This is a genomic window from Pseudomaricurvus hydrocarbonicus (assembly GCF_011602365.1).
Taxonomy (GTDB): domain Bacteria; phylum Pseudomonadota; class Gammaproteobacteria; order Pseudomonadales; family Cellvibrionaceae; genus Pseudomaricurvus; species Pseudomaricurvus hydrocarbonicus.
Map to the genome: position 1 here is coordinate 1 of NZ_JAAONZ010000023.1, position 57671 is coordinate 57671.

At 53.3% G+C, this 57671-nt stretch carries 52 protein-coding genes (1 of these 52 running past the window's edge); 24 read left to right on the top strand and 28 right to left on the bottom strand.

From position 1 onward, the window contains the following. Positions 1 to 624 precede the first annotated feature (624 nt). From G8770_RS20800 to G8770_RS20830, 7 genes are all read left to right on the top strand, one after another. A complete protein-coding gene (locus G8770_RS20800; RefSeq protein ID WP_167191572.1) occupies positions 625 to 2304 on the top strand; it encodes an acyl-CoA carboxylase subunit beta in 1680 nt (559 codons plus the stop codon). Positions 2305 to 2359: 55 nt separating this feature from the next. After that, the gene (locus G8770_RS20805; RefSeq protein ID WP_167191574.1) at positions 2360 to 5218 is read left to right on the top strand and encodes an ATP-binding protein; all 2859 of its coding nucleotides are present in this window, start codon (positions 2360 to 2362) and stop codon (positions 5216 to 5218) included. A gap of 54 nt (positions 5219 to 5272) precedes the next feature. Next, positions 5273 to 5686 carry a methylmalonyl-CoA epimerase gene (mce, locus tag G8770_RS20810; protein WP_167191575.1) on the top strand — a complete coding sequence of 138 codons (414 nt, stop codon included), beginning with the start codon at positions 5273 to 5275 and terminating at the stop codon, positions 5684 to 5686. A 155-nt stretch (positions 5687 to 5841) separates the two neighbouring features. Beyond that, positions 5842 to 7998: a methylmalonyl-CoA mutase gene (gene scpA / locus G8770_RS20815; RefSeq protein ID WP_208022422.1), complete on the top strand. Its 2157-nt coding sequence runs from the start codon at positions 5842 to 5844 to the stop codon at positions 7996 to 7998. A gap of 248 nt (positions 7999 to 8246) precedes the next feature. Further along, positions 8247 to 9206, top strand: a complete 960-nt coding sequence (gene meaB / locus G8770_RS20820) for a methylmalonyl Co-A mutase-associated GTPase MeaB (protein ID WP_167191577.1) — start codon at positions 8247 to 8249, stop codon at positions 9204 to 9206. Positions 9207 to 9349: 143 nt separating this feature from the next. Next, entirely contained in the window at positions 9350 to 9889 is a 540-nt protein-coding gene (locus G8770_RS20825; protein WP_167191579.1) for a DUF2062 domain-containing protein, read from the top strand. Between the two features lie 302 nt (positions 9890 to 10191). Beyond that, positions 10192 to 11286, top strand: coding sequence for a porin (locus tag G8770_RS20830; protein WP_167191581.1), 1095 nt, complete (start codon positions 10192 to 10194; stop codon positions 11284 to 11286). Between the two features lie 68 nt (positions 11287 to 11354). Here G8770_RS20830 and trxA read toward each other — a convergent pair whose 3' ends face one another. After that, positions 11355 to 12209: a thioredoxin gene (gene trxA, locus G8770_RS20835; protein ID WP_167191583.1), complete on the bottom strand. Its 855-nt coding sequence runs from the start codon at positions 12207 to 12209 to the stop codon at positions 11355 to 11357. A gap of 309 nt (positions 12210 to 12518) precedes the next feature. Between trxA and G8770_RS20840 the strand changes: the two genes are divergently transcribed. From G8770_RS20840 to G8770_RS20850, 3 genes are all read left to right on the top strand, one after another. Next, positions 12519 to 12800: a hypothetical protein gene (locus G8770_RS20840; protein ID WP_167191585.1), complete on the top strand. Its 282-nt coding sequence runs from the start codon at positions 12519 to 12521 to the stop codon at positions 12798 to 12800. Positions 12801 to 12842: 42 nt separating this feature from the next. Continuing rightward, positions 12843 to 13304, top strand: a complete 462-nt coding sequence (locus tag G8770_RS20845) for a methylglyoxal synthase (protein WP_341771184.1) — start codon at positions 12843 to 12845, stop codon at positions 13302 to 13304. A 116-nt stretch (positions 13305 to 13420) separates the two neighbouring features. Then, on the top strand, positions 13421 to 14785 hold the full coding sequence (locus G8770_RS20850) for a DEAD/DEAH box helicase (RefSeq protein WP_167191589.1): 1365 nt from the start codon (positions 13421 to 13423) through the stop codon (positions 14783 to 14785). A gap of 113 nt (positions 14786 to 14898) precedes the next feature. Here the strand turns inward: G8770_RS20850 and G8770_RS20855 are convergent, their stop codons facing one another. Together G8770_RS20855 and G8770_RS20860 are read right to left on the bottom strand one after the other, a co-directional pair. Next, positions 14899 to 15360: a gamma-glutamylcyclotransferase family protein gene (locus G8770_RS20855; RefSeq protein WP_167191591.1), complete on the bottom strand. Its 462-nt coding sequence runs from the start codon at positions 15358 to 15360 to the stop codon at positions 14899 to 14901. Position 15361: 1 nt separating this feature from the next. Continuing rightward, positions 15362 to 16645 carry an NAD(P)/FAD-dependent oxidoreductase gene (locus G8770_RS20860; protein WP_167191593.1) on the bottom strand — a complete coding sequence of 428 codons (1284 nt, stop codon included), beginning with the start codon at positions 16643 to 16645 and terminating at the stop codon, positions 15362 to 15364. A gap of 75 nt (positions 16646 to 16720) precedes the next feature. Here G8770_RS20860 and G8770_RS20865 point away from each other — a divergent pair, with 75 nt between their 5' ends. After that, positions 16721 to 16900: a hypothetical protein gene (locus G8770_RS20865; RefSeq protein WP_167191595.1), complete on the top strand. Its 180-nt coding sequence runs from the start codon at positions 16721 to 16723 to the stop codon at positions 16898 to 16900. A gap of 32 nt (positions 16901 to 16932) precedes the next feature. Here G8770_RS20865 and bamJ read toward each other — a convergent pair whose 3' ends face one another. The 3 genes from bamJ to purL all read right to left on the bottom strand — a co-directional run bounded on the left by bamJ (position 16933) and on the right by purL (position 23210). Further along, entirely contained in the window at positions 16933 to 17550 is a 618-nt protein-coding gene (bamJ, locus tag G8770_RS20870) for a BamJ family beta-barrel-assembly machinery protein (RefSeq protein WP_167191597.1), read from the bottom strand. A gap of 119 nt (positions 17551 to 17669) precedes the next feature. After that, positions 17670 to 18920 (bottom strand): sodium:proton antiporter NhaD, encoded by a 1251-nt coding sequence (gene nhaD, locus G8770_RS20875; protein ID WP_167191598.1) that lies wholly within the window; start codon positions 18918 to 18920, stop codon positions 17670 to 17672. A 414-nt stretch (positions 18921 to 19334) separates the two neighbouring features. Then, the gene (gene purL / locus G8770_RS20880; RefSeq protein WP_167191600.1) at positions 19335 to 23210 is read right to left on the bottom strand and encodes a phosphoribosylformylglycinamidine synthase; all 3876 of its coding nucleotides are present in this window, start codon (positions 23208 to 23210) and stop codon (positions 19335 to 19337) included. Between the two features lie 535 nt (positions 23211 to 23745). On the opposite strand from purL, the gene mltF reads away from it, so the two are divergent. Then, positions 23746 to 25224, top strand: coding sequence for a membrane-bound lytic murein transglycosylase MltF (gene mltF, locus G8770_RS20885; RefSeq protein ID WP_167191602.1), 1479 nt, complete (start codon positions 23746 to 23748; stop codon positions 25222 to 25224). 235 nt (positions 25225 to 25459) lie between these two features. Here the strand turns inward: mltF and tadA are convergent, their stop codons facing one another. The 3 genes from tadA to G8770_RS20900 are packed head-to-tail and all read right to left on the bottom strand — an operon-like array spanning position 25460 to position 27197. Continuing rightward, positions 25460 to 26014 (bottom strand): tRNA adenosine(34) deaminase TadA, encoded by a 555-nt coding sequence (tadA, locus tag G8770_RS20890; RefSeq protein WP_167191604.1) that lies wholly within the window; start codon positions 26012 to 26014, stop codon positions 25460 to 25462. Next, positions 26011 to 26904, bottom strand: a complete 894-nt coding sequence (locus tag G8770_RS20895) for a putative RNA methyltransferase (protein WP_167191606.1) — start codon at positions 26902 to 26904, stop codon at positions 26011 to 26013. The genes tadA and G8770_RS20895 overlap by 4 nt, the downstream gene beginning before the upstream one ends. Continuing rightward, a complete protein-coding gene (locus G8770_RS20900) occupies positions 26901 to 27197 on the bottom strand; it encodes a DUF1653 domain-containing protein (RefSeq protein ID WP_425050906.1) in 297 nt (98 codons plus the stop codon). The genes G8770_RS20895 and G8770_RS20900 overlap by 4 nt, the downstream gene beginning before the upstream one ends. A 311-nt stretch (positions 27198 to 27508) precedes the next feature. On the opposite strand from G8770_RS20900, the gene G8770_RS20905 reads away from it, so the two are divergent. The 3 genes from G8770_RS20905 (at position 27509) to G8770_RS20915 (ending at position 30003) form a co-directional block, all read left to right on the top strand. Continuing rightward, on the top strand, positions 27509 to 28300 hold the full coding sequence (locus G8770_RS20905; protein WP_167191608.1) for a class II aldolase/adducin family protein: 792 nt from the start codon (positions 27509 to 27511) through the stop codon (positions 28298 to 28300). Between the two features lie 285 nt (positions 28301 to 28585). After that, on the top strand, positions 28586 to 29611 hold the full coding sequence (locus G8770_RS20910; RefSeq protein WP_167191610.1) for a GlxA family transcriptional regulator: 1026 nt from the start codon (positions 28586 to 28588) through the stop codon (positions 29609 to 29611). Positions 29612 to 29682: 71 nt separating this feature from the next. Continuing rightward, positions 29683 to 30003 (top strand): 2Fe-2S iron-sulfur cluster-binding protein, encoded by a 321-nt coding sequence (locus tag G8770_RS20915; RefSeq protein ID WP_167191612.1) that lies wholly within the window; start codon positions 29683 to 29685, stop codon positions 30001 to 30003. A gap of 143 nt (positions 30004 to 30146) precedes the next feature. On the opposite strand, the gene G8770_RS20920 is transcribed toward G8770_RS20915, so the two are convergent. Beyond that, on the bottom strand, positions 30147 to 30833 hold the full coding sequence (locus G8770_RS20920; protein WP_243760613.1) for an SIMPL domain-containing protein: 687 nt from the start codon (positions 30831 to 30833) through the stop codon (positions 30147 to 30149). 200 nt (positions 30834 to 31033) lie between these two features. On the opposite strand from G8770_RS20920, the gene G8770_RS20925 reads away from it, so the two are divergent. Then, on the top strand, positions 31034 to 31573 hold the full coding sequence (locus G8770_RS20925) for a YaeQ family protein (RefSeq protein ID WP_167191616.1): 540 nt from the start codon (positions 31034 to 31036) through the stop codon (positions 31571 to 31573). Between the two features lie 136 nt (positions 31574 to 31709). On the opposite strand, the gene G8770_RS20930 is transcribed toward G8770_RS20925, so the two are convergent. From G8770_RS20930 to G8770_RS20945, 4 genes are all read right to left on the bottom strand, one after another. Then, positions 31710 to 32138, bottom strand: coding sequence for a YbaN family protein (locus tag G8770_RS20930; protein WP_167191618.1), 429 nt, complete (start codon positions 32136 to 32138; stop codon positions 31710 to 31712). A gap of 46 nt (positions 32139 to 32184) precedes the next feature. Next, complete coding sequence (locus G8770_RS20935) at positions 32185 to 32667, bottom strand: FKBP-type peptidyl-prolyl cis-trans isomerase (RefSeq protein ID WP_167191620.1); 483 nt, start codon at positions 32665 to 32667, stop codon at positions 32185 to 32187. Between the two features lie 179 nt (positions 32668 to 32846). After that, positions 32847 to 33485, bottom strand: coding sequence for a YigZ family protein (locus tag G8770_RS20940; protein ID WP_167191623.1), 639 nt, complete (start codon positions 33483 to 33485; stop codon positions 32847 to 32849). After that, on the bottom strand, positions 33475 to 34062 hold the full coding sequence (locus G8770_RS20945; RefSeq protein ID WP_208022423.1) for a DUF6942 family protein: 588 nt from the start codon (positions 34060 to 34062) through the stop codon (positions 33475 to 33477). The genes G8770_RS20940 and G8770_RS20945 overlap by 11 nt, the downstream gene beginning before the upstream one ends. A 316-nt stretch (positions 34063 to 34378) precedes the next feature. Between G8770_RS20945 and ylqF the strand changes: the two genes are divergently transcribed. Further along, positions 34379 to 35488, top strand: coding sequence for a ribosome biogenesis GTPase YlqF (ylqF, locus tag G8770_RS20950; RefSeq protein ID WP_167191625.1), 1110 nt, complete (start codon positions 34379 to 34381; stop codon positions 35486 to 35488). A 2-nt stretch (positions 35489 to 35490) separates the two neighbouring features. After that, a complete protein-coding gene (locus G8770_RS20955; RefSeq protein WP_167191627.1) occupies positions 35491 to 36189 on the top strand; it encodes a hypothetical protein in 699 nt (232 codons plus the stop codon). Positions 36190 to 36330: 141 nt separating this feature from the next. Here G8770_RS20955 and G8770_RS20960 read toward each other — a convergent pair whose 3' ends face one another. From G8770_RS20960 to G8770_RS20985, 6 genes are all read right to left on the bottom strand, one after another. After that, the gene (locus G8770_RS20960) at positions 36331 to 38985 is read right to left on the bottom strand and encodes a TonB-dependent receptor plug domain-containing protein (protein WP_243760607.1); all 2655 of its coding nucleotides are present in this window, start codon (positions 38983 to 38985) and stop codon (positions 36331 to 36333) included. Positions 38986 to 39244: 259 nt separating this feature from the next. Beyond that, positions 39245 to 39895 carry a nucleotidyltransferase family protein gene (locus G8770_RS20965; protein ID WP_167191631.1) on the bottom strand — a complete coding sequence of 217 codons (651 nt, stop codon included), beginning with the start codon at positions 39893 to 39895 and terminating at the stop codon, positions 39245 to 39247. Beyond that, positions 39892 to 40902, bottom strand: coding sequence for an XdhC family protein (locus tag G8770_RS20970; protein ID WP_167191633.1), 1011 nt, complete (start codon positions 40900 to 40902; stop codon positions 39892 to 39894). Before G8770_RS20970 ends, G8770_RS20965 begins: the two co-directional genes overlap by 4 nt. A 106-nt stretch (positions 40903 to 41008) precedes the next feature. Then, positions 41009 to 43210 (bottom strand): xanthine dehydrogenase family protein molybdopterin-binding subunit, encoded by a 2202-nt coding sequence (locus tag G8770_RS20975; RefSeq protein WP_167191635.1) that lies wholly within the window; start codon positions 43208 to 43210, stop codon positions 41009 to 41011. After that, the gene (locus G8770_RS20980; RefSeq protein ID WP_167191637.1) at positions 43207 to 43713 is read right to left on the bottom strand and encodes a (2Fe-2S)-binding protein; all 507 of its coding nucleotides are present in this window, start codon (positions 43711 to 43713) and stop codon (positions 43207 to 43209) included. Before G8770_RS20980 ends, G8770_RS20975 begins: the two co-directional genes overlap by 4 nt. Positions 43714 to 44030: 317 nt before the next feature. Next, on the bottom strand, positions 44031 to 45296 hold the full coding sequence (locus G8770_RS20985) for an iron-containing alcohol dehydrogenase (RefSeq protein ID WP_243760608.1): 1266 nt from the start codon (positions 45294 to 45296) through the stop codon (positions 44031 to 44033). Positions 45297 to 45609: 313 nt separating this feature from the next. Between G8770_RS20985 and glpE the strand changes: the two genes are divergently transcribed. The 4 genes from glpE to G8770_RS21005 all read left to right on the top strand — a co-directional run bounded on the left by glpE (position 45610) and on the right by G8770_RS21005 (position 47905). After that, positions 45610 to 45927 (top strand): thiosulfate sulfurtransferase GlpE, encoded by a 318-nt coding sequence (gene glpE, locus G8770_RS20990; RefSeq protein ID WP_167191639.1) that lies wholly within the window; start codon positions 45610 to 45612, stop codon positions 45925 to 45927. Between the two features lie 130 nt (positions 45928 to 46057). Beyond that, positions 46058 to 46816 carry a DTW domain-containing protein gene (locus G8770_RS20995; protein WP_208022424.1) on the top strand — a complete coding sequence of 253 codons (759 nt, stop codon included), beginning with the start codon at positions 46058 to 46060 and terminating at the stop codon, positions 46814 to 46816. Between the two features lie 151 nt (positions 46817 to 46967). Beyond that, positions 46968 to 47330, top strand: coding sequence for a PA4575 family protein (locus G8770_RS21000; RefSeq protein ID WP_167191643.1), 363 nt, complete (start codon positions 46968 to 46970; stop codon positions 47328 to 47330). A gap of 185 nt (positions 47331 to 47515) precedes the next feature. After that, on the top strand, positions 47516 to 47905 hold the full coding sequence (locus G8770_RS21005) for a sirohydrochlorin chelatase (protein ID WP_167191645.1): 390 nt from the start codon (positions 47516 to 47518) through the stop codon (positions 47903 to 47905). Positions 47906 to 48066: 161 nt separating this feature from the next. Here G8770_RS21005 and G8770_RS21010 read toward each other — a convergent pair whose 3' ends face one another. From G8770_RS21010 to G8770_RS21025, 4 genes are all read right to left on the bottom strand, one after another. Beyond that, positions 48067 to 48324, bottom strand: a complete 258-nt coding sequence (locus G8770_RS21010) for a DUF4404 family protein (protein ID WP_167191647.1) — start codon at positions 48322 to 48324, stop codon at positions 48067 to 48069. Positions 48325 to 48568: 244 nt separating this feature from the next. Then, entirely contained in the window at positions 48569 to 49096 is a 528-nt protein-coding gene (locus G8770_RS21015; protein ID WP_167191649.1) for an LEA/WHy family protein, read from the bottom strand. Positions 49097 to 49218: 122 nt separating this feature from the next. After that, entirely contained in the window at positions 49219 to 51798 is a 2580-nt protein-coding gene (locus G8770_RS21020; RefSeq protein WP_208022425.1) for a DNA polymerase II, read from the bottom strand. 170 nt (positions 51799 to 51968) lie between these two features. Then, entirely contained in the window at positions 51969 to 52283 is a 315-nt protein-coding gene (locus G8770_RS21025) for a DUF4156 domain-containing protein (protein ID WP_167191651.1), read from the bottom strand. 163 nt (positions 52284 to 52446) lie between these two features. On the opposite strand from G8770_RS21025, the gene tal reads away from it, so the two are divergent. Then, positions 52447 to 53349 (top strand): transaldolase, encoded by a 903-nt coding sequence (gene tal / locus G8770_RS21030; protein ID WP_425050921.1) that lies wholly within the window; start codon positions 52447 to 52449, stop codon positions 53347 to 53349. Positions 53350 to 53479: 130 nt separating this feature from the next. Here tal and G8770_RS21035 read toward each other — a convergent pair whose 3' ends face one another. The 3 genes from G8770_RS21035 to G8770_RS21045 all read right to left on the bottom strand — a co-directional run bounded on the left by G8770_RS21035 (position 53480) and on the right by G8770_RS21045 (position 56871). Next, positions 53480 to 54727, bottom strand: coding sequence for a lipoprotein-releasing ABC transporter permease subunit (locus G8770_RS21035; protein WP_167191655.1), 1248 nt, complete (start codon positions 54725 to 54727; stop codon positions 53480 to 53482). Beyond that, complete coding sequence (lolD, locus tag G8770_RS21040; RefSeq protein ID WP_167191703.1) at positions 54728 to 55507, bottom strand: lipoprotein-releasing ABC transporter ATP-binding protein LolD; 780 nt, start codon at positions 55505 to 55507, stop codon at positions 54728 to 54730. It abuts the gene before it with no gap. A gap of 110 nt (positions 55508 to 55617) precedes the next feature. Further along, positions 55618 to 56871: a lipoprotein-releasing ABC transporter permease subunit gene (locus G8770_RS21045; RefSeq protein WP_167191657.1), complete on the bottom strand. Its 1254-nt coding sequence runs from the start codon at positions 56869 to 56871 to the stop codon at positions 55618 to 55620. A 175-nt stretch (positions 56872 to 57046) separates the two neighbouring features. Between G8770_RS21045 and G8770_RS21050 the strand changes: the two genes are divergently transcribed. Continuing rightward, positions 57047 to 57442, top strand: a complete 396-nt coding sequence (locus G8770_RS21050; protein ID WP_208022426.1) for a hypothetical protein — start codon at positions 57047 to 57049, stop codon at positions 57440 to 57442. Positions 57443 to 57584: 142 nt separating this feature from the next. Here G8770_RS21050 and sthA read toward each other — a convergent pair whose 3' ends face one another. Beyond that, a protein-coding gene (gene sthA, locus G8770_RS21055) for a Si-specific NAD(P)(+) transhydrogenase (protein WP_167191659.1) crosses the window boundary here: on the bottom strand, positions 57585 to 57671 show its end. Its footprint extends 1311 nt past the window's final position; only the last 87 of its 1398 coding nucleotides appear in the window; the start codon falls outside the window, past its right edge; its stop codon occupies positions 57585 to 57587.

A 57671-nucleotide genomic window follows, 5' to 3' on the forward strand; every position in this document is an offset into this window, starting at 1 on the left:
AACTGGAAAGACTGTGGTATCATTTTGTTCACGGCTGATTGCTTGCGGATATTGTCTAGACACCAATAACCATAAGGCTTTCAGCCGTTCTTGTTTAGTCCTTTGTGAAATATTCGGGCTAACGGGCTAAAAATAGACCAAGTCGCTAACGCCAGTGTGGTGACAGCCATTTTTTGCGCTACAGTCTTATGGGCAATGCGCTCTACCCGCTCATCACGCCCAACCAGCGCGCAGGATGGCCGTCAACCGCCCCCGTATCGAGCAGCCTTGAGCACAAAATTCAAAAAACAGACATATTCTGCCAACAAAAATCACCATATAAACTTTTAGAAGTATGTTTTTGTCTATTTTAATTATATTTTTTTGTAACCGTATTTTCACAATACCTTATAAATATCATTATTTTTCAAATACTTATAGATAAACAATGTTGTTTAAAAGGGGTTTTATGGCGGTTCCAAGCATAGACATAAGCCATTATGATCCAACCACCTAAATAAGTCCTGTTGCCCGAGTACATCGCCAACCGTGTACTCCCTTGCGGCAACTGAGGCACGAATACACAGGGCTCAGTCCACACTGCAACGCCCAAACGTCAACATGACAACAAGAGCTGGAATAAGCATGACGAATACAACTAAGCCGCAGGTAACACTCGTCAACCCATTTGACGATGCCGCAGAAGTAGAATTCAGTGTTCCTGGCCAGGCCTCCTACGAGCCAGGACTTTACGAAGAAAACCTGAAGCAAGGCTATGAGCTGCTTCAGCGCCCCCGTAAAGCAGCGGGTGTCCCCGCCATTGAGCGTCAGCACGCCAAACAGCGCATGACCATCTGGGAGCGTCTGGCGTTTCTGACGGACGAAGAACCGCAAGTTCTGTTCCAGAACTGGGGCAAAAATCTCGACGGCGCCTCAATTGTCACCGCCGTTGTAAAGATCAACGGTCGTGATGTCGCCGTTTACGGACACGATTTCACCGTGCGCGCCGGCTCTATGGACGCCACCAACGGCAAGAAACTGGCCCGCCTGTTCGAACTGGCTGGCAAGCGTCGCATTCCTCTCGTCGGCATGAACGACTCCGCGGGGGCTTTCGTCCCTGCCGGTGTCGGGGGGCTGGACGGTTACGCCGAAGCCTTTACCGCCCTGCGTAAAATCAGCGGTGTCGTACCGTCCATCATGTGTATGTTTGGTTTTAACGCCGGTGGCGGCTCTTACCTGCCGCGCCAGGGCTCTTTCCTGATTCAGCCTAATGAAACCTTCTTCGGCCTGACTGGACCAGGCGTTGTAAAATCCGTCCTCGGCGAAGACGTGACCCCGGACGAACTGGGTGGCCCAGGCGTCCACAGCCAGTCTGGTGTGACTGACTTTGTCGTACCCGACGAAGTGGCCGCCCTGCGCAAAGTTAAATCGCTGCTCAACTACATTCCGGACAACAATGCCGAACTGGCTCCGTTTCAGCCCACCTCCGATCCCGTTGACCGTAAAACCTGGGACATCGACATTCTGCTGAAGAAAGCCTTTAATTCCCCCAGCGGTTTCAACACCCCCCTGGATGTCAGCATCATCATTCAGCAGCTGTGTGATCACGGTGACTTTATGGAAATCCAGCCAGATCGCGCCCGCAATACTGTCTGTGCCCTGGGTCGTATGGGCGGCAATGTGATCGGCTTTGTGGCCAACAACTCCGCTGTGGCTTCCGGCCAGATCGACATTGATGCGGCGCTGAAAAACGCCCGTTTCATTCGCTTCTGTAACCTGTACAACATTCCCATGATTTTCATGGAAGATACCACCGGCTTCCTGCCCGGTCGTGAACAGGAAGCTGGCGGCATCGTTCAGGCCGGACGCGCCATGCTGGACGCCATTATCGACCTGCGCACACCGCGTTTCCTGATGATTATCCGCAACGCCTTCGGCGGAGCTTACGCGTCCTACAACAACTACCCCACCGGGGCGGATTTTGTCTGCGCCCTGCCCTCGACCCGCGCCGCAGTGATGGGCCCTGCCGGAGTCGAATTTGTCTACAAAAATGAAGTTAAGGCCATCCGCGCCGAGGTCAAACAGCGCCTGGCCGGCGGCGAGCCTGAAGCCGATGTTCTGGCTTGGCAAGCGGTGCAGGATAAAGCCCTGAAAGACCGTTACGAAGCCGAGCTGATGAATCCGAACGAAGCCCTGAGTCTGGGCTCTATTTCTCAAATTGTTATGCCTTCCGATCTGCGTGAAGTGCTGTGTAAACAAATGGATTTCCATTTGAGCCACTACACACCGGAACCTTTCGCGGGCCCACAGCGGGAATTCCACTAATCCCTACCCGCAGGTTTAAGGCAACACAACAAACGAATTTAAAGAGGCTAGAGCCGTGAAAGACAACAACACAAATTATCTGAACAATCCGCTGATCCACAAGGATCGCCGCCTGGCAAACGCTGACAGCGACTGGGTGCGCAGCTTTGACTGCACTCACATGCGTCCGCTGATCATTTGCCGCGGCCCAATCCGTAAAGAGGCAATGGATGTCTTCGAAGAAATGGGCATCAACCACTACGGTATTCTGCTGTCCGAGAAGGATTCGATTACCTATCAGAGTGCCCTGGCACCCGAACTGCGCAAACTGACCAACCCGGCCCACATTCACCGCGTGCCAGATTACACCGGTGCCGATAAAGAGGAGCGTGCCCAGCGCATCCAGCAGATCGTCAACATCGCCAAAAATAACGGTTACAACGCCATCTTTGCTGGCTACGGTTTCATGTCTGAAGATGCCGAGATGGTGGAAGGCATGGAGCAAGCCGGCCTGAACTTTATTGGCCCGTGCTCGTTCACCCAGAAATCCGCGGGCATGAAAGACCAGGCCAAGCGGACCGCTCTGGAGACCGGCGTCTCGGTCACGCCCGGTGTAAACAACGCCACCAGCCTGGCCCTGTTCGACAAATACGGTAAAGACGGTTTGGAACAATGCGCCAAAGACAACAACCTGGATGTTGACTTTGCTGCCTGTAAAGACGACGAAGAGAAAGCCCTGGCGCTGCTGGCCGCGTCCTACGATGCCGGTATCGATATTATTGTCGCCGCCGACATCGGAGCCGCCCTGCAGGTTGAGGCCAAGCGCATGCTGGCGGAAAAACCCAACAACCGCTTCCGCTTGAAAGCCATCGCCGGTGGCGGTGGTAAAGGCCAGCGCATCCTGCAATCGGCCAATTCCTATGCCGGTGAAACTCTCGAAGAGAAAGTTGAAAAAGCCGCGGCCAAGGTTCCTTCCCTGGTTCTGGAATGCTTGATTGAACTGAAAACCAACGGTGTGGGCGATAACAAAAACGTCCTGATCGAAATGAACATCGACACCACCCGCCACCAGGAAATTCAGGTTGTTGGCAACGGTGAATGGTGCATGACCATGGGCGGTCGTGATTGCTCCCTGCAAATGCACGAGCAGAAACTGCTGGAAGTGTCCGTCACCGAAGAAGAACTGAAAGACGCCATCAAGGTTGCAGAAGCCGCTGGCAAAACCGCCGAAGCCGAGCAGCTGCAAAGAGACCTGTTGATTCTGGAGAAGATGGAGCACGAAGGCGCTATCTTTGGTGAAGCCGTGAAGCTGGACTCGGTGGGCACTTTTGAGTGTATCGTCGACGGTGAATCACACTACTTCATGGAAATGAATACCCGTATTCAGGTTGAACATCGCGTAACCGAGCTGTGCTACAAACTGAAGTTCACCAACCCCCATAACAGCGACGAATACTTTATCGCGGAATCGCTGGTTGAAGTGATGGTTTTGATCGCCACTCACGGCACCAAACTGCCCAAACCCGAGCGTATCCTGCGCAGTAAGGCGTCGGTTGAGGCCCGCATGAACGCCACCAACCAGGCGCTGCAGCCTCACGCCGGCGGCATCATTGAAAACTGGTCAAACCCCATCGATGGTGAAATCCGCGATGACCAGGGCATCAGCATGCACAACCCGGATACCGATGTGTTCATGAAATACCATCTGGCCGGGGCCTACGATTCCAACATTGCCCTGCTACTGACCATTGGTGACGACCGAACCAACACCTACCAGCGTATGGCCGAAGTGTTGCGTGTGACCGAGCTGCGCGGCAAAGATCTGGCCACCAACCTGGAATTTCATTACGGTCTGGTCAACTGGTTTTTGGGCAACAACATCAACGCCCGCCCCACAACACGCTTCATCGTGCCTTACCTGACCGCGGTAGGCCTGTTGAAAAAAGAAGCCAACAATCTGGACGTAAACTACGCCTACCAGCAAGTGTGTGCCCAATTGCTTGGCAACTGTGGCTCTGACGAAGAAAAGAGCGCCCTGCAAGCCGTTCTGGCTCGCAAGCAGCTCATGTTAACCCGCCCGCTGGAGCAATTGCTGGCCGAGCCCCACCTGTTAGCCGGCTGGTTGAGCGTGAATCAACCCGCCTACTCCATGGAAGGCGGCAAACTGTCCTGGAAACAGAACCCGGTGCGCATCCTGGCGGAGACATACCACTTCCTGAATATGGATTATTGCGAGAGCAAGCCTGCCGCCGAAATGATCTGGGATCACGACCATGAGATCCTGCAACAGGCCATCGCTTTCTACGACGTTCTGGAAGAAAAACTGGGCACCAACAATTACGGCCAGCTGGTCGAACTGCTGGCCGGCAATGCGCCTGAAGGCATGACCACTGAGCAGTGGCATGGCGTCCAGGCGGCACACGCCGGCTACCAGGCGGGCAGCGAGATACTGAGCCTGCTGGCCTACATCGGTTACCGCACGGAGTTCTTTGAGCTGTACGTCAACGAAGACCTGAGCATCAACATTCCCGACCGTCTCACGGATGAAACGCTGCAGAAAGCCATGGCGAAGGTACTGGTACCGCCTCCAGTGGCAAAATCGGATGAGATTCTGGCGCCTACCGGTGGTATGTTTTACTCTTGCGAAGCACCAGGCATGCCAGCCTTTGTTGAAGCGGGCAGCCATTTCAACGCTGGCGATCCACTGTACATCATTGAAGTCATGAAGATGTTCAACAAGGTGATTGCGCCCTTCTCCGGCACCATCGACAAGGTATTGGTGGACCTGGACGGCACCATCATCAAAAAGGGTCAGCCGATTTTTAAAATTACCCCAGACGAAGTCGTTGTGGTTGAAACCGACGAAGAGATTCAGGCTCGCCGCAAGGCCGAGACCGATGACTTCCTGTCTCAACTGACGCTCACCGACGCATAGAGGCTTCGTTGCAAAAATGCTGTTTTTTGCAAACACTGTATTTGGAGACACACCATGATTGTTGCTCTTGACCATATTGCTATCGCCGTGCCTGACCTGGAAAAGGCCATTAAACGCTTCATGGACGATTTTGGCCTTAAGTATGAAGGCAAGGAAGACGTAGCGTCGGCCAAAACCAGCACCGCATTTTTTCCCCTGCCGGAGACCAGCATTGAGCTGGTTCACCCGCTGAACGGTGAAGGCCCCATTGCCGGTTATCTGGAAAAGAAAGGGGGGGGGTTACATCACTTGTGTTTTCGTACCGACGACATTGAAGCCGATGTGGCACACTTGAAGGCAAAGGGTTATCAGTTTTTATCGGAAGCTCCCAGCCTTGGAGCGCACAATTGCAAGGTCATTTTCATCCACCCGAAAAGCTGTGACGGTGTGCTGATTGAGCTCAACGAGCCGCAAGACGATCATCACTGAGCCCTGTTGAGCGACAAGATTGTCCATCATTCGCCAACCCGCTCAATCCACTTTGAGCGATAGATGTGATGGGATAGGCAGCACAGTACAGGCGTTAGTTTAAGCGCCACCCAGACAGCAACGACCGAACTTAAAAGCTCCCGAGGGAGCTGACAATGAGAGAAATCTTTATGTCCGACAAGAAACCAACACTCGCCGAGTGGGAAGCCCTGGCCACCAAGCAAACCAAAGGCCTGACGCCCCAGGAGCTGACCTGGCACACCCCGGAAGGCATCGACATCAAGCCGCTGTACACCAAGGCTGACGTTGAAAACCTGGAATACACCGACACCTTCCCCGGCATGGCGCCCTATGTCCGTGGCCCCATGGCCACCATGTACGCCGGCCGCCCCTGGACCATCCGTCAGTACGCGGGCTTCTCAACGGCGGAAGAGTCCAATGCCTTCTACCGCAAAAACCTGAAAGCCGGTGCCCAGGGTGTTTCGGTCGCCTTTGACCTCGCCACCCACCGCGGCTACGACTCCGACCACCCCCGCGTTTCCGGCGATGTCGGCAAAGCCGGTGTGGCGATTGACTCCGTCGAAGACATGAAAATCCTGTTTGACCAGATTCCTCTGGATCAGGTATCGGTCTCCATGACCATGAACGGTGCTGTGCTGCCCATTCTGGCCAACTACATCGTCGCCGCCGAAGAGCAAGGGGTTTCCCAGGACAAGCTGGCTGGAACCATCCAGAACGACATTTTGAAAGAATTCATGGTGCGCAACACCTACATTTACCCTCCCGCGCCTTCCATGAAAATCATTGGTGATATCATTGGTTACACCTCTGAGCACATGCCGAAGTTCAATTCTATCTCGATCTCCGGTTACCACATTCAGGAAGCCGGGGCCGACGCGGCGCTGGAGCTGGCCTACACGTTGTCCGACGGTCGGGAATACGTCCGCACGGCACTCAATGCCGGCCTGGATGTAGACGCCTTCGCACCCCGCTTGTCCTTTTTCTGGGGGATTTCCATGAACTTTTACATGGAAATCGCCAAGTTGCGCGCCGGTCGCCTGTTGTGGGACCGCATCATGGCCGAGTTCGAACCCAAGAACCCAAAATCGTCCATGCTGCGTACCCACTCCCAGACCTCTGGCTGGTCACTGACCGAGCAGGATCCCTACAACAACGTTGTACGTACCACCATTGAAGCCATGGCGGCAGTCTTCGGTGGCACCCAGTCACTGCACACCAATGCTCTGGACGAAGCGGTTGCCCTGCCGACGGAATTCTCAGCCCGCATTGCCCGCAACACCCAGATTATTATTCAGGAAGAAACCGGCATCACTCAGGTGGCGGACCCCTGGGGCGGCTCTTACATGATGGAATCTCTCACTCAGGAGATCGCCGACAAGGCCTGGGAACTGATTGAAGAGATTGAAGAGAACGGTGGCATGGCCAAAGCCATCGAAGCCGGCCTGCCTAAATTGCGTATTGAAGAATCCGCTGCCAAGAAACAGGCCCGGATTGATCGCGGCGAAGACGTCATTGTCGGCGTGAACAAGTACATTCTCGATAAGGAAGACGATCTCGACATTCTGGAAGTCGACAACGTGCGCGTTCGCGACTCCCAGATTGCCCGCCTGAAAACCCTGCGAGCTGAACGCGACAATGACGCCGTGAAAGCCGCCTTGGCTGACATCACCGAAGCCGCCAAAACCGGCCAAGGCAACCTGCTGGACCTGTCTGTGAAAGCCGCTCGCCTGCGGGCTTCTGTCGGGGAGATCTCGGACGCCATGGAAGAAGAATTCGGCCGTTACAACGCTCAGGCCCGTACCATCTCGGGTGTTTATGGGGCTCCTTACGAAGACGACAGCGATTGGCAGGCCATCAAGTCTGACATCGAAGCCTTCGAAAAAGATCAGGGGCGCCGCCCGCGTATGCTGGTCTGTAAAATGGGCCAGGACGGTCATGACCGCGGCGCCAAAGTCATTGCGACGGCTTTTGCTGACGTCGGTTTCGACATCGACCTGTCCCCCATGTTCTCCACCCCGGAGGAAGTCGCCAAGCAGGCCGTTGAAAACGATGTGCATGTGGTCGGTGTCTCATCCCAGGCCGCCGGTCACAAGACCCTGGTGCCGGAACTGATCGCCGAACTGAAAAAGCAAGGCGCGGACGACATCATTGTGGTCGCCGGTGGCGTGATTCCGAAACAGGATTACGACTACCTGTACCAGGCCGGTGTCAAAGGCATCTTTGGTCCAGGCACCAAGATTCCACTGGCTGCCCGTGGCGTCCTGGACGAAGTTCGCAAAGCGACCGCCTGATTCGACAATGCCTGAGACGCACTGCGTGGCAGTGCGTCCCGTTGTGGTATTGATGATGACACCAATACCGCCAGCTGCTGATTCAGACGCTGTACAATTTATTGCATTACAGTCGATATTTTTATCATCGATTGATGTGCAACCCGTTGCTGTACTACATTTGCCCCCTCTGGGGGCATTTTTTTAAGTGCCATTTACAGCCGAGCTCCCCCCCAACCCTTTTACTGAAAAAGTCTTGAGGACCACCGATGTCGAACATCAATCTGGACCTGCTGCGCCAGGGAAATCGCAGGGCACTGGCCAAAGCCATCACCCTGGTCGAAAGTAAACTCGACAGCCACCGCAACCAAGCCCAGCAATTGCTCGAAGAGGTGCTGCCAGAGACGGGTAAAAGCATCCGTATTGGCATCAGCGGTATCCCTGGAGTCGGCAAATCCACCTTTATCGAAGCTTTTGGCAAGCAGCTGATCAGTCTCGGCAAAAAAGTGGCCGTACTGGCTGTAGACCCCAGCTCACCACTTCGCGGCGGCAGTATTCTGGGCGATAAAACCCGCATGGAAGAACTTTCCCGGGAAGAGAATGCATTTATCCGCCCCTCCCCCTCTGAGGGCGCCCTGGGTGGCGTTGCGCAAAAAACACGGGAAACCATGCTGCTCTGCGAAGCCGCGGGCTATGACGTGATTCTGGTGGAGACAGTGGGGGTCGGCCAATCCGAATATGAAGTTGCCGCCATGGTGGATTTTTTTCTGGTGTTGATGATACCCAATGCGGGGGACGAGCTGCAGGGCATCAAACGGGGCATCATGGAGTTGGCGGACGCTCTGGTGATCAACAAAGCCGACGGCGAAAGCATCAACCTCGCGCAACGCACCAAGCAGCATTACCAAAATGCCTTCCACCTCATCAAACACGGCAGTTTCTGGACGCCCAAAGTCGAAACCTGCTCTGCGCTGGAAAAAAGTCGCATCAACGATGTCTGGGAAATGATTTGTGAATACCAGCAGCTGGCGCTGGACAACCAGGCTTTCTACGAAAAACGCGCCCGACAAAATGCCGAATGGCTCAATAAGCTCATACACGAAATGCTTGAGATGCGCCTCAAGCAAAACCCGGAAGTACAAAGCAAAATGCCTTTGTTGCAACAAGGGGTTATGAACAACACCGTGACGCCCTACAACGCCGCTAAACAGATCGTAGACGTGCTTTAATGGACGCCAGCGGGCCTGGGTGTTCGTTTTTTGTTCACCCCGTTGATTGAGTATCACCGTTTTTGCTTTTTTCCCGGTCGCTAGAGTTAGTCTGCATTTCCGTGCATAATGTGGCGCCTCGCAATAGCGCCGATGACACCTGAATGGCCAAGAAGATTTTCAAACGCTGGTTGCCCGACCCCTCTGAATTCAGAAACCGTCCGGCGTTGAACTTTATGGGGCACTTGCTGCACGACCCCAACCTGTTTCACCTAAACCGCCATTCGGTATCCGGAGCTTTTTTTGTCGGCCTGTTTGTGTGTTTCTTGCCGACCTTGGGCCAGATGCCCATTGCCGCCTTGCTGGCGTTCGTATTTCGGGTAAATCTCCCTATTTCGGTTGCTTTGGTCTGGATCTCAAACCCGCTTACCATGGCGCCGATTTTCTTTGCCACCTATGAACTCGGGCGCTGGATTTTAAACAGCCCGGCGTTGGCATTTTCGCTAGAACTGTCCTGGGAATGGTTCAATACGGAGTTTTTACGCCTCTGGAAACCCCTGGTGGTAGGCAGCGTGATTACCGGACTGTTTTTTGGGGGATTGGGCTATATTTCCATGCAGATGTTCTGGCGTTGGCACGTGGTTCGCAACTGGGAGAAGCGCAAGGCCCGGCGTCTAAACGCAGCTCCACCAGGGACCAAATAGCCCGTTATCAACCCCTGGAGCTCGCCACCCCCTCACAAAGACAGCTTCATGACAGTGCTATACCTTCCTGATTAACCTCAAAGGTAGCCGTTTACACACTATCGACAGCAATATTGTTCAATCCAGATTGTTCAATCCAGGCTGACCACCACCAAGTTGAAGGCTGACAAAGCATGAAAATAACAGGGATCACAGCTACAGGTTCGACGATCACCTCCCGGTTTCCAATGAGCACCTCTGGCACCCCGCCCCGCCCAGCTCCTGTTCTGCCAGCCATGCCCCCACGGTTGTCTGGCTCAACCGTGACATGTCTGCTGAGTGGCGCCCTATTGACACTGGGCCTGCATGCTCCTGCCGCCCAAGCAGACACAGCCAGCTATGACAAAATCTGGGATTACGCCCACCTCTACGAAAACCCGAACGGCAATTATTTGAGCCTGTCCGGACGATTGCAGGTCGATGCCGCGTCATTTAGTGCAGGGCAAGGCAGCTACGACGATATGCTCTGGCGCAGGTTTCGTTTTGGTTTTGTTGGCCAATACCGCCACACCGCCTTTCAACTGGAAGGCGACTTTAACCTCAACAATGAGGACGACAACGGTTACAACCGGTTAACCGACGCCTACCTCAAATGGAAGCTCCCCAACCAGCTCGACCTCAAGGTGCTAAAGCACTCCGCAGGCTTTACCCTGGACGGCAAAACATCGTCCAAAAAGCTGCTAACCCCGCAGCGCAACAATCTGACCAATAACCTCTGGTTCACCGCCGAGTACTTCTCCGGCGCCAGCGTCAGTGGCCCCGTCAATGACGATTGGAGCATCAATGCCGGGTTGTTTTCCAGCGACGATTCCGACGAAATCGGGCTGACCGAGGCCAGCTATTTTGGACTTTTCTCAGTGGGAAGAAAGCTGTCTCCCGGGAATTTCTGGCAACAGGGTGAGGTCCGTCTCGACTATGTCTACAACGATTCTGACCAAGCCCAGAACACCCGGGATTTCTCACAGGTTGTCTCACTCAGCAGCCAATTCCAGTTCAAGCAGTGGGGACTGGCCACAGATTTGGCGGCCGGCAATGGCGATCTGGGGCAAAAGGATATCTGGGGGCTGGTGATCATGCCCTCCTACCGACAAACCGACATCACCCAGTGGGTCATGCGTTACAGCTATTTGGACAGCAAGGGTCAGGGAGGGCTGCGCCTGCATCGCTATGAACGAGAAATCGTTGGCGGACGCGGCGATCGATACAACGAGCTTTATGCCGGAGCGACCTTTTTTCTGTACGGCCACAAAGCCAAAATCAATGTGGGCGTACAGTACACGCACATGGAAGACTCCAAGAACGCAGGCGGCGACTACGAAGGTGTGGGTGTCACTCTCGCACTCAGAACCTACTGGTAGCCAGTGAGGGCCGCGCTGGTGCCGCTCATCAGCCTCCCTCTCGCCTGTCTGCTGTCGCTGTCTATTGTTTAATACAGCAGCGTGTAAATTTTTCGCTGATATTCTACGGCCAGGGGATCGCCTTTGCCGAGACTCGCCAAAATGTCCATGTAAACTTTCTTCGCAGCCCCCTCGTCGTAGTTGAGATTTTTTCGCAGCAACCCCAGCAACAACTCCAGGGCCTCCCTCGCCTGTCCGTTTTGGCTGTATTGCACTGACAACTGGTAGGCAATTTCAGCGTCCTCAGGGTTCGCTTGATACTTTTCCTGCAGCGCTTGCAGTTCTGGTGATGACGCCGCTTCACGCTTCAGCTCTAACAGTGCTTTGGCTTGATTGTAAGCGGCATCCTGATCCACCATCTTGACTTTATCCAGCAGCGCCTCGGCCTCATCACAGCGGTTTAAGTGCAGGTACACTTGTGCCAGGCCCACGCCAATTGAGGCTTTTTCCGCGGATTCTTTATAGGCCTGGAGCAGCAACGGCAGCGCCTCATTAAATTTCTCTTCCTGCATCAACGCGTTGGCTTGTTCGATCAACGCCTCCCAGGGGTCGGGCAGATGCTTTTGTAAAATGGCGCGTATTTCCATTTCTGGCTGGAGCCCGGCAAAGCCATCCACCGGCTGGCCATCCTTCATAATCATTACCGTAGGCAGGCTCTGAACGCCCAACTGTTGAGCGATAGGCTGCAACTCATCGGCGTTTACTTTGGCCAGGAGGAACTGGCCGTTGTATTCTGTCGCCAACTTTTCCAAAATCGGCATCAGGCTTTTACAGGGCTCACACCATTCCGCCCAAAAATCAACCACCACGGGCCGTATGCGGGACTCATCAATCAAGACCTGCTGGGCATTTGCCTGAGTCACGTCAATAATGTGTGGATTCATAGATAAAACTCCGAAATCGATGCTGTTGTCAGCGCAAAGTGGTAATGCAATCTTAAACTGCAATCCAGTTCGGCTATAACAACCCAGAACTGTAAGAAAATTTAATGGCGCCGATTGTAGCACTATTTGCCACTCATTAGCTGTCTCCCACAGGCCACAAACCATGCCAGGCGATGTTGAGATCCATGGAAAACGCAGACCGCAGCGGAACCAATGGACAGCCTGAGCGTGTGACAGATGGAGGCCCTGAGCCGTTTGCAGTTTTGTCGAAAATCGTGCCTAATCCCGTATTCTTAACGAGGAATTCTTATGTACGTCTTTTCTGCTTCAGCCGTCGCCACCAAAGCCCTTGACGGTATTGAACCGGGCCAGAAAGCGCCCTTTATTGTTTACATCAACTTTTTGGACCTATTTGGGGCTGAAACGCTCTGCAAGATTTTAATTATGCGCGAGGGTTTTAAAGAAGTCGAAATTGAAAAACGCCAACTGCTGACCCCCGAAAAATGCAAAGACCCCAAAATCCTGAATGCCGACAAAGGGTTGCGCGAAGCGCTCAAAACCGGCTTTGCCATTCAGTTATTCAGTGAGTAATGCCGCCAGGCAAGAATGAAACCGAACAAGGGAGCCGCTGTTGTGGACACCAGAATCGTAGAAAATCCTGCTCAAAAGTCCATTGCCCTGGTCGCCCACGACCATAAAAAAAACGACCTTTTGAAGTGGTGCCAGGAACATCTGGAGCGCCTCAAACCCCACCGTTTCTACGCCACCGGCACCACCGGCAGTCTTATTGAACAGCAAACCGGACTCCCTATCCACAAATTGATCAGCGGCCCTCTCGGCGGCGACCAGCAAATTGGCGCCTTAATCACCGAGCACAAGATCGATGTGCTCATTTTTTTCTGGGACCCTCTAGCCGCCCAGCCTCACGATCCGGACGTTAAAGCCCTGTTGAGACTGGCCGCGGTCTGGAACATCCCGGTGGCCTGTAATCAGAGCACCGCCGATATGGTCATCACCTCCCCGCTCCTGGGCACGCCCTATTTACGCCATGAACCGGACTATGAGGCCTATCTGGCCAAACGCACACTGACCTGAGGCCCCCTCATACCTCAGACAGGGACTTTTCATGCCCTCATCGCAGTATAAACAGACAGGCAGACTGCTTTTTGGTAAAGTTCGCAACCGTTGACCACCTTGAATGAGAACTCCCTGTGTTTGCAGAACTGAAGCTTAATGAACGCCTACTCAAAGCCCTTGAGGCTCTGGAATTTACCGAGCCCACCGACGTGCAAAAAGCGACTATTCCGCTGGCGCTTGAAGGCCGGGATCTGGTGGTCAGTTCAGAAACAGGCAGCGGCAAAACGGCTGCGTTTATCCTGCCGACACTGAACAGATTACTGCAACAAGATGCCCCCAAAAGCGGTACCCGGGCGCTCATCCTGACGCCAACACGCGAGTTGTGTCGTCAAATTGTCAAACACTGCAAACAATTGGCTGCTTTTTCTCACCTTGAGGTCAATGCCATCACCGGTGGTCATGACTTTAAGTATCAACGTGCCATCTTTCGCAAAAACCCCGAAATTCTGGTCGCGACTCCCGGCCGCCTGAAAGAGCACCTTGAAAAAGGCTCCGCAGACTTTAAGGACCTGGAAGTACTGATTCTGGATGAAGCCGATCGCATGCTGGACATGGGCTTTACCGACGACGTCATGGAAATTGCAGCCAGCTGTAACGCCGACCGTCAAACCCTGCTCTTTTCTGCCACACTGGATGGTCAGCAGTACCTGACGGATTCACTTTTGCGCGACCCTGAAACCATCGCTATTGGCGATCACAGCCAGGCCAACGCCAACGTTCAACAAAAAATCGTGCTCACCGATGACGAAAAGCACAAAAACAAATTGTTGTTGAAGCTACTGGAAACTCAGGAATACGACAAAGCCATTGTCTTCGTCAACACCAAGGCCCAAACCAACAAGCTGGTGGGCTGGCTGAAGTACATGCAGCAGGATGTGGGTGTTTTACACGGCGATATGGATCAGGACGCTCGCAACAACGAAATGAATCGCCTGCGTCGCGGCCGTATCAAGATGCTGATTGCCACAGATGTTGCTGCCCGGGGGCTGGACATCAAGGGCATCGACCTGGTCATAAACTATGACCTCGCCCGCAACAGTGAAGACTTTATTCACCGCACGGGTCGCACCGGCCGCGCCGGCCAGGATGGCCTCGCCATCTCCCTGATCACCCAGCGGGATTGGGACTTGATGGCGCGCTTTGAACGGGAACTGGATATACGCTTCGACCGCTATTCGGTACCGGGCCTTGAAGCCAAGTTTAAAGGCCCCAAAAAGGTCAAAAGTTCCGGCAAGGCCGCCGCGACGAAAAAACGTGACACCTCGGACAAATCCGGGAAAAAGTCCGGAAAAAAAGTGGAGAAGAGCAAAGTCCGTCACCGCGACACCAAAAACATCGGCAAGCGCCGCAAACCTACGGCCGCTCAGGAAGCGGAAGCCAAATCAGCCGCCGAGAAATGGGGCGATGGTTTCTCGGCAGCCCCCATCAAGAAAAAATAACGTACAAAAAAGCCAGGGTCAGATTACTGACCCTGGCTTTTTATCGGTAACGGTTTTTCAACACAGCGGTCAGCGCTTCGCTGTTACGCCAACCTGGCCCGTCGTTGCCACGCTCACTCCTGCGGCCGGCCAATCTGCCGCGCGGCCAAAAATTCAGGCACCATCACCTCAACGTAATGCTGATAATACTCTTCCATAAAGCTGGTTTCGCACCAGGGGTCGCCTAAATTGTCATCCGTTAAGGCCGCTCCCTGCAGGTAGACTTCACAGGCTACGTTTTCACCAGCAGCGGTGGAGACACTCACCGTTTCCCGTCGATAAATTTGCTCATCCAGCATTTCAAACGCATCCATGGCGGCCAACGCGGACGGGGACACATCGCGAAAAAGCACCCCCGACAAGGAGTGACCGTCCTCAGGCACCGCCATCGCACAGGGCTTAAACCCACTCAGCAGTAACTGACGCCGGGTATACCCAGGCAGCGTTGCAACTTCACCGTTTAAAGGCTCACCGATTAACTGTTGCAGCACATCGGCGTGTTGCAACAAGCCATAGGCAAATAGATTCATAGCCATTTTAGATACCTAGCTTATCACGCAGAGCATAAAACCAAGCGCCCATAGCGGTAAAAGGAACACGGAAAGTGTGGCCCCCCGGGAAGGGCAAATGCGGCAAGGCCGCAAATGCATCAAAGCGCTCCGCCTGCTGGGTCAATGCTTCAGAAACCAGACGACCGGCCAAATGTGTCGAACACACCCCGTGACCACTGTAACCCTGCATATAGTATATGTTGCTGCCGATACGGCCAAACTGCGGCAAGCGACTCATCGTCAGCAGGAAGTCCCCGCCCCAGCCAAAGTCGATTTCCAGATTGGCCAATTGCGGAAAGGTTTTGATCATTTTTTTACGGATAAACTGCTTAATATCATCAGGATCACCACCCCCGTAGTTCACACCACCACCATAAATCAGACGGTTATCACCGGTCAGGCGGAAATAATCCAACAGGTAATTACAATCCTCTACGCAGTAACCGGATGGTATTAATGCCTTGGCTTGCTCATCACTCAAAGGGGCGGTCGCAATCATTTGCGTACCACAGGGCATAGACCGAGACGCCAGTTTCGGGATCAGGTTCCCCAAATAAGCGTTACCCGTCACCACCACATAGTTTGCCGTCACATCCCCGTGTTCAGTATAGAGCTTAACTTTTTCGCCTTCTTCTACGCGAAGCACTTTAGACTGTTCGTAAATTTTTCCACCCAGGGACTCAACCGCTGCCGCCTGCCCCAACACCAAATTCAGCGGGTGAATATGACCACTGCGCATGTCCAGAAGACCGCCCTCATAACGGTCTGTCTGGATTTCCTGGCGAATCGCACTCTTATCCAGCAGCTGCAGCTGATCGTGGCCATAGCTTTCCCATAAAGCCTTATGCTCTTCCAACCCCTTGAGTTGTTTGGCCGTAATTGCCGCAAACACTCCGCCGGTTTTCAAGTCACAGTCGATGTTATAGGTTTTGATACGCTCACGAATAATATCACCACCTTCAAACGCCATGGCGCCCAATGCCCGGGCTGTATCAACGCCATACATTTTCTCGATGACGTCCATATCACGGCTGTAGCTGTTGACTATTTGTCCACCGTTGCGGCCAGAAGCACCCCAGCCAATCCTGGCGCCCTCCAACACAACCACGTTAAAACCCTTTTCAGCCAAATGCAGAGCCGAGGAAATCCCCGAAAAACCACCTCCAATCACGGCCACATCAGCGGTAATAGAATCCTGCAAAGCATCCCGCTGCGGACTGGGGTTCGCACTGGCGGCGTAATAGGAAGTTGTATGCTCAATGACGCTCATAAAGGTTTCTCATCCAATCAGATAGAACTGCATTCAGTGTAGACGGCTGACCCGCTAATCGCAGGCGCACGCACCATGGCACCTTCTACGGCACCCTTCGGGCGGATTATAAACCGAATCATCATTCAATTAAAAGCACGAGGCGAAAGCAAGTACGGTCAGCTTGATAGAGAAAAACGCGGCCAGGGCTGGCGATACGAAGAAATGGGGGATACAACAGGAGGAGGATCAAGAATGGGCTTGCGCTTCAACTGAAGCGCAAGCTTGGCACAGGAAGACCTGAGGACTTAAACGATGTCCAGCAGCTCTACCTCAAACACCAGAGTCGCGTAAGGACCAATAGCACCGCCCGCTCCGCGCTCACCATAGGCAAGGCTGTAAGGGACCGTCAGGCGCCACTTGGAGCCAACCGGCATCATTTGCAGAGCTTCCGTCCAGCCGGCGATCACGCCATTAACCGGGAATTCGGCAGGCTGACCGCGGTCCACCGAGCTGTCAAACACAGTACCATCGATTAAAGTACCGTGGTAATGAGTACGAACCGTGGAGCTGGCAGTTGGCTTATCGCCCTCACCCGCCACGAGTACTTCATACTGAAGTCCGGACTCGGTCACAGTAACGCCCTCTTTTTTGGCGTTTTCGTCCAGGAAAGCCTGCCCTTCTGCGGACATGGTTTTCGATTTTTCAGCTTCGGCTGCCTGCAGGCGAGCCTGAATTTCGCGGAAAGCTTCGTTAATTTGTTCTGGCTGAACTTTAAAGTCAGCACCCTGGAGGGCATCGGTAAAACCGGCCAATGCAGCTTCGGTATCAAAACCTTCAAATGGCGCATTAGCAACCTGATCACCCAGCTGACGGCCTACACCGTAGCTGGCCCGCTGTTCCAAGGATTCAAACGTATCAGACATCTTAGCAACTCAATGGGTTAAAAATGGCCCCGCAGTCTACCACATCCGTGCCACCGGCACCTCATTGGCCACCGGCTTAAAGTCCGGCAAAGACCTTAAACCGGCCAAATTCGGCCGATTTACTGAATCCCAGCCGCAGCAGCCACCCAGATGGTTGCGACATAACCAACCGAATAGGCCACCGTCAGCGCGGGCACAAACCGCAGATAACTGCCAAAGGTCAGCTCTTTGACTTTACTCATGGCCAATATCCCCGCTGCGGAACCGATAGCCAGCAACGAGCCCCCGACGCCCACAGCGTAGGTCAGCGCCAGCCACTCAGAGGTAAGCAGATCCGGGCCTGCTTTCAACAGTGCCGCGGTGAGAGGCACATTGTCCAGCAGTGCCGACACCGCCCCCGCGACATAGTTGGCATAGTGTGGCTCAAACTGGGCATAAAAGTGAGCCAGCGTTTCGAGCACGCCCACCTCTTTCAACATACCAACCAGCAACAAAATGCCGAGGAAAAACAGCAGCGTGTCATATTCAACCTGACGGATGTACTCCAGAATTTTAATCTCTTCCTTGTTGGTGTGGGACAAGGTGCCCACCAAAAACATGACGGACAGACCGGTCAAAAATGTCAGTACCGGTGGCACACCAAAGAAGACATTAAAGAGCATGGTTGACAGAATGGTGCTGAAAAACACCACCGCAATGACCACATCCTGCGTGCGAAAGGTCCCCTTCACCGGCTCAAGCTTGATTTTACCGGGCAGGTTGATGCTGAATAAAATGGCCAGCGCGATAACCCCCAGAGCCGAGGGCAGCAACAGCAACAGCAGCTGTGACATGCTCACGTACCCACCCAGGAAAATCATCAGGGTCGTCACATCGCCGGTGATGAGAGCCACACCGCCCGAATTCACCGCGAACACCACCAGCGCTGCCATTTTCAATTTTGCCCTGGTCTCGAGATTGAACGCCTGCACCAGCCCCAGGCTCACCAGCGTTGCCGTTACGTTGTCACAAATTGCCGATAAAAACAGGGCAAAGAACGCCACCTGAAACAACAGCACACGGGTCGACACTTCACTGGGAAAAACCCTTCGCACCATATTCTGAATCATTCCCTTGGCATTCAGATAGGCCACAAAGGTCATAGTGGACATCAAAAACAGCCACAGCGTGGCAATCTCCAACAAGTTTTCATTCAGATGCTCGTTAATCTCCTCCTGCCCTTCTGCCCCGCCTGCCTGCACAAACAGGCACAGCCACGACAGACACCCCAAAAACAATGCCGTCTTGGCCTTGTTTATATGAATGACTTCTTCAAAGACGATACACAGTAGAGCAAGGACAGCCAGAAAAATTAAAAATGCTTCAAACATCAATCCGAATTCCTATGTAATGACAACACCGGTTCGCCGATTAACGACAGGAACCGTTCACCCCATGCCATCACCTGGAAACGGATGACAAACAACCGGCAAGCACAGTCAGCTTGCCTCCGATCGATACCCCCAGAAATTGTGAAATTTTACGGGCAGTAACAATCCGTCACGGCTTCACAGCCAAAGCGAACAAATCCTGATTGTAATCAGACAGAAAACTGCCCGGCTTTGAGCACGATGATGCCTGGGCCTAAAGCTGACGAATCAGCAAATAATACCGAGCAGAAGAAGGAGGCAGCACCCCAAGAGACAGGCGCAAGATTGCCCAAAAGCAAAACAAAAGCCTGGAACAATCGTTCAGGCTTTTGGGTGAACCTATGGTTATTTTACGCCATTGCGTAAAGCCATTTTTTATTCAACAAAAACACGAGCATTACGGAACAGACGCATCCAACCACTGTCTTCTGTCCATTCCTGGGGATGCCAGGAGTTGTTCACCGCCCGGAAAATCCGCTCCGGGTGAGGCATCATGATGGTGGTTCGGCCATCGCTCGTCGTCAGACTGGTGATACCCTCGGGTGAGCCATTGGGGTTGGCGGGATAATCAATCGTGTACTGCTTGTGATTATCCAGGAAGCGCATGGCCACCAGACCACTGTTGTTGCAGGCATCAAGCGCAACCTCTGAGGCAAACTCAGCCCGACCCTCGCCGTGCGCGACAGCGACCGGCATCTTGGTGCCAGCCATGCCGTCAAACAGCACAGAAGGCGACTTTTCAATACCCACCATACTGAAACGAGCTTCAAACTGCTCAGAGACATTGCGCACGAAGCGTGGCCAGTGGTCAGCCCCAGGCACCAGCTCCTTGAGGTTTGACATCATCTGGCAGCCATTACAGACTCCCAGACTGAAGCTGTCGTTGCGATGGAAAAATGCCTGAAACTGATCGCGGGCCTTTTCATTGAACAAAATACTTTTTGCCCAACCCTCCCCAGCACCCAACACATCCCCGTAGGAAAAACCGCCACACGCCACCAGCCCTTTAAACTCGGTTAAACCGACTCGACCAGATAACACGTCACTCATGTGCACATCGACAGAATCAAAACCGGCACGATCAAACGCCGCCGCCATTTCAACATGGCCATTAACACCCTGTTCACGCAATACCGCGACACGAGGACGCACTCCAGTATTGATATAGGGTGCCGCCACGTCTTCGTTTTGATCAAAGGTCAGCTCAACACTGAGCCCCGGATTGACCTGAGTGACCTGCTCAAATTCAGCCTTGGCGCAATCGGCGTTGTCTCGTAAAGCGGCAACCCGATAACTGGTTTCACTCCACAAGCGCTGTAATTCAGAGCGCGACTCGTCATAAATGATCTCGCCATTGGACTCAATGCGCAGGGTTCCATGGGTATTCAACCAACCCAGCTTGCAGATGTTGACTCCGGCTTTTTTGAAGCGCGACATGATGGCATCAACATCGTCCGTGCGAACCTGAATCACGCCCCCCAGCTCTTCGTTAAACAACACCGCAAAAGGGTCTGCCCCGAGGCTATCGATATTGATGTCCACGCCAATGTGGCCAGCAAACGCCATCTCTGCAACGGTGGTAAATAAGCCGCCGTCACCGCGATCGTGGTAGGCCAGGATCTGATCAGCTTCAAGGCTTTCCTGCATCGCCGCGAAATACCCCTTCAGGGCGGTGGCGCTATCCAGATCCGCCGGCTCATCCCCAATTTGGTTGTACACCTGAGCCAGAATGGAGGCACCCAACCGGTTCTTGCCGTTACCCAAATCCAGGTACAACAACTCCGTAGACCCCTTGTCGGTCAGCAGCTGAGGGGTCACGGTTTTGCGAACATCAGTGACCGGGGCAAACGCCGTAATCACCAGGGACAGTGGTGCGGTGACCGCTTTTGATTCACCGTCCTCTTCCCACGCAGTGCGCATGGACATCGAATCCTTGCCCACCGGAATCGTAATACCCAGTTCTGGACACAATTCCATGCCAATCGCCTCAACGGTGCGATACAGTTTTTCATCTTCCCCCGGATGGCCCGCAGCACACATCCAGTTGGCAGAGAGCTTCACGTCAGACAACCGCTCAATCCGGGTCGCCGCAATGTTGGTGATGGCCTCACCAATAGCCATGCGACCGGAAGCAGGCCCATCCAGCAGAGCCGTCGGTGTCCGCTCGCCCATACTCATGGCTTCACCCGCATAGGTATCGTAGGCCTGAGTGGTCACCGCGCAATCAGCCACCGGCACCTGCCAGGGGCCCACAAATTGATCACGCACCACCTGCCCGGTTACCGAACGATCACCAATGGTAATCAAAAAGCTTTTGCTGGCGACCGTGGGGTGCTGCATTACCCGCTCAGCGGCCTCGTAAAGGGACAGACCTTTGGTCTCAAAGGGGCGGGTTTCGTAGGAGCGTTTTTCACCGGTGCGGTGCATTTTCGGTGGCTTGCCAAACAGCACCGACATGGGCAGATCCACAGGCTTGGTATCAAAATGAGTATCGTTCAGGATGATATGGTCGTCTGCCGTCGCATCACCCACCACCGCATACGGGCAGCGCTCACGCTGGCAAATTGCCTCGAAGCGCGCCAGGTCCTCTGGCATGATCGCCATCACGTAGCGCTCCTGCGCCTCGTTACACCAGATTTCCAACGGGCTCATGCCCGGTTCGTCATTATTGATGTTGCGCAACTCAAAGTGCGCGCCACAGCCGCCGTCTTTGGCCAACTCAGGGAAGGCGTTGGAGAAACCGCCAGCCCCGACATCGTGAATGAACGCAATCGGGTTTTCACCGCCCAATTGCCAGCACTGATCGATGACTTCCTGGCAGCGACGCTCAATTTCAGGGTTCTGGCGCTGCACAGAAGCAAAATCCAAGTCCTCTGAAGAGGAACCAGACGTCATGGACGATGCCGCCCCACCACCCAGTCCAATCAACATGGCAGGCCCACCCAGGGCCACCAGCTTGGCTCCTGGCTCAAATTCATTTTGGTCAACGTGCTCAGCCTTGATGTTGCCGTAGCCGCCCGCCAACATGACCGGCTTGTGATAGCCGCGACGCTCACCGTCGAAGTTTTCTTCAAATGTGCGGAAATAACCGCAGATGTTAGGGCGACCGAATTCGTTATTGAACGCCGCACCACCTATCGGACCCTCTATCATGATGTCCAGCGCGGTCACAATTCGATTTGGCTTGCCGTAATCCTGCTCCCAGGGCTGACCATAACCGGGAATCTGCAAGTTCGACACCGTAAAGCCCGTCAGCCCCACCTTGGGTTTTGAACCGCGTCCAACCGCCCCTTCGTCACGAATTTCGCCACCCGCTCCAGTACCGGCACCCGAGAAGGGTGAGATGGCCGTCGGGTGGTTGTGCGTTTCCACCTTCATCAGGATGTGAATATCTTCCTGATTGAAGCCGTAGGTTTTTGTCTGCGGATCCGGGTAAAACCGCCCGGCTTTACTGCCGACAATGACCGAAGCGTTATCGGCATAGGCTGACAACACGTTCTCGCCGCCCTTCTCATAGGTATTTTTGATCATGCCAAACAGTGAGTTCGGCATTTCTGCACCGTCCAGTGTCCAGGTGGCATTGAAGATTTTATGACGACAGTGCTCGGAATTCGCCTGGGCGAACATCATCAACTCAACATCCACCGGGTTGCGCCCCAGACCGTTAAAGCTGTCCACCAGATAGTCGATTTCGTCCTCGGCCAAGGCCAGACCCAATTCGCGGTTGGCCCGGGAAAGCGCGTCCCGCCCGCCCGCAAGGATATCCACACTGGTCTGCGGACGTGGCTGCTCATGGCTGAACAATTGCCCGGCGTCTGACAGATCGGTAAACACCGCTTCAACCATGCGGTCGTGCAAGATTGCGACCACAGCCGACAACTCTTTGTCAGCCCGGCCAGCTTCATCGCACTCCAGATAATACGCAATACCGCGCTCAAGCCGCTGAACCTTGTCCAGCCCGGCATTATGGGCAATGTCCGTGGCCTTTGAAGACCAGGGGGAGATCGTTCCGGGACGCGGCACCACCAGATACAGCAAACCTGACGGCTGTTTAACTTCAGCTTTCGGCCCATAGGTCAGCAACTGTTCCAACACCACCAATTCAGCATCAGACAAATCAGATTTAACTTCTGCAAAGTGAACATACTCGGCATACACCCCTTTAATAGAGGTATCGGCCTGCTCGAGTGCAGTGAGAAGCTTTTGGGTACGAAATTCAGAAAGTGCCGGAGCGCCGCGCAGGGTCAGCATAGTCGCTTAAAACCTCTTGGTTTTGGTGATGTCTGGAGATTGGGCTTCTCGGAGCAAAACGCATGGAAATGAACGTGTTTGTCAACTTCCATCCTCAAGAATAAGCCCTGCCCCGAAAAAAGGCCGCCATTGTACTGGATATCCGCAGATGAGGCAGCAATTAAAGACCGCTAAAGATTTGAAGTAATAACTAACCGTCAAGGCCCCACGGTTCTTAGCCCTCCCCTGAGCTACCCCCAAGAGAAATAAAACAACACAAAAAAAATTTAAAGAATGTCGCACAAATTGGAAAACCCCTACTACAATTAAACGTGAAAAACAAGCTAGCCGGTCACGTGTTTAACGGTTAAAATCGCGCAAATTTTGTTCGAGCCGGATATAACGCCTCTTCAAAAAGGATATTTTAGGACGCCTTTCCTCGGTTTAAAGGCGGATCTTTATTTTCTTAATAGCGGCTAAAGCTCAATGCATATGGCTTTTTAAGATAAGTAAAAGCCATCACACGGAAGTCAGAAGGCTTCACTGGGAGACTCGAATGCCACACAGCAAGCTGAGCCTTTATTGCCTGCGCAGTTTGGTCGCCATGATCATCCTCGGCGGGTTACCACTGATGTTGACCGCCAGCCACACGCCCACGGTCCTCGAACAAGTTCAACAGCAAGGTGAGCTCACCATCATTTCCCGCAACGGCCCGACCACCTACTATGAAGGCAATCAGGGGCTTGATGGTTACGAGTATTCTCTCGCCAAGGCGTTTGCCGATTCTCTTGGGCTCAAGCTGAAGATTACCGAAGAGGAAAGCTACAGCGGCATCTTCGACTCCGTCGGCAGCCACCGCGGACAGTTTGCCGCGGCCGGCCTGAGCATTACCGACGAGCGCTCCAACACCATTCGCTTCACCGAACCCTATATGGAGGTGAACCAGGAGCTTCTCTATCGCACCGGCTCCAAGCGACCAACGAACATTGAAGACCTCTACAACAAAAGCATTTTGGTGATTTCCAACAGCGCACAGGCCGCACGCTTGCGCAAACTGCAGCAAAAGCACCCGCAACTGCGCTGGCACGAGCAATCCGACCTGGAAATGATTGATCTCATGGAAATGGTTCACACCGGCACCATTGATTTTGCCGTGATTGATTCCAATGCTTTCGCCCTGAGCCGCAATCTCTACCCGCGCGCCCAGCGTGCTTTTTCCATCTCCGAACAGCCCATGCCCCTGGCCTGGGCCTTCCCGTTAGATTCCGACAACAGCTTATTCGATAAAGCCAATGAGTTTATCCGGCAGGCAAAACGTAACGGCAAGCTGGCCAAACTGGAAAACACCCACTATGGCCAAGTTGTCGCCATGGATACAGGCAGTGCCACCACCTTTGCTCGTCGACTGGATACTCGACTGCCCCGCTGGCAGGAAAACCTCATTGTCGCCGGTGAAGAGTTTGACCTGGACTGGCAACTGCTTGCCGCCATGAGCTATCAGGAATCCCACTGGGACGAGCACGCACGGTCCCACACCGGTGTACGCGGACTGATGATGCTCACCAAAACCACCGCCAAGGAAATGGGTGTCACCAACCGACTCGACCCGGAACAAAGCATTAAGGGTGGGGCGAAATATTTTCGAAAGATTTTCGATCGCATTCCGCAAGACATTCAAGGCCCTGACCGCACCTGGTTTGCCTTAGCCGCCTACAATATTGGTTACGGACATCTGGAAGACGCCCGGGTACTGACTGAAAAAATGGGCCGCGACCCGGACAAATGGATTGACGTCAGTGAGCACCTGCCGCTGCTGGCCAAACGAAAACATTATCGCACCACCAAACACGGCTACGCTCGCGGCTGGGAGCCTGTGGCCTATGTTCAGAACATACGCAATTTTTACAGCACCATTGCCTGGCACCAGCAGGTACAGCAGCGGCGCCTGGCATCCACCAAAAATGATGCCGTAATCACGCCGACAGAAGCCAGCTTTGAGGGCTCTGAAGAACAGGAAACCACATCCACACTCTAATACCTGGCCGGCTTAAATGACGCGGGTGATTTACATTCGGCTGATGCCCTAAATGACAAGGTGCGATCAATCCCGTTGCTGCGTTAGATTAATCCGAGCCCTCAAAAAGACTTCAAGAAGACTTCAAAGATTCGCCCTGAAGTCTTTTTTGTCTAATGCCTCTCCAGGTATAGCCGCCTTTTTTTTGCTGAAACCACGGCGTGGCAGCCAACCCTTAACATCTGTCGCTCACAGCCTACTCTTTGCAAGCTTGCTCCTTCAACGCCTGGCGGGCCGCCTTTTTTTCCTCACGGCGGCGCTTGAAAAAAGCTTGAATCATAGCGCTAGCTTCCGCCTCACACACGCCGGCGGAGTACTCAACGCGATGATTCATTTCAGGCCGATCGAACACCGAACCATTACTGATGACTGCCCCGGCCTTGGGTTCCGATGCGGCAAACACCACGCGCTTCACCCGGCTGTGTACGATGGCGCCAGCGCACATCGTGCAAGGCTCGATCGTGACATAGAGCGTTGCCTCGGGCAGGCGATAATTTTGTTGATGCTTGGCCGCGCTGCGCAGCGCCATAATTTCAGCGTGAGCAGTAGGATCACAGCCCGTGATGGGCTGATTCCAACCTTCACCAATGACTTGGCCATTGAGCACAATCAAGGCACCAACCGGCACCTCCTGCAACGCTTCAGCTTGTTGCGCAAGCTGCAGAGCACGCTGCATCCAGCGCCGGTCCTCCGTGAGCACATTTTGGTTTTCTGTGTTGGAATGGTCGGTATGGGGGTTTTCAGAAGTCATGAGAAGTCCACCGCGGCAGTCGCCTTCAGATCCGGCTCAACCAGGCGATCCAGCTTAGACAAACGATATTTTTGCAACATGAATTCCGCGGTGACCTCGAGAGAGTCCAGGGCCTGCAATGACTTTTTACCTTCAACACTGCCCCGCCAGACAAACGGCGTCATTTGCAACAACTGCAGCACAGCTCGATTGCTGTCCAGCGCCATTGTAAATCTCAGGTCAATTTGCTCGACCAGTTCAAAACCATCAGGGGCCACAGGCAGCTCGTGACGTTTCACTTGCTGATACAACGACTGCTTTAACTCCAGCAAATGGTCAGGGCCCGGCACTACCCGCCAGAATTCACCGTCAGAGCGTAATACCCTGGCCACTTCCGCGCTGTCACCGGGCGCAAAGACACGCAACAACAGCCCCACAGAGCCAGACTGAACCGGCAACTGAAAACCGCTGGCCACGGCAATTTCGGCTTCAGGCAATTCCCGGGCCGACAACTTTGCCGCCTCCTTGGAAATATCGATGCCATAAAAACAGACATCCCCCGAACCGCTCTTCGATACAGCCTGAAGCTGATGCAGGTAGTAGCCTTCACCACAACCGCAGTCGAGCAAAGTCATTGCCGGGGACACCTGCTCTGCACGGCGATGCAGGAGCTTCAGCCACTGCTCCTGCAAGAGGTTGGCCAGAGGCAAATAAAAGCCAGCCTGTAGAAACTCTCTGCGCTGCAACAACATCTGACGATCATCACCAGGGGCACTGCTGCGCTTTTGGTGGGCCGGCAAAAGATGTAAATAGCCCTGCTTGGCCCGGTCAAAGCGGTGCCCTGCATCACAAAAAGCCCCGTTTTGGTCCAGGGTTAACTTACTGCGGCAGAGCGGACAGGCCCATATCATGCCATGAACTCACATGCTGGAGCCTGGGGGAAATCGTCTGACCTGAAGTCGCCACTGTAATCAAAACGAGGGATCACCTCCCCATCAATGGTAACCGTCTCCTGAAACATACCCAGCGGCCGAACCCACAAGCTGTAATCACCGTACAAGCAGCGATACACCACCAGAGGCTCTTCCGTTTCACTGTGTCGAGCGACATCGAACACCTGATAATCCTGACCTTTGTAGTGACGGTATACGCCAGCCTTTAGCTTTCCCATAAACTCCATGACCTTGTTAAGAGGTTGACTCATTGCCTTAGTTGTTAAAACCACCAGCACAAGTTGTTAAAACCACCAGCACAGCAGCGGAAACAAACCCGGGCGGTTAATGCCTGCCGGGGATTTTACCATTGTTTTCCCTTCAGTATTGCCCCTCAAGCTTGCTTACTGCCCCCGAGTGAACGCCTCCCGCACACTGTGTTTTACAGTTTGTCGTATAGGTTACGGTTCCCGTCACGCTGCCGGTCTACACTGAATCAGAAGCACATGAAACGTACTGCAGTTTGCTGCACGACAATAACCACAGACCAAGTCCTTGTAATACGTGTGATCTGGAGAGATTTATGAACGATGCAGTCAATTCCATTGTTATGAACACCGCGGGAGGCATGCCCTCCATGAGCGAAGGCGACACCCCTGAAGCCCAACGACTACATCGCAAGCGCATGCTCACGGCTGCATTTCGACTGTTCGGCAAATTTGGGTTTGACGAAGGTGTCGCGGGCCATATCACCGTCCGCGATCCCGAATTCACCGACCACTTTTGGGTCAACCCAATGGGCGTCTCTTTCAAACAGATAAAAATGTCTGAACTGTTGCTGGTCAATCATGACGGCAAAGTCATTGAAGGCAGCGGCCTGCTGAACGGTGCGGCCTTCACAATCCACTCTCATATCCACAAAGCTCGCCCTGATGTCATCGCAGCCGCGCACAGCCACTCAGTGTACGGTAAAAGCTGGTCCAGCCTTGGACGCCCTCTTGACCCGATCACTCAAGATGCCTGCGCGTTCTTCGATGATCACGTCTTATTTGATGATTTTGGTGGTGTTGTTCTGGAAAACGACGAGGGCGTACGCATTTCTGCAGCCCTCGGCAACAACAAAGCCGCCATCCTCCAGAACCACGGCCTGCTGACCGTCGGTGGCAGCGTCGAAGCCGCTGCCTGGTGGTTTATTACCATGGAGCGCTCCTGTCAGGCACAGCTCATGGCCGAAGCCGCAGGCACCCCCAAATTGATCCCAGCGGAAACCGCCCTCACGACCTATCAGACGGTTGGCAGCGAACTGGCCGGCTGGTTCAATTTCCAGCCACTGCTGAGCGTGATTACCGCCGAACAGCCTGATATGTTTGACTGATCAATAAACGACTGTATTGCCCCCACAGCAGGCCTCGGCCTGTTGTGGGGTCTCCCGTTTACCCCCTGCGCTCAAGCGACCCCACACCTGACGAAGGGCTCACCTTCAACTAGACGAAGCGCTCACCTCAAACTAAAAGCCTTTCATCCTCCTCTCCCGCCTGTCACTTTTGACATTTTAGGCACAAATACTGCCACCATTGTCCTTTTTAAACCTATATTTTCCTGGAAAGTTCGAGCTACACTCTTTGCCATCCAGAATGACCGCCACCATATTGAGCTTCCTATGCCCACGATTACCATTGCCGTTTATGACGGGTGCCGCGCCTCCAGTTTCACCAACTTTCTGGACATGCTGGACATCGCCAACCTGCAATGGCAAAAACGCTACGACACCTCCGAAACCTTATTCCGCTGGAAACTGGCCTCGGGGGATGGCAAGCCTATCCGTACCGCGACACACATCCGCATGGCGGTCGACAGTACGTTTCAGGATGCCGAGCCGTCGGATGTGGTGATGGTGGCAGCGGCCCAATATGGCAACAAACAGGCATTCCCGGAATTTTTAAAGCGACAACGCCTGCTGATTCAATGGTTGAAGCAGCGCAGTGACCAGGGAGCGATGCTCCTTACACTGTGTACCGGCACATTTCTGGTCGCCGAAACCGGCATATTGAATAATCAGCGGGCTACCACGACCTGGTGGCAGGCAGACCTGTTTCGCGCCCGCTACCCCAGTGTCACACTCGATGTAGACCAGCTGCTGATTCAATCGGACAATTTTATGATTGCCGGAGCCGGCAACACCGATTCACTGATGGCCCTCAAACTGATAGAGCGCTACATGGGGCATCAAATCGCCTCGCTCACCTCTAAATTGATGCTGGTGGACAACAATCAGGTAGAGCAGACACCGTACCTGACCCTTCAACAACAGTTACAGCACAACGATTCTCTGGTCGCGGACGCCCAAACCTGGCTCCAAATTCACATGAAAGAACCTGGTGCGCTGGACAAACTGGCCGAACACTTGAATGTCAGCTCGCGGACATTAATCCGCCGTTTCAAGCAGGTCATGGAGGTCACGCCCAACCGCTACCTGCAAAATCTGCGCATCGATACCGCCAAGCGCCTGCTGGAAACCAGCGGCAACTCCATTGAAGCGATCATGCTTCAGGTTGGCTACAACGACCTGAGCTCCTTTAGCCGTTTGTTTCAGCGTAAAACCGGTCTCACTCCCAGGGCGTATCGCGCCAGATTTCAGTACCCGAATTCTGGACACTCCCCTCAGATCAATGCCCTCCATGCATAAAACGAAGCAAAAGGCTTAACCTCTTTCCCATATGACGATAGAATCTACCAAAATCAAAACTTGAGGTAGCTATGCCACTTATTAATTACATTGAAGCCAACGGCAACCACCATGAAGCTGAAGTGTCTGTTGGTGAAACTGTCATGCAGGGTGCTGTAGACAATATGATCGACTCCATCCTGGCAGAATGTGGCGGCGCTTGCGCCTGCGCCACTTGCCACTGCTATGTGGACGAAGCCTGGATCGATAAAATCCCCCCCGCTCAGGGTATTGAACAAGACATGCTGGAAGCGGTGGTAGAACCGAAAGACAACAGTCGTTTAAGCTGCCAGATCTACGTCACCGAAGAGATGGATGGTTTTACCGTACGCCTGCCAGAGTCCCAGTATTAAGTACAATATACAGCCATCGACCTTGGCTGCTACTGGACACTGCGTCCCCCAGAGACCGGCTCATGCCGGTCTTTTTCGTTTTAGCGCTGTTAAGCTCAACGTAAGCGTTAGCACATCACCGGCGATCACCGTGCAGATCAACGCTAATCCACTTCAAAAGTCACCGACACAGTCGCCTCAATGGTCTGCTGACCCACATTCACCTGCGGAGGCACAGGACTGCTGGCTTCTGCTCTCATGGCCATATTGACGGATTTGTATACCGGTGGCTGCTGCCACTGGGTACCCACCTCCATCGACAACACCTCGCCCACTGTTTGGTTTAAGGGTTTTAGGCCCGCTTCGGCTTTTTTCTTGGCCAGCTCGACCGCCTTGGTGATCGCCTGCAGCTCCAGATCTTCCCTCAGACTGAAATCAAATCGGGTCGAACCCAACTCGGTGGCCCCAGCCGCAATCAACCCGCCGTACACCCCGGACAGTTTCGAGATGTCCTGAAGCTTGGCAGTAAAGGAGCCAACGGCTCGATAACCCGTCAATTCACGGGGTTTGTCCCGCGGATAGCTCCACTCGGGGTTGACCAACACCTGAGCGGCCTGCAAATGTTCGGACTGTATACCCTGGCGCTTGAGGTAAGTGATAACAGAATCCAATTTGGACCTCGCTTCCGTAACAGCCCCTTCAGCTGTCGCCCCCAAACTCTGAACCTGCCCATTCACAACCGCAATATCCGGAATGGCTTCCACTACCCCGGTTGCCGAACTCGACACCTGTGGGATTTTATCCGCGTACACACTCACACAGACCAAACACATCAAAACCGTTCCCATCATTCTTTTCACAAACTGACTCCTTAATTCGTTAATAGCTGTTTTATCCGGGCTCTCATAATCCTGCAGTATGAATATATGAATCTTTGACCCAACAATGAATAAATACCGTGCTTGAGACCGCAAACGGGGTACAATAATTCCAACTTTCGTTGTATGACGACCACATTTTTTTACCTCTCTCCCTACCCTTACGGTGCACCATGGCTCTTAAAGCAACTGTCTTCAAAGCAACCATTAATATTGCCGATATGGACCGATATTATTACGACGAACATGTGCTGACACTCGCCCGCCATCCGTCGGAGACCGACTTACGCATGATGGCAAGGTTGGCAGTATTTGCCCTGAACGCTGAACCGCGGCTGAATTTTACCAAAGGCATAAGCACAGACAGTGAGCCGGACTTGTGGATCAAGGATTACAGCGATCAAACGGAATTGTGGATAGAGCTGGGGCAACCGGATGAAAAACGACTGCGACAAGCCTGCGGGAAGGCACAAGCTGTGAAGATTTATTGTTACAGCGGCCGCTCAGCAGAACTCTGGTGGCAACAAACCAAACACTTTGCGCAGCGTTTTGACAACCTTACGGTGATCAATTTACATGAAGAAGGCATTCAGGCATTAAGCGAATTGGCTCAACGCAACATGTCTCTGCATTGCAACATCGAAGATCAGGAAATGAGTGTCAGCGATGAAACCACAAGTGTCATCATCACACAGGAAATGTGGAAGGGCTAAACCGAAGCCTTGTGTGCACAACATCGTTAAACATCAGCATGGGGACGTGCCAGCACAGTTAAGCAAAGCCCAGCATAGTTAAGCACAGCCCAGCACAGTTAAGCACAGCCTGGCTCTCCCAAAACTCGAAACCGGTTTAACCCGACTCAGAATCTTTGCGAACAGGGACTGACACCTGCCTGGCCAACAGCTTTTCCTGTTCAGTGTCCAAAATGGGTTGACGCCACAAGTAGATCGTTACACACACGCCGCCAATGAAAAAAATCACCCCGACCCACCAGCGGTCTATCAGGTAGGTCGAAAAGCACAAACTGAACCACAACAGAAACAATACCCGGTTACGTACCCTAAGGGGGATTCCATGACCATCCTCCCAGGAGGTAACCATCAAGCCAAAATATTTATGGTTACGCAGCCAGAAATGAAAGCGTGGGCTTGAGCGGGCAAAACACCAGGCCGCCAATAAAATGAAAGGGGTTGTTGGCATGATGGGCAAAAAGATTCCAACAACTCCCAGCACAATGCTGAACCAGCCAAATGACATCAGGGCGTATTTTTTTACCATTGGAATCTACTGCACCACCGCTCTCAAATTAGGTCCAAAGATCAACTCAGTGCTGGTGGCCACCTGCACCGTGGGCATGGCCGTGAGCGATCTCTTCGCTGGTCGCTTCCCGCACATCCACGACTTCAATGGAAAACACCAGGGTTTTCCCCGCCAGGGGGTGATTCGCATCAATGTCGACATTTTTCAGGCCGACCTTGATCACCACGGCTTCAGTCGCACCATGCTCGGTGTTGATCTGAACCATCTGCCCCGGGGTGATTTTTCCTTTGGTGAGCAGGTGTTTTTTAGGGACGCGTTGCACCGCCCCCTCTTCACGGCGCCCGTAGCCTTTATCCTGGTCCAGTGTCACCTCAAAGCTCTCGCCAGCAACCTTACCTTCCATGGCTTCCTCCAAGCCTGGCAGCATTCCCTTATGCCCATGCAGGTACAAGACCGGATCACCATCGTGTGAATTCTCAAAAATCTCTCCACCCTCTTCCTGAAGGCGATAGTGGAAAGAAACTACTTTATCCTGACTGATTTGCATGTGAATAATCCTGATCTCATCAAGTTCTATATCAATGTACTGTAATAACCAAAACCAGCGCGAAGCCGTCTGGCTGTGCAGATTCCGTGATGGCCTCACAAGCTGATTGTGCCAAGGCCATAAATATCGGCGCAGTATGGCCACTCACCTCGTGAATGGCAATTTTTTCAGCCTAGATTTTACCTGCTCGCCCCGGTCTCGGCGGCTACTATTTCTGCCCCCTGACCAACGGCAAAGCTCAGTAAAAGTTCAAGTTTGTCATCGGGGAGCGCAATCTGACACGCGATGGACTGGCCGTAATCTACCTGAATGACCTGACCTTGATGCTGACTCAACCAGTGCCGCAGGCTTTGTTCAAAAGCAAAATCGCCCCTGAGCTGACACTGGCTCATGGGCACCTGAGCTTCGGTTTGCAGCTCGGTCATCGCCAGCTGGGCCGAGTGACTGTAGGCCCTGACCAAACCACCCGCTCCGAGTTTTATCCCGCCAAAATAGCGGATGACAATCAGCATGATGTCACCCACATCCTTATGCTGCAGAACATTCAAAATCGGCTTACCCGCCGTACCACTGGGCTCACCATCATCGGACATTGCCACCGTGGTTGGCGAGTGCGGGTTGCCTATCAAATAAGCCCAGCAGTGATGCCGGGCATCCGGGTAATCCTGCCGGGCCTGTTCCAGCAAGGCCATGGCTTCCTCACGGTTCTGCGCACGGGCAGCACGGGCGATAAACCGGCTTTTCTTGACTTCATACTCCCATTCTAAGGCTCGTGCCGGCACGTTGAAGGTCGGGCGAATACGGGGCTTATTGAGCATGGGGCTGCTCCGGCTTTGCGGCTGGGCGTGATGTTGCCGAGGATGCAAGTCGCGGCGCCCGCAGCCCGCGTACGATATCGACCAGGCGCCCGATCCGCTCATTGCTCAGCTGACGATAATCCAGATACGGACAGACAACGAGCCTTTGGGACCTGTTAACCGCAAAATGGGTATCCAGCCAGTCAAGCTCAGCAATCCGCCCCTGATTGTGCAGCTCGGCGGCGTAAGTTTTGCCCGCCACAATATGCACGGTCTGCTTGACGGTAAAGTCCGGCGGACTGAACAGCAGAGCCTCGGCTGAGTGACCCTGCAGCAGTGATTGATCTCGATACGCCTGCCAGGAGCCCGCTGCGGTGACCCTGGGCTCTTCCAGGGCAAAGAGAAACTTGGCATAGACGTTAAACACTTTGCGCCAGTGATTGCTTGTATTAGCCACAATGTGAGCCAGTTCCGCCGGCAATAACGGCGTTAGATGGTCCCGTGACGGGTAATCGTCCAGGGGCGGGCGATTCGCCAGATAAATGGCCAGATTGTAATTTTTTGCGCCAAATCCCACCTGCCCTCCGTGTTCCGTCATGATCCTCGATTCCCACTGCTCGCTGTTAGTGCCATGGGCGAGACTATACCAAATTCGCGGCCACGATGATCTGCAAGGCCTCAAGCTTCTCCACTGCCCGGCTTATTAGACAACGTTTTAGACAACGTTTCTCGGTTCAGGCTCCGTTCCACCGCACGCGTTAAAGCCACCTTGGTGGTGGACACCGTTGAGGACGAAAAACGCCTCAAGCGATGAAAGACGCCCCCAAATCAGTAATCAGTTTAACAATCCTGCGCCAGCCCAGTACAATAGCCCCTTTCCCATTTCCTCACCCAGTTCTAAGGCGCAGTCATTCATGGCAATCCAGTGGTATCCCGGGCACATGCATAAGGCCCAGAAAGAGATTAAGGAGGTTTTGCCCCAGGTTGACCTGTTGATCGAAGTTCTGGACGCGCGTATCCCCTTCTCCAGCGAAAATCCGGCGATTGCCTCACTGCGTGGCGACAAGCCCTGCATCAAGGTCTTGAGCAAAACCGACCTCGCCGATCCGGAGGTTACCGCCACCTGGCAGGCCTACCTGGAACAGGAAAAAGGGGTTAAGACCCTGGCGATCACCACCGAACAGCCCGGCAAAATGAAATTACTGCTCGACCTGTGCCAGAAGATGCTGCCAGAAAAAGCCGCCGGGGTTAAAACCATCCACACCATGATTGTGGGCATCCCCAATGTGGGCAAATCCACCCTGATCAACACCCTCGCCGGTAAAACCATTGCCAAAACCGGAAATGAGCCGGCGGTCACTAAAAGTCAGCAACGCATCAATCTGGGCAGCGGTATCATGCTGCTGGATACTCCGGGGATTCTTTGGCCCAAAGTCGAGAATCCTAAAAGCAGCTACCGTCTGGCAGTCACTGGCGCAATCAAGGATACCGCCATGGAGTATGACGACGTGGGCTTCTTTGCCGCCGACTACCTCATCAAACATTACCCGGATCGCTTAAAAGAGCGCTTCCAGCTGGACAGTATTCCGAACACCGAGCTTGAATTTTTAGAAATGGCCGCTGCACGCCGTGGCGCCCTGAGCGCCGGTGGTCGGGTGAATTTGCACAAAATATGCGAAGTTTTAATTTACGAACTCCGCTCGGGAGCTCTGGGACGCATCAGCCTGGAAACCCCGGAAATGATCGAGCAGGAAAAACAGGAAGTTGCGGCCGCTCAGGCAGCCAAAGAAGCCGAGGCCGAAGCTCGCAAACAGCGTTTTAAACAAGGCACCCGGGATCCGGAGGGCAAAAACAACACCCCGCCCCAACCTAAACAAAGACGAAAAAGGCCACCGAGCGCCAAAGCCGCCGGCCCCAAAAGCGGCTGCCAATTGAACCGCAGTAAAGGCGGTAAAAACACCCTGGGTGAAACGCCCTCAGCGCCTAAAAAACCGTCCCGCCCTTCCACCAAAAAACGTCGTTAATTATGAATGCCACAAAAATCACACTACTGGCGATTACCCTTTTTGCCGCCTTGGGTTATGTCTGGTTTACTTCTGAACCACAGTTACAAGACAGCCGCCAGATTGCTCTCCCGTGGAATGTTGAGCCCCATGAAGACGGTACTTCCACGGTGTTCGACATCCGACTGGAAACAACCACCGTCAGCGAGTTGCTGACCACCCTCGGAGAGGATCATGAAATCGCCATCATCAGTGATGCCCAGGATCGCAGCGGCCTTGAAATCTATTACAGCTATTTTTCTTCAGGCCCCATCAGAGGCAAGCTGATTGCCCAGGTGGCTGTCCACGATGACACCCTGTCAGAGATGAAAACCCGTGCCGCCAGTTCCAGTTACATGGACTCCGGCGCACGTAAGTTTTTATTGAGCCCGGCGGACTACGACCGTATTCAATCCATGCCGATCAATAACCTGGCCCTCACCCCATCGGCCAACCTCGATGAGCAAATCATTCTTTCCCGTTTTGGTCTGAATGCTCAACGAGTCCTGACACCGGAAGGTATTGAACATTTCCTATACCCACAACTGGGCATCGACATTGCCTTGAGCCAGGAGGCTAAAGAGCTGATCCAGTACGTCGCGCCGAGGAGTTTCAAGGTCTTATCAGCCCCGCTGGAAACGCTGGCTGAACAGGAATCACTCGAGTCCACGGCTCAGCCTTAAGGCGACGCAGCTTTACCGGAGCCTGCAACACAAAAAAGCCCGGACCACTGGCGGCCAGGGCTTTTCCATCAGTGACAGATGCTGACGCGACGTTATCGTACCGGGCGTTCAGCGCTCGGAAAACTTCCCGGAATCCCCCTTTTAGAAATCATAAGTGATTCGGCCATACCAGTAGGCGCCGTTGAAGCCAAACGGTGCCGAACGGCGTGAATAGGTAAAAACGCCAGGGCTGTTGACAATCACATTGCCGCCAACGGCATCCTCCAGAGCGCCACCGCGGCTGTTGCCGATTTCATTTTTATCCGGGTACTCATCAAAGATATTATTTCCCCCCAGACTCAGGTTTAGCCCGTTACCAAACGAGTAGGCGACGTTCAAATCTGTCAGCCATTGAGCGTCGAAGGTTTGACGGCCACCATCTTCCACGGTGTACTCACCGTAACGGTTGAAGGCGAGATTCACGGACCAATTGCCCAACAGGTAAAGCCCCGTCAGACTGATGCGATCTTCAGGTTGCCACTCTTCAATGATCGAAATATCCTGATCACTAAACACCACTTCCGGCGCTAACTGCGACAAATCACCACCCGCCGAAGTGAATATATCGGTCACTTCGGTTTCCGTCTTGTTGGCCGCCAGCGTAAGGTCCAACAGACCTCCGACAAGCTCAATCCCTTGATAGGTCGCGACTAGATCGAAGCCTCGGGTTTCCGTATTGGCCCCATTCAAAAAGAATTGAGCGGCCCCGGCTCCGACACTGGACAGCGCATCACCCAGCGTGCCCGTTGGATCATCGTCCGATGCCAGTCGATTACTGATGACAATGCGGTCATCGATATCGATTGAGTAATAATCCAGAGTGATGCTCAGCTGTTCCAGAGGCGTGAAAATGACACCGACACTCCAGTTGGTGGACTCCTCTTCCTTCAATTGAGGTATACCAATTGCCCTTGCAAGATCACTGTCGTTGCGGAAAGTCCCGACCTGAACCGGAATTTGTGGTCCCCCCGGATTTGATGGGTCATCCACAAACTGGGTACCGATGTTATTGAAGTACTGCTGCTGCATGGACGGCGCCCGGAACCCCGTACTCACCGCGGCCCGAAGGCGGATATAATCGGACAACTCCCAGTTAGCCGCCAATTTATAATTGGTGGTATCGCCGAAGTCTTGGTAATCGTCGTAGCGCACTGCACCACTGACTAAAAAGGCATCCGTTAATTGATATTCAAGGTCGACATAAAAAGAAACGATGTTCCGGTCTTCATCCACCGAAGAGACCGGTGAAATTCCCGGAAACCCCTGAATACCACCGCCGGCGTCCTGGGGGTAATTGGATATACCGTTGGTTGTATCAAAATCGTCATAGGCATAGGGATCCCCGGGAGTGATCTTGTAAGTATCGGTGCGATATTCAAAACCGGCAGCAATACCCAGCTCACCAATGGCGTGAGTCATGGCAATGTTGAAGGTTTCCAACTCCAGCTCCAGCCCATAGGCATCCGCCTTGCGGGGGATGGTGCTGCGAATATCGGCGTCCGATAACCCCTGCCCAAAGTTCAGAAAATTGACATACGAATAATTGATGGAATTGCTGGTAGTGTAATCAATTTCATTTTTACCATAGGTATATGACACATCGAATGTCGTCCCACTGGAAAACTCGGTTCGATACCCCACATCAAAAGACATGTCATCAATTTGGGAATTGATCAAAGGCAAAAAGCCGTTGGGGATGACATTGTCGCCATCATCCAAAGCAGCATCGTAACCGGATTCCGGATTGCGATAGAAAGCACCGGATTGATTTTCCCGCTCTGAATAGGTGACGAATCCGTACACCTCGCCCACACCGATCCCGACCGCCCCGTTCAGGACAAACGCATATTGTTCAGAGTCCGCATCCCCGATCCGGAACGCTTCACGATCAAATGTGGCTTCCCTGGGGTCGCCAATTTCTGCAAAGCCATTGCCATCGGTATCAACACAACCACCATAAGCACAGGCCCCCTGTAATCCTGCACGGTTGGTCCGGCCGCGATCCCGGTAATTGAGAGTCGCGTTGATAAAACCCACATCACCCAGTTCAAAGCCCTTATTGAAATCCAGGTTAACCGTTTCGCCATCACCTTCGCTGTATTCACCATACGAGGTGCTGACTCTTCCAGCCTCATTATCGTCCTTTAACACAATGTTAATGACACCCGCAATTGCGTCAGAACCGTACTGAGCGGCGGCACCGTCTCGCAGCACTTCAATGCGTTTTATGGACGCAGCGGGGATCGCATTCATATCAACGCCGGCGGTACCGCGACCGACGGAAGTATTAATGTGAATGAGCGAGGCCTGGTGGCGTCGTTTGCCGTTAATCAACACCAGCGTTTGGTCCGGCCCCAAACCACGCAACGTTGCCGGACGCAGTGCATCCGTACCATCACTGATGCTGGATGAGGAAAAGTTAAACGACGGGGCTAACGATTGCAGCATGCGCCCCACTTCGGTCTGACCGGTATGATCCAGCGCTTCGGCGTTGAGCACGTCGACTGGCACGGGCATATCTTCACTGGTTCGCCCTTTGGTGCGAGTACCAATGGTAATCACCTCTTCGATGAGTGTTGCTTCTTCAGAATCATTCTCTTGAGCGATTGCAATGGCCGCGCTGATGGCCAAAGGCAATGGCAACATAAGCCCTGCCAGGCGCTTAAAGTTAAGCCAGGGCTGTCGAACACTTTTCTTCTGTCGACGGCTCAACAGTCTCCTGCTGGATGTCGTGCACTGGCGGTTTGTGACAGTCATGGCGCTCTCCCGTTTTATCATTTTTTTAAAGATTATTTCCGAACCAGTGAATAGCGTTAGTTAACCAATTGCATTAGCTTGCATAAATAAGCTGTTGTTAAACTAAAGTTCTTTATCTGTTTAGCTATAGCACAAACTCAGAATTTTTCATGAAAGAGACGAAAATGTGCCAAAAACACCGGAAGCATGATCAGAGTGAATGTTAGACGCTTTGCCGATAGCAAATCTGAATAAAAAAACGGGGATCCCTGTACAGCATCTAAGCCGTTGGGCGGAGATCTTGCGGCACATCGATATCCCGTAAAATGCCCGGATCCTGAACCGGAAGTCGCTGAACACGTTCCGGCGTGGCGGCAATGATACTTTTGCCCCCGACATCACCGGTCAGGTTTTGCAACTCGGGCAGGAAGTGATGACTGAACAGCACCGGATTGCCGCACCGCCAGCGGTCAGGTTCACACTGGAATTCAGGCACCACAATACAGGGCAGGTCGCATGGTGTTTGACCTGCCTGCGCTTGCTGTTGGGCTTGATCGCGAACATAGCGCTGGCAAATCAGTTGATAGGTGTCAGCCGTCACGTAGGGCATGTCACCCAAGCCAATGAGCCATGCCTGCGCTTGTGAAAAATAATTCACACCCGCAATCAGACTCTGACTCATGCCAAGGTCTGCTGAATCAATGCTGATCCAGTTCGCCTTTAGACTCTCAAGATGCTCCTGCAATCGCTGATCACCCGAGCGGACCACACAAAGACAGTTCGGGACGACTGGCCTCATATTCTCAATCACGCGCTGAATTACTGAAGTACCGTCATCGTGCGTGGCCAACAACTTGTCGCCGCCAAACCGACGGCCCCGCCCAGCGGCCAAAATCAGCCCGCAAACGCCAGTTGCCGGGTCACTGCTCATGACTTGTCATCAGCAGGCGTGTTATCTCTGCCTGAAAGCTGAGCATTGATGTCGATACCATTTCTCAGAGCGGTTAATTCGGCCAGCACGGCCAGGGCAATTTCTGGAGGTGTTTTGCTGCCGATCGGCAACCCTACAGGCCCTCTCAATAACCCCACCTGTGCCTCGGTAAAATCAAAATGCTCCAGCAACCTTTGACGTCGGTTGTGGTTGGTGTTGAATGAACCCAGCGCCCCGACATAGAACGCACGGGAATTGAGCGCTTCCAGCAGCGCCAGATCATCCAGCTTCGGGTCGTGGGTCAAGGCCACAATCGCGGTTCTTGTATCCGGCTGTAACTCTCTCACCGCATCGTCGGGGTAGCCGGCGATAAACTCCGTATCCTCCACACGCCAGCTCTCCCGATACTGAGGCCGAGGGTCACAAATGAAAATTCGGTAACCCAACGCGTTGGCCATCTCCGCCAGGTAACGGGAGGTTTGGCCGGCACCAATAATCAACAAGCGCCACACGGGACCAAAGACGTTTTGCCAGACATTTCCCCGCAGTTCGGGTTTGTCATCAGTGTGCCAAGCCCGCAACGCAGGGGCCACATCGTCTTCGTCAGTGCCGCTGATGACGACCGTACGGGTGACGGTACGACGGGTGCTGATGGCATCAATTAAAGCCTCTATGTCGCTTTCGCAGCCTCGCAGCGGTTCCAGCAGTAATTCCAGAGTGCCCCCGCACGGCAGACCAAAGTGATGGCGCTCTTTTTCCGATTCTCCATAGACGGTTATTGCTACACGTTGGGGAGGGTTATCAACCAGCCGCTGCAGCAAATCATCTTCAATACAGCCTCCAGAAACCGAACCAAAGAAAGAGCCGTCGGAACACACCGTCAACAGAGACCCCACCGGTCTCGGTGAGGTGCCATAGGTTTTCACCACCGAGACCAGCGTTACATCAAATCCCTGTTGCAGACCTTTTAAGGCCGCCTGCAAAACTTCTAACTGTGTACTTTGCACATCGAACCCGCTTTATAACTGGCCAGATAAGTCTGGCCATCTATCGCACCTATGTGTTTAAGACCCATTTTTTGGGGAGGGCGTCATTGACATCGAGACCCCGCCATTATGCCAATTTCAACGGCAGACGTCTTAACCGCTGTGCCGTTGCTGCGAACACAGCATTGGCCACAGCTGGAGCGATGGGGGGCAAACCTGGCTCACCGACACCGGTTGGCGGCTCTTCACTGTCAACCATATGCACGTCAATGTCAGGGGACTCCAGCATACGCAGCATGGGGTAATCGTGGAAATTACCTTGCTCAACCGCCCCGTTTTTAAGGGTGATTTCACTGTAGAGCGCCGCTGTTAATCCGTAAATAATCCCACCTTCCATTTGTGTGCGTACCATATCCGGGTTCACTACACGCCCACAGTCCACCGCACAGGTGACCTTGTGGACCTTAATCTGACCGTTATCAACAGACACTTCAGCCACCTCGGCGACATAAGACTGAAAGCTGGCCACCGCGGCCAAGCCCAGAAACCGCCCGGGCTTCGGAGCACCCCAGCCAGCCTTTTCCGCCGCCAATGACAAAACATGCTTCAGCCGGGGATTGTCATCCAAGTGGCGCAACCGGAAAGTTAACGGATCTTCCCCCGCCAAAGTAGCGAGCTCGTCCATAAAGCTTTCGGCAAAAAAGCCCGAAAAAGAATGGCCCACCGCACGCCAGAAACCACAGCGCAACCCAGGGTCAACCGTAACGTGACGGACCTCTTTATGCTCGATCGTATAGTCTTCGTACAGCCCCTCTATGCTTGAAGAATCGACCGTCCAGCCATCAAAAATGCCATAACCGCGCTTACTTGCCCACTCCACCATGGGCTGCGGCAGAAAGTCCGGGAGTACCGCACCCATGGCCTCATCAAACATATAAGGAAGAACATTGGGGCCGGCTCTTTTCACCGTCCAGCTTTGAAGCTGCCCGTTAGTATCCAGTCCGGCTTCAAAGTCAGCCATAGCCGCTGGCCGGTAGTAATCATTTTGAGTGTCGTCTTCACGATTCCAGATCAATTGCACAGGCTCACCTGACAATTTAGCAATCTGGGTCGCCTCGGCCACAAAATCATGAAACCCTCTGCGGCCAAAGCCTCCACCTAAATAAGTCGAGTGCACCTGAATCTTGTCACGGTCAATGCCGCTGTGTTCGGACATAATCGCCTGAGCGACGTCAGGTGCTTGCGTCGGGACCCACAATTCCCCTCGCTGCCCTTGCAGGTGCACGACGCAATTCATCGGCTCCATTGTGGCGTGGGCCACATACGGCACCTGATAACGAGCTTTTAACGTTTTCCGGGCGGCGGTCAATCCCTCGGCCCCCTGGCCTTGTGTGAACGCCTCCTCCCCTTCCCTCTTCAGGCCTTCAGTCAGAAGCTGCTCTATGTCGCTGGACGAAACCTGCACCAGTTGCGGAAAATCCCAAACCACCTCAATCAGATTCAGAGCCTTGCGTGCCTGCCAGTAATGGTCTGCCAAGACCGCTACCCCATTGTCAATCGTCAGAATTTTCAACACCCCTGGCTGCGCCTCGGCGCCATGAGTCTCAAAACTCTTCACTTTGCCGCCAATCACCGGACAGCGTTTTAACGCGGCGCGTTTCAGACCCGGAATATCGACATCGATACCAAACTCAGCGGTGCCGGTCACCTTAGCCAGCGCATCAATGCGTGGACCACGATCATGACCGATCCACTGGAAATCTTTACTGTCTTTGAGCACCACCTGTTCGGGCTCAGGCAGACTTAAGCGCGCCGCGATGGCGACAAAATTCGCCATCGGCGCGGTTTGGTCTGAATAATGGACCTGCCCCTGAGACAGGGTCAATTCACCGACGGGCACCTGTAACTGTTGCGAGGCGGCCTGCAGCAGTAAAAATTTAGCCGTTGCTGCTGACTGACGAATTGCCTCATAACGCACCCGGATACTGGAACTGCCCCCGGTAATTTGTGCGCCCATCGCAGGCGCCACATAGTCTTTATGAACTCCGGCATGGGTGATCTGTATCTCCGCCGGATTCATATCCAGCTCTTCAGCGATCAGGGTTGCCAACCCCATCGTCACGCCCTGCCCCATCTCTGCCTGAGGTAAGAAAAACCTGACGTCCCCCTGTTCAGAAAATTGCAGAAAGGCATCTGGCTGCCACTGATTCTTTTCCGTAAAGGGATAGGGTTTGGTGTTGCAGCCAGTCAGTGGCAGCCCCAGAATTAACCCGCCTCCAGCAACGCCCATTAACTTTAAAAACTGGCGACGTCCTTGCGATAGACTCATGTTGTAACGCCCTCTCCTTGAACAGGATCAAACAAAACCACCCTGTTTTTTTGCGCTTCGGCGGCCGCGTGAATGGCCTGCTTGATGCGGGGGTATGTCCCACACCGGCACACATTACCGCTCATAAAACTGTCAATATCTTCATCCGTCGGGTTGGGATTCGCGCTCAACAACGCCGACGCAGACATGATTTGTCCTGGCTGGCAATAGCCACACTGAGGTACGTTATGGGTAATCCAGGCCTGCTGAACAATGTGCAGGCTTTGCGCCTGCCCCAGGCCTTCAATAGTCGTTATCTCGCCATCTGCGACGGCAGATATCGGTAACACACAAGTCCTGACAGCGGATCCATTGAAATGCATCGTGCACGCACCACACAGACCCATACCACAACCGAACTTAGCTCCGGTTAAGCGAAAATGTTCACGTATCACCCACAGCAAAGGAGTGTCCTCCGGAACGTCAGTGGTGACGGTAACTCCATTTAATTGAAAACTGATCATGACTGTTGCTCCCGAACAACGAACGACTCATCAACAACGTACTGCTCTTTCATACCATACGGCTCAGTACCACTCATAAGACACAGCCTAAAAGGCCGCCCCCAACAGGCAATGACAAAAGTCTTTTTTTCAAAAGTGCTCAAAAAAATCACCTTAGCGAGTGTTTTAAAAAAACGACACAGACTTAACCCTTCTAAACAGAAGTATTAGAAACAGGGGCGCTAAAGCACCCAGCCCGACTGAACAGCCATCGTAGAGCCAGACATTAGGCTGCGACAAGCGCGGGCTACCAATACTACGGAGGGGGGGTAACGATTTTAAACCGGCAGCAGCTTCTTCAAGATACCCTGGCACTGCTGCAAATCCATGTACTTGGGCACCGGATACTTGTAATTGCCTTCGCGCATGGCGGCTTGCGCCAGGTCAGGAATATCAGCTGCCTGAAGGGCATCCAGCGTTGCCGGAATGCCCATGGCCTTGTTCATCGCCCAGACTTTATCAATAAACTTTTGAGCCAGGACAGACTGGCTTTCCGTGCGTTCGCCCAAGCCACACTCAACGGCAAGCGTTGCCAAGCGATCAGCCACATGATCTTTCGAAAACTGCAAAATATGCGGTAGCACCAACGCATTCGCAAAGCCGTGCGGGGTGTGGTATTTGGCGCCGAACTGATGGGCGATGGCATGAACATAGCCCACAAACGCTTTGGTGAACGCCAGACCAGCGTAGAAAGCCCCCATGGCCATGGCTTCACGAGCGGCCACATTGCTGCCATCGTGATACGCCGTTTCCAGGTTGGCAATCACCATACGGGTTGCGGTCACTGCGTACGCATCCGTCTCTTTGCTCGCGAAACTGGAAATATACGCTTCAACGGCATGCGTTAAGGCATCCATACCAGTGGCTGCAGTAATCGCAGGTGGCAGCCCCAACATGATTTCAGGATCTAAAGCCGCGACCAAAGGTACCAATTTAGGATCCAGCACCAGTTTTTTATCACCTGCTGTCGGGTCAGAAATCACTGCGGCTACGGTTACCTCCGATCCGGTACCCGCTGTCGTTGGTATGGCAAACAAAGGCATTGCCGGTTTTTTAGCGACAAATTTACCTTCAAGCTGTCGCGCTGTTTTGTCATTATTACCCGCCAGGGCGATCACCTTGGCAGCATCAATGGACGACCCACCGCCAACCGCCAACACCCCCTCACATTGATGCCGTCTAAGTACCGACAGCCCCGCATCGACCACATCAAAAGTAGGATCCGGTTCTACGCCATCGAAAACAACTGGCTCAATTCCCTGAGACTTTAGCGAGGTTAGAATAGGCTCAATAACACCCAGCTTGACCAACATTTTATCCGTGACCAACAATATTTTTCTCATGCCAAAATGGGCTATGGCTTCAGACAACTGAACCGAGGAGCCTTTGCCTGACAGCACCAGTGGCTTGGCATCGGGCACGAAATGCATAACCAAACGGGTTAACAGCATCACACATTTATAAAACAGGACTTTCACAAAGAAAGGGATTTTTGAAGCCAGAGGAGTTTGTATAGAAGTTGGTGGCTGGGAAGAATTCTGCATATCTATCTCCGTATATTATAATTATTGCTGTTTATATAGCCTGGGAACCTCGACACCATTTTACGCACTCTCGCCCATCAAAATAGGTCATATATGGCCTAAGTGCGGAAAGCTTTTTCCTCTGCGACCGATACACTGGACATATTGAAAGCACGCCTTCAGCCTTGCATGCTATGCTACGCATCCCGGTATAACCCCCATTGCAGGGAACGGGTTGATCAAAGAATACGAAACGTATTTCGCAGGACCCTGAGCCCTGCACTTGTAATCCGTAACCTAAAAAGCCTTACTCTACTTCCCTGGAGATTCCCCCATGAGCCTCAGTCGAATCAGTTGTGAACAAGCCCATGAGCTCATGCACAACAGCTGCTGCCAAATTCTTGACATTCGCGACCCTCAATCTTATCAACTGAGTCGCCCAGCAGGCGCCAAGCCTTTAGACAACAACACATTACCGGCTTTTTTGAATGAGGCCGATCGCCAGGCCCCCACTCTGGTATTTTGCTATCACGGCAACAGCAGCCAGCAGGCCGCGCTGTTTCTACAGCAGGAAGGCTTTACCGAGGTGCACAGTGTCGACGGCGGGTTTGAACTGTGGCGCCAACTGTACCCCAATGACATTGAATCCTGATCCCCTCTCGAAACCAGTAACCCCAGCAAGGTCTGAACAGCCCAGCCAACATATGAACAACCCATTAAGCTCATCACGCGAGAATTCGGCATCAGTAGCAACCTGCGCTAATTCTTTTGACGCCAGCCCCGTGTCGGCTGACACAGGCTCAGCCTTTGCGCCTCATGCCGTAGACCGGCTGCGACAATTTTGTGAGTCCCAATCCACACGGGTATTTAATGCCCGGGGTATAGCCCTGCAGCGTTGCCCAAGCTGCATGTTGGGACACAACACCTGTATTTGCGCCTGGCGCAAACCGACAGCGTCAACGATTGATTTTGTGCTCTTGATGCATCGGGACGAGGTCTATAAGCCAACCAATACCGGGCGCCTGATTGCCGATTTGTACCCCGATCAATGCCAGGCGTTTTTGTGGGACAGAACCCGTCCCGACGCCGAATTGTTAGCCCTGCTGGACGACCCCGGTCGACACTGCCAAGTGGTGTTTCCACCGCGTGACCGTGAAACCCGGATCATTGAGACTCAGGTAGGAGCGCCAGACAACCAGCGTCGCCCTACCGTGATCTTACTGGACGGCACCTGGAAACAGGCACGCAAGATGTACAGCCAGGCTACCTGGCTTAGAGCCTTACCCGTTCTGGACCTCACTGACGCGATGACAGAACTCGATCAACAACTGGGCCACTACAAAGTCAGGCAGGCCTGTGAGACCGGGAGGCTGGCCACGGCAGAAGCCGCCGCCCTGTGCCTGCAAGCGGCTCAGGACCAGGCCAATGTGCATCACCTGCTCAACTATTTTACGGTGTTTAACGAACATTACGTCGCCACCCGGATGAATCGCAAGCCGGCAAGACTGAAAGCCCATTGCGATCTGGAAAACAGCCAATGAACCCAAACTTATCCCAACCCGATAGCTGAACGAAAAAACCTGATACCGTGATACTGGCCTTTTCGACCGCGTCCCAGAGCCACCCACACCCAGCGGTTGCCGTGACACGATCTGAGCGCGCGCCTGAACCGCTCGACAGCTGAGATAACTCATGAAGCTCCAATACGATAGTCAGCCGGGAACAGAGACCTTGATTCTTGAAAATGAGCGCCTCTGGCGAGTGGAGATGTTCCTCAAGCGCAATGAAGATGACACCTACAGCCTGGTTGCCCTCTCGGGGATCAACAGCAGGCCCGCCGAATTGACCAAACTCCAGGGCCCTTATCAGATTCTCGAACAAGGTGTCGCAGCCAGATCAGCCATCGCCAGACAGCTTCAGAATAAAGGCTTCAGCGTGCAAATCGATCAGCACAGTATATGGCAGCTTCAGGCACAAAAGGCCATACAGTCCGTCCGACAACAGCGAGCAGACAGTCAGGGCAACTACGCATTTCACCCGGACGATGTGCTATAAATTCCATGTTGATGTGCTAAAGTCGTTGCCTTGATGTGCGTTAAACGAAGCCGTATCTTTCGTCGCCGACAACCAGTAAACCTCTCGCCGACACACCAGTAAACCACTGGGGGATTGACCGGTAAAGTTCTGATACAGCAAAGAATTTAACGCGAATGAACAACAGACTTGCAGAGTAAAAAACAATGACCGAGAACCCACAACCGCGCGCTCTGGTGATTATGGCCCATGGCAGCCGCCGGGCTGCAGCAAACGAAGAATTTTTTAATCTGGTGAGCAGCATTGGCGAAGCGAATAGCGACTACAGCCTGGTTAAACCCGCCCTGCTGGAACAGGCTCCGCCGACGCTACTGGAGGTCTGCCAAGCGCTACCCGCTGACATAACCCACATTGACGTCTACCCCTTGTTTTTTAATCAGGGCCGTCATGTTGAAAAGGATATTCCCGCGCAAGTGGCTGAGGTAATGGATGCACTCCCACAGAAGCACGTCAGATTATTGGAATACTTTGGCCAAAATCAGGGCTTGGCAGGCTTGGTGGTGAGCCATATCGCCCAACAAAGGCCAGAAAATTAACGGCAAGAACGCTGCCAAAAATGCCCCTTCACGGGCTGCGACTGAATGCATTCAACCCTGTTCGTACAATATTGACACACAATGCAGACACCACACAGATGCCATACCCCCTGTTTTTCCTGGCCATAAGGCGGCATGGCATAGGCGAGTGGTGAAACCGTCTAGACACCCATTTTATTTAAGGTGTCCATCACTTCCCTGAGGGCTCGTGCGAGCTTTGGGTGTTTGGATTCAAACCCCACCGCCTGCTCTTCCAGCTGCTCGCCAAGATGTGAGGGTTCGGCCTGAACCTGACCGCCTCCCATGTTGGCCAACAGGTTGCCCAGCAAATCACGTTGCTTGCCGTCAATCGCGGTTTGCATCAGTTTCCGCACTTCTTCAATTTGAGCTTTTAGCTCTTCGTTTGAATCAATGTTCATCGATAATCCTCATTGCGGCATTAAGCGTTACCGTTTAATACCATACGATATTTAAGTCCTGTGGACATTAAATAACTCGTTTAGTTATAGCTGAGTTTGCGCCGCCCCAGCAGACAAACTTATCGTTTAAAAAGCAGTAATGAAAGCGATTTTCAGCACAGCTTGACATAAGAAGTCTTGATACCGCCATAAAGTACTGCCCCCCCAACCAACAACGCGGAACCAGCCCCTCTGCCGCGGAGGCCTATTTGATCTGCCCCAGTTGGACCTCGCCCTCTTCCACTACACTCATTTTCGGCATAAACGTCAAGCCCAAATCCAGTTTGGCCTCAAGACGGTAAGTCAACGACGGCTTATTCAACTCAATCAGGTGTTTGACCAGTCTCATACTGTTGATAAAACTGGTCGAGACCGGCAGGGAAAAGCGCGCTTCGCTGTAGGGCTCTATCACCGGAATCTCTGCGGTCACACCGCTGGCGACTTTATAATCTTCAATGCTCAAACTATAGCTCAATCCCTTTATCGCAAGCGTCTCACTGTTGGGATTGGTGACCCGCAAGCCCACCGAAAAGCGCTGTTCCATGCCCTCGGCCGGAAGGCGGTGGATGGACGTCACCTCGACATCGGGCTCATCAAACTCAGGGGTGAGCGTCGCACAGCCGGATAAACACAGAAGCAGTATCAGACTGAAACATTTTGCACTGTTTGCACTAAAAGCAACGATGTGCCCAATAGCATCTCGATGACAGACCCGAACTGGTATCAGATTCATGAACAATCCTTTTTCTTCAATTGAATTCATTGGCCTCAAAAAGACGAAAGACTTAACCTGGTGCGAACCCGACTGCAAACCGCCCCCATTTCCATGACCGGGTGAAAAACATTCACGGCAGGTTAAAACAAGCCTAGCTGCTGATCGACAATTTGTTCGAACGTAGTTCCCACAAATTGCAGAATCCCATCAGCGACCGGAGCAATCTGCCGCTCCAGGTACAACTCATAATCCAGTGTCGTGGTGACGTGCTCCAGAGGTTCAGGGCCGCTTGGCGTCAGCACGTATCGAATCCAGCCACCGCGCTGGTAGCGCTGGGGAGCGTCCTGTTCCTGCAACCACTGGTCCGCCAGGCGAGCAGCCTGGACATGGGGTGGGACATTGCGGACATACTCGTCCAAATGACGACGGATACGCTTGCGGTACACCAGCTTGGCGTCCTGCTCACCATTGCGGATTGAATCCACCACAGACATGACGTAGTCGTCATAAGACTCGCCCATAAACACCCGCCGATAAAGTTCTCGCTGAAATTCACGTGCGAGCTGTGTCCAGTCCGTACGCACGGCTTCCAGACCTTTAAAAACCAATTCCGCAGTCTTGCCTGGCTTCTCCACCAACCCCGCGTAACGCTTTTTACTGCCTGTTTCTGCGCCACGAATGGTTGGCATCACAAAACGGCTGTAATGGGTTTCAAATTCAATTTCCAGATGGCTTTGTACCTGGTATTTTTCCTGCAAGAAATTACGCCACCAATCGTTCAGATAATCAGCCAAAGCCCGACCTTGTTGATCAATATCGTCTAAGGCAGTACCCGCGTCCGCATTCAGGCACACAAACACAGAGTCAGTATCGCCGTAAATCACCCGATGCCCCTGTGCTTCAATCAACTCCCTCGATTGAGTCAGCACCTGGTGACCACGCAGCGTGATGGAACTGGGCAACCGATAGTCAAAAAAGCGACAACCTGGTGTCCCCAAAACGCCATAAAACGAGTTCATGATGATTTTAATGGCTTGAGACATCGCCGAGTTTTGCTGGCGCTTGGCCCTGTCACGGGCGTCCCACAGCTCCCCAATAATATTGGGCAGCAATGCGCGGTGCTTTAAAAACACAGCGCCGTTAAATCCGGGCACCAGGGCTGAGACATCAACCTCCCCGGTTTCTTCACGGTCCCAGTGGGGGTCCCGATGAATGCCCTGCTCGGTTTCTTCAAAGTGTCGGCCCGCAACACGCGCCAGCGGGTCAATCATAAAGGTCCGAATGATGCTGGGGTACAGGGATTTAAAGTCCAGCACCAGCACATGTTCATACATGCCCGGAATGGAATCCATCACATACCCTCCGGGACTGCCGACGCCCACAGGGTTCTCAATGAGCATCGGTGCCACAAACCCTTGCCGGTGCAAGCGAGGCAAATAACGATTATCAAACGCAGCCACGGAACCACCGAATCGATCCATGGCCAGCCCGGTTAAACGCGCCCGCTCCACTGCGAATTCGATCAACTGTGCCTTGACGAAAATATCCCAGACCAACTGGCAATCTTCCAGGTTATAAGCCGCCAGGGCCGGTTTGTCGTGATGGAACTGCTGCGTAATGGTTTCACCGCGATGATCGACGTCGTCGGTCAGCTTGCCTCGCTGTAAAAACTCTTGAGCCACAGAGTCGAGGGCAAAGCTTTCAAAGTTGTAAGTTGCCGACTTTAAGGTATCAATACCGTCCATCACCAGGCGCCCTGGTACGACCAGGGTGTAGTGTTCATCGTCGCTGCGGGACTGACGCCAGTCGATGCGTTTCTGGCCCCGCCCCAAATTTAACCGCATACCCAGTTCATCGGCTTTCTGTTGCAGAAAACGCAGGTCGAAATTAATAACGTTCCAACCGATCAGAATGTCAGGGTCAATCCTGTCGAACCATTGCAGAAAACACCTGAGCAGCTGTTTTTCATCGTCACAATACTGCAGGTAAGGTTGAGTATCCGGCACATCCCCCGCGCCGATCATAAGGACAATTTCTTGAGGCTGGGCAAGCTCGTCCCGGGTGTTGGTCACAACAGCCCCGACGGAGTACAAGTGGCCGCCAGTCATGGACGTTTCAATATCCAGGGACATGACCGTGTAGTGTGGTTGGTACTCGGCTGAAGCCCCTTCGGCAGACAACAAGCTCGCCGCAGAAACCTGGGGGTTGCGCATGACGGCCACACCCCCTTCCCGTTCTGGCGTGCCGGTGACGGTCACTGACCCCGTGATGAAGCGCTCCATCAAAAACCGATCGGTTGGTTGAATATCGGATTCAAACGGTGTCAGTCCCTGTTTGATCAAAATATCCCGAGCACGATAGAGCGTTCGCTGTTCCCGAAAATACAGCCCCACGACGGGTTGAAACTCAAAGCTCAGCAGATTCAGGGGTTTGGCTTCCCATACCGGCGCCACAGAGGGATGGCGGGCCGACTGTCCAAGACGCCGATTGAGAAGGGCTTCAGCCTCGTCCAGCTGCTCATGAGGCAGAAAGAAAACACCAGTTTGCTGCTCAAATATTAGCTTGATGGCGCCAGTATCCGAGGTCACCCAATATTCGAGCTGCAATTGCCGCAAGCGTCCGAAACGGGAAGCCAGGGGGGCATCGTCCCACTGTCGGGTCAGGATAAACCCCTGCATGCGGGTTAATCCGGCTTCATGAGCGTTTGAAGGCATTGGCATGACTTGGCTGCATTTTTAAAGGATCATGGACCAACCCCCAAAGCGTACTTTACTAAAGCATCCAATGAGGGAGACGCACCCGGCAATTAGCCACGTGCCTCAGCAGCGTTTTAGACTGGCGGACCATGAGAAGTAACGACTGGCGGGTTCAGGCAGTTTAACTCTGCCGGTCACGGACACTGATAAATGGCAAATGTTTGCACTCCGTTAACCACACCGCCTTTGGGGACAACCGCATTGCCTCCCTGACTGAAAGCTTCGTTGCGCGCAAGGGTCAACACTTCGGTCGCCACCTTGTCAGAGTTACGCTTAAACACCAGGCTGTCTTTGGTTTTACCCGTCGCCGTTCCCAGGTATTTACAGGCGACCACGTCCTGAGCGTTTTTCAACGCAACCTGATCGGCACCGGGAGCTGTTTTGACCCAGGTGCAGGCTGACACAGTCATGATCGTCAGGAGAGGGATACACCTTACAACACGTCTCATAAAGAACTCCATTTTGTCACAGTTGATAAAGGCGACATTGTACCGAAACCGTCATCAAAATGGGCTGTTTCGGTTCCGGTTTCCATGATTAAATAGTCTCAAATTCAGACCCGCCGTAGATAGGATACCGCCAATGAGCAGCAAACTGGATCAACTCAAATCCATGACCGATGTCGTCGCTGACACCGGAGATATTGAGGCGATAGCCCGATATCAGCCTCTGGACGCCACCACCAACCCCTCCCTGCTTTTTAAAGCCGCCCAGATGCCCCAGTATGCCCCGCTGCTGCAGGAGGCGCTGAAGATGGCACAGGGTGATATTGGCTTGGCTGGCGATTACCTTGCTGTTGCCATTGGCGCCGAAATTATCAAACTGGTTCCCGGCCGCGTGTCTACCGAAGTGGATGCCCGTCTCTCGTTCAACACAGAGGCGACCATCAACAAAGCCAAACACCTGATCGATCTGTATCAGGAGCGCGGCATTGATAAGTCCCGCATCCTGATCAAAATCGCCTCTACCTGGGAGGGTATTCGCGCCGCTGAAGTGCTGGAGAAAGAAGGCATTAATTGCAATTTAACGCTGCTGTTTAATTTTGCCCAGGCGGTTGCCTGTGCCGAAGCCGGCGTGACCCTGATCTCCCCCTTTGTGGGGCGTATTCTAGATTGGTACAAAGCCAATACCGACGTCAAAGAGTACACCGCCGACACCGACCCCGGCGTGTTATCCGTCACGGGTATTTACAATTATTACAAACAGCACGGCTACCAGACCATCGTCATGGGAGCCAGCTTCCGCAACCTGGGGGAAATTGAAGGTCTGGCCGGCTGTGATCGACTGACCATCAGCCCTCAATTGCTCGAAGAGCTGTCGCAGGATCAGCAAACTCTGGTACAGCGCCTGTCAGCAACAGCCTCAACCCAGGAGCAGCCCAAACAAAGTTTTGATGAAGCCGGTTTCCGCTTCGCCATGAATGAAGACCCCATGGCCACCGAAAAATTAGCCGACGGCATCCGCAACTTTGTCAAAGACCAGATCAACCTGGAAAACCTGCTGGCTAACAGCTAGTCGTACTGGCTACTTTTCATAGCCAGGGGAGACCTGACCCGGAAACGCTTTAGCGCTGCGCCGGGCAGCCCCCACACATCAGCAGCCCCTACACCTCAGCAGCCCCCACACCTTCGCAGACTGCCTTCCGCTACTCAAATCGCAATGCCTCAGCGGGTGCCACCCGGCTCGCTCGCCAGGCAGGATACAAGGTGGCCAGCAAACTCATCAATAACGACACCCCGGCCACCAATAGAAAATCGTGCAGCTGCAATTCTGACGGCAGGTAGTTGACCGGGTAGATTTCGGCATCCAAAAACTGAACATGGAACAGTGACTGCAAAGCGTTTACAACATCGTGGGCCACCAGCGAGCCCACCACCCCAAAGCCCACGCCCAACAAGGTTCCAAGCGCTCCAATCACAGCGCCCTGCACCACAAAAATTGCCAAGATATCCCCGCGAGATGCCCCCAGGGTTTTCAGAATGGCGATGTCGGTTTGCTTATCAACCACCACCATCACCAGGGTGGAAACCACATTGAACGCCGCAATTGCAACAATCAAGAACAGCAGCAGGCCCACCAGGTTTTTTGACATCTGCACGGCGTGAAACAAATTGCCGTGAGTGCGTGTCCAGTCAGATCCGTAGTAGCCATACTCCATACTTCGAACCTGGCGGTAAATGGCATCAGGTGCAGAAAACAGGTCCTGCGTTTTCACTCGTAAGCCGGATACCCGCCCCGGGAATTCCGACAGTTCACTGGCGGCCTCCATATTCATTAACGCCAGTGCGTAATCCAATTCCGTCCCCGACTCGATAACCCCTGCCAAATACATCGGTTTGAATTTAGGTAATTCACGGGCGTTGCGGGAGTTGGGCACCAACACTGTCAGCCGGTCACCGGTTTGTGCGTTCAGATTTTTCGCCAGACCCGCCCCTAAAACGATGGCGTTGTTGTCACCGCCCTCCTGAGCAGAAAGCTTTTCCAGAACATCCGGGGCCACATAGTCGGCAATCACTGAAACACTTTGTTCACTCCCCACATCAATGCCATACAGGGCAGTGGGTTGAACTTTTTTACCCACGGATAGCATGCCCTGCAACTCGACAAACGGGGCAGCAGCGATGAACTCGGGGTTTTCCAGCAACTGGTCTCGCACCGATGGCCAGTCTTCAATGCCGTAGCGAAAATAAATGGCACCGTGTGGCATGATACCCAAAATGCGATCACGTAACTCTTTTTCAAAGCCGTTCATCACAGACAAAACGGTTAACAGTAAACCAACGCCCAGCATTAACCCAAGAATTGAAATTCCGGAGATAAAAGACACCAGTTGAGTTCGGCGCCGGGCACCCGCGTAGCGCAGACCGACGAACAGATTGAAGAATCGGATCATTTAACGCTCGCCTGTAACCGGGCCTGCTGTTGCAGATTCAGAAGCTGAAGACGCTGACGGTACCGCAAGCACCGTGCTGTTATCAGCCTTTTCCAGCAACTGACCATCTTCCAACACCAGCACCCTATCCATAGAGTGTGCCAGGTGTTCATCATGGGTCACAATAATAAAGCTGGTTGACAAGCTTTGACTCAGCTCCGACAGCAAAGACTGAATGGAATCCGCAGTCTGGCGATCCAGATTTCCCGTGGGTTCATCCATCAATACACAGGCGGGCTGATTGACCAAGGCGCGGGCAATGGCGACACGCTGGCGCTCCCCGCCCGACAACTCGGCCGGCTTGTGCTGTACTCGTTTCGCCAAACCCACTTTCTCAAGCCAGTGGAACGCTGCGGTCAGGGCTTCCTTTTTAGAAGCCCCGGCAATCAGCTGTGGCATTGCCACATTTTCCAGCGCCGTAAACTCACCCAGTAAGTGATGGAACTGGTAGACAAACCCCAAATGCCGGTTGCGCAACTTGCCTCGCTGATTGTCCGAACAGCCCGAAAACGGCTCACCCAACAGAAACACCTCCCCCTCATCGGGTGTATCCAGGCCTCCAATCAGGTTCAACAGTGTGGACTTCCCCGAGCCCGAGCTGCCGACAATGGCCAGACGCTCTCCCCGGGCTAACGACAAGTCTACCCCTTTAAGTACATCGACGACGGCAGGCCCCTGATCGTAATGTTTGCGCAACTGACGACATAATAATGTGGGCACTGAAGCTCCTTCCGCGTTCATGGGTTTTGGAGTGCTTGAGACACGCTCTTCGACAGCCAAATTTAATTCATGCATGGCTGGACTCATTTGATTTTGGCAATGATTTTATCGTTGCTGGACTGCCGATCTTGTTATTCATAACGCAGCGCCTCAGCCGGCTCTACCTGTGAAGCCCGATAGGCGGGATAAAGCGTCGACACCAGACTCATGACCAGTCCAACAGCGACAACGATCGCCACGTCAGAAGCCAGTAATACTGACGGCATATGACTGATAAAGTAAACACTCGGGTCAAACACTCGCACCCCGATCAAGCTTTCAAAAAACGAGACAATGGTGCCAACATTGATCGCAATCAGGGAGCCGGCCACACACCCGATCAACACACCAAACCAGCCGATCGCAGCCCCCTGAACCATGAAAACCCCCATCACTTGCTTACGGGTTAAGCCCAGAGTTCTCAGCACAGCAATGTCAAAACGTTTATCGGCGACCATCAAAACCAGGCTGGAAATAATATTGAACGCAGCCACCGCAATAATAATCATCAGTAACACCGAAACGACGGTTTTTTCCATTTTCACTGCGGAAAATAAGCTGCCTTGGGTTTCAGTCCACTTTCGCAGCGTTAAATGTGCTTTCTGCTCATCGGAAAGAGCTTGCCACAGTTGTTGAGCAAGCCCGTCTACCCCATACATATCACGGGTTCGGGCTTCAATACCACTGACCCGGCTGCCCAATCGAAAGAGCTTTTGTGCATCTGACAAATGAGTGATCACCAGGCGCTGATCCACCTGAGCCCCGACTTCAAACACGCCCACCACGGTAAAGCGTTTAATGCGCGGATAGATACCCATTGGCGTAACGCTTAGCTGCGGCAGAGTCACACTCACTTTATCTCCGGGAGTCACTCCCAGGTAGCGCGCCAGCAAGCGCCCCAGAACAATGCCGTATTCACCTTCCCGCAGATCGTCCATAGACCCCAGAATCATGTGATCGGCCAATCCCGATAAGCGGCTAACATCCTTGGGCAAAAGTCCTCGCAGCTGAATGCCTTGCATGCCGCGCTCAAAACTCACCATCGCATCGCCGTTGACATAAGGTGCAGCCGCCACAATACCCGACTGTTGTTCCACGGTGCTCTGCAGCCCAGGCCAATTTTCAACCCCTTCATCCCCCATCAATTCCATGTGGGGAATCACTTGCAGCAGACGCTGTTTGATTTCCCGGTCGAAGCCGTTCATGACAGACATGACGACAATCAGGGCAATCGTGCCCAGCGTCATGCCCAGCAAGGAAAATCCGCTCACAAAGGAGATAAATTGATTGCGGCGCTTACTGCGGGTGTAACGCAGGCCGATGAAGACGGGTAAAGGTAATTTCATGTCAGCATTAAACCCAAAGCCACCTGTCATCACAAGCTTTGCGGCTCAAATCGCAGCTCACAAAGGGTAAATACTCCCACTCGACCACATTTTGACCACACCAATAAGAGCCACCTGAGACAGAGGTTAAGCCCGGTGGTAGACTCATGCCATGCAACAGTACCAAGGACCCGCTATGAAACGCGTTTTTCCCCACCCTATGATCACACTCTCCAGTCTCGGAAAGGCCCGCCCTACCCGACGCCGGAAACGCGCGACGCCCAATAGAGGGATCTGCAGCCTGGGGCTCGTCTTCACCCTGGGCCTCGCGGCTCTGAACCTCTCGCATAGCGCCCAGGCGGAAACCGTCAAGGTTCCCGTGGGTCAACAACAGGCCGCCAGTCACATTGCCAAACCCGGCAAGGGAATGGATATGGCCGCGGTCAAAAGTCAGTTTGGGGACCCGATCAAAGAAAGCCCCGCCAAAGGTACCCCCCCGATTACCCGCTGGGAATATGAGCAGTTTTCAGTATTTTTCGAAAGCGACATCGTCATTCACAGTGTCCTGAAGTTTCAGCGCAGTGACCGCTAACAGGGATCGCCAGTCCGCATTAAAAATTGAGGCTCGGGGTTCGTTACTGAGTTTCACCCCTCTTACCCCAGACCCAAAAAAGGCGGAAGTAGTTCCGCCTTTTTTGTACTTGCCCCCAAACCAACAGGCTACTGGATAAAGACTATAATCGATTGACCCGGTTTAAACCGTCCAGAGCCGCAATTCGATAAGCTTCAGCCATGGTCGGGTAGTTAAAGGTATTCTTGAC

Bases quoted from the DNA above. Each gene is read 5' to 3' on its own strand.
- G8770_RS20800 (WP_167191572.1), top strand. From the start codon at position 625: ATGACGAATACAACTAAGCCGCAGGTAACACTCGTCAACCCATTTGAC.
- mce (WP_167191575.1), top strand. From the start codon at position 5,273: ATGATTGTTGCTCTTGACCATATTGCTATCGCCGTGCCTGACCTGGAA.
- scpA (WP_208022422.1), top strand. From the start codon at position 5,842: ATGAGAGAAATCTTTATGTCCGACAAGAAACCAACACTCGCCGAGTGG.
- meaB (WP_167191577.1), top strand. From the start codon at position 8,247: ATGTCGAACATCAATCTGGACCTGCTGCGCCAGGGAAATCGCAGGGCA.
- G8770_RS20825 (WP_167191579.1), top strand. From the start codon at position 9,350: ATGGCCAAGAAGATTTTCAAACGCTGGTTGCCCGACCCCTCTGAATTC.
- trxA (WP_167191583.1), bottom strand. From the start codon at position 12,209: ATGAATCCACACATTATTGACGTGACTCAGGCAAATGCCCAGCAGGTC.
- G8770_RS20840 (WP_167191585.1), top strand. From the start codon at position 12,519: ATGTACGTCTTTTCTGCTTCAGCCGTCGCCACCAAAGCCCTTGACGGT.
- G8770_RS20855 (WP_167191591.1), bottom strand. From the start codon at position 15,360: ATGGCTATGAATCTATTTGCCTATGGCTTGTTGCAACACGCCGATGTG.
- G8770_RS20860 (WP_167191593.1), bottom strand. From the start codon at position 16,645: ATGAGCGTCATTGAGCATACAACTTCCTATTACGCCGCCAGTGCGAAC.
- G8770_RS20865 (WP_167191595.1), top strand. From the start codon at position 16,721: ATGGCACCTTCTACGGCACCCTTCGGGCGGATTATAAACCGAATCATC.
- bamJ (WP_167191597.1), bottom strand. From the start codon at position 17,550: ATGTCTGATACGTTTGAATCCTTGGAACAGCGGGCCAGCTACGGTGTA.
- nhaD (WP_167191598.1), bottom strand. From the start codon at position 18,920: ATGTTTGAAGCATTTTTAATTTTTCTGGCTGTCCTTGCTCTACTGTGT.
- purL (WP_167191600.1), bottom strand. From the start codon at position 23,210: ATGCTGACCCTGCGCGGCGCTCCGGCACTTTCTGAATTTCGTACCCAA.
- mltF (WP_167191602.1), top strand. From the start codon at position 23,746: ATGCCACACAGCAAGCTGAGCCTTTATTGCCTGCGCAGTTTGGTCGCC.
- tadA (WP_167191604.1), bottom strand. From the start codon at position 26,014: ATGACTTCTGAAAACCCCCATACCGACCATTCCAACACAGAAAACCAA.
- G8770_RS20895 (WP_167191606.1), bottom strand. From the start codon at position 26,904: ATGATATGGGCCTGTCCGCTCTGCCGCAGTAAGTTAACCCTGGACCAA.
- G8770_RS20900 (WP_425050906.1), bottom strand. From the start codon at position 27,197: ATGAGTCAACCTCTTAACAAGGTCATGGAGTTTATGGGAAAGCTAAAG.
- G8770_RS20905 (WP_167191608.1), top strand. From the start codon at position 27,509: ATGAACGATGCAGTCAATTCCATTGTTATGAACACCGCGGGAGGCATG.
- G8770_RS20910 (WP_167191610.1), top strand. From the start codon at position 28,586: ATGCCCACGATTACCATTGCCGTTTATGACGGGTGCCGCGCCTCCAGT.
- G8770_RS20915 (WP_167191612.1), top strand. From the start codon at position 29,683: ATGCCACTTATTAATTACATTGAAGCCAACGGCAACCACCATGAAGCT.
- G8770_RS20920 (WP_243760613.1), bottom strand. From the start codon at position 30,833: ATGATGGGAACGGTTTTGATGTGTTTGGTCTGTGTGAGTGTGTACGCG.
- G8770_RS20925 (WP_167191616.1), top strand. From the start codon at position 31,034: ATGGCTCTTAAAGCAACTGTCTTCAAAGCAACCATTAATATTGCCGAT.
- G8770_RS20930 (WP_167191618.1), bottom strand. From the start codon at position 32,138: ATGGTAAAAAAATACGCCCTGATGTCATTTGGCTGGTTCAGCATTGTG.
- G8770_RS20935 (WP_167191620.1), bottom strand. From the start codon at position 32,667: ATGCAAATCAGTCAGGATAAAGTAGTTTCTTTCCACTATCGCCTTCAG.
- G8770_RS20940 (WP_167191623.1), bottom strand. From the start codon at position 33,485: ATGCTCAATAAGCCCCGTATTCGCCCGACCTTCAACGTGCCGGCACGA.
- G8770_RS20945 (WP_208022423.1), bottom strand. From the start codon at position 34,062: ATGACGGAACACGGAGGGCAGGTGGGATTTGGCGCAAAAAATTACAAT.
- ylqF (WP_167191625.1), top strand. From the start codon at position 34,379: ATGGCAATCCAGTGGTATCCCGGGCACATGCATAAGGCCCAGAAAGAG.
- G8770_RS20955 (WP_167191627.1), top strand. From the start codon at position 35,491: ATGAATGCCACAAAAATCACACTACTGGCGATTACCCTTTTTGCCGCC.
- G8770_RS20960 (WP_243760607.1), bottom strand. From the start codon at position 38,985: ATGACTGTCACAAACCGCCAGTGCACGACATCCAGCAGGAGACTGTTG.
- G8770_RS20965 (WP_167191631.1), bottom strand. From the start codon at position 39,895: ATGAGCAGTGACCCGGCAACTGGCGTTTGCGGGCTGATTTTGGCCGCT.
- G8770_RS20975 (WP_167191635.1), bottom strand. From the start codon at position 43,210: ATGAGTCTATCGCAAGGACGTCGCCAGTTTTTAAAGTTAATGGGCGTT.
- G8770_RS20980 (WP_167191637.1), bottom strand. From the start codon at position 43,713: ATGATCAGTTTTCAATTAAATGGAGTTACCGTCACCACTGACGTTCCG.
- G8770_RS20985 (WP_243760608.1), bottom strand. From the start codon at position 45,296: ATGCAGAATTCTTCCCAGCCACCAACTTCTATACAAACTCCTCTGGCT.
- glpE (WP_167191639.1), top strand. From the start codon at position 45,610: ATGAGCCTCAGTCGAATCAGTTGTGAACAAGCCCATGAGCTCATGCAC.
- G8770_RS21000 (WP_167191643.1), top strand. From the start codon at position 46,968: ATGAAGCTCCAATACGATAGTCAGCCGGGAACAGAGACCTTGATTCTT.
- G8770_RS21005 (WP_167191645.1), top strand. From the start codon at position 47,516: ATGACCGAGAACCCACAACCGCGCGCTCTGGTGATTATGGCCCATGGC.
- G8770_RS21010 (WP_167191647.1), bottom strand. From the start codon at position 48,324: ATGAACATTGATTCAAACGAAGAGCTAAAAGCTCAAATTGAAGAAGTG.
- G8770_RS21015 (WP_167191649.1), bottom strand. From the start codon at position 49,096: ATGAATCTGATACCAGTTCGGGTCTGTCATCGAGATGCTATTGGGCAC.
- G8770_RS21020 (WP_208022425.1), bottom strand. From the start codon at position 51,798: ATGCCAATGCCTTCAAACGCTCATGAAGCCGGATTAACCCGCATGCAG.
- G8770_RS21025 (WP_167191651.1), bottom strand. From the start codon at position 52,283: ATGAGACGTGTTGTAAGGTGTATCCCTCTCCTGACGATCATGACTGTG.
- tal (WP_425050921.1), top strand. From the start codon at position 52,447: ATGACCGATGTCGTCGCTGACACCGGAGATATTGAGGCGATAGCCCGA.
- G8770_RS21035 (WP_167191655.1), bottom strand. From the start codon at position 54,727: ATGATCCGATTCTTCAATCTGTTCGTCGGTCTGCGCTACGCGGGTGCC.
- lolD (WP_167191703.1), bottom strand. From the start codon at position 55,507: ATGAACGCGGAAGGAGCTTCAGTGCCCACATTATTATGTCGTCAGTTG.
- G8770_RS21045 (WP_167191657.1), bottom strand. From the start codon at position 56,871: ATGAAATTACCTTTACCCGTCTTCATCGGCCTGCGTTACACCCGCAGT.
- G8770_RS21050 (WP_208022426.1), top strand. From the start codon at position 57,047: ATGAAACGCGTTTTTCCCCACCCTATGATCACACTCTCCAGTCTCGGA.